General features: G+C 68.2%; 56 protein-coding genes and 2 riboswitches (2 of these 58 running past the window's edge). Of the genes, 25 read left to right on the top strand and 31 right to left on the bottom strand.

Going from position 1 to position 54,702, the window contains the following annotated elements:
- Positions 1-274, top strand: partial view of a MarR family winged helix-turn-helix transcriptional regulator gene (locus tag WHX56_RS24105; protein ID WP_129239309.1) — the 3' portion only. 212 nt of this gene lie to the left of the window's left edge; only the last 274 of its 486 coding nucleotides appear in the window; the start codon falls outside the window, past its left edge; its stop codon occupies positions 272-274.
- Between the two features lie 3 nt (positions 275-277).
- Here WHX56_RS24105 and WHX56_RS24110 read toward each other — a convergent pair whose 3' ends face one another.
- Positions 278-1,069, bottom strand: a complete 792-nt coding sequence (locus tag WHX56_RS24110) for an SDR family NAD(P)-dependent oxidoreductase (RefSeq protein ID WP_338879200.1) — start codon at positions 1,067-1,069, stop codon at positions 278-280.
- Between the two features lie 141 nt (positions 1,070-1,210).
- On the opposite strand from WHX56_RS24110, the gene WHX56_RS24115 reads away from it, so the two are divergent.
- Together WHX56_RS24115 and WHX56_RS24120 are read left to right on the top strand one after the other, a co-directional pair.
- Complete coding sequence (locus WHX56_RS24115; protein ID WP_338879201.1) at positions 1,211-2,521, top strand: MFS transporter; 1,311 nt, start codon at positions 1,211-1,213, stop codon at positions 2,519-2,521.
- Positions 2,518-3,291 (top strand): SDR family NAD(P)-dependent oxidoreductase, encoded by a 774-nt coding sequence (locus WHX56_RS24120; RefSeq protein WP_338879202.1) that lies wholly within the window; start codon positions 2,518-2,520, stop codon positions 3,289-3,291. The genes WHX56_RS24115 and WHX56_RS24120 overlap by 4 nt, the downstream gene beginning before the upstream one ends.
- 42 nt (positions 3,292-3,333) lie before the next feature.
- Here WHX56_RS24120 and WHX56_RS24125 read toward each other — a convergent pair whose 3' ends face one another.
- Positions 3,334-4,818 carry an aminotransferase class V-fold PLP-dependent enzyme gene (locus WHX56_RS24125; RefSeq protein ID WP_338879203.1) on the bottom strand — a complete coding sequence of 495 codons (1,485 nt, stop codon included), beginning with the start codon at positions 4,816-4,818 and terminating at the stop codon, positions 3,334-3,336.
- A gap of 109 nt (positions 4,819-4,927) precedes the next feature.
- Here WHX56_RS24125 and WHX56_RS24130 point away from each other — a divergent pair, with 109 nt between their 5' ends.
- Positions 4,928-5,401, top strand: a complete 474-nt coding sequence (locus WHX56_RS24130) for an Lrp/AsnC family transcriptional regulator (protein ID WP_043542298.1) — start codon at positions 4,928-4,930, stop codon at positions 5,399-5,401.
- Here WHX56_RS24130 and WHX56_RS24135 read toward each other — a convergent pair.
- Positions 5,358-6,050 carry a hypothetical protein gene (locus WHX56_RS24135; protein ID WP_338879204.1) on the bottom strand — a complete coding sequence of 231 codons (693 nt, stop codon included), beginning with the start codon at positions 6,048-6,050 and terminating at the stop codon, positions 5,358-5,360. The genes WHX56_RS24130 and WHX56_RS24135 overlap by 44 nt on opposite strands.
- Positions 6,051-6,323: 273 nt before the next feature.
- Between WHX56_RS24135 and WHX56_RS24140 the strand changes: the two genes are divergently transcribed.
- The 7 genes from WHX56_RS24140 to WHX56_RS24170 all read left to right on the top strand — a co-directional run bounded on the left by WHX56_RS24140 (position 6,324) and on the right by WHX56_RS24170 (position 15,180).
- Positions 6,324-6,836 (top strand): winged helix DNA-binding protein, encoded by a 513-nt coding sequence (locus WHX56_RS24140; protein WP_338879205.1) that lies wholly within the window; start codon positions 6,324-6,326, stop codon positions 6,834-6,836.
- Between the two features lie 9 nt (positions 6,837-6,845).
- Positions 6,846-8,699 (top strand): ABC transporter ATP-binding protein, encoded by a 1,854-nt coding sequence (locus WHX56_RS24145; RefSeq protein ID WP_338879206.1) that lies wholly within the window; start codon positions 6,846-6,848, stop codon positions 8,697-8,699.
- Between the two features lie 51 nt (positions 8,700-8,750).
- Positions 8,751-10,283, top strand: coding sequence for an ABC transporter substrate-binding protein (locus WHX56_RS24150; RefSeq protein WP_338879207.1), 1,533 nt, complete (start codon positions 8,751-8,753; stop codon positions 10,281-10,283).
- A 208-nt stretch (positions 10,284-10,491) separates the two neighbouring features.
- Entirely contained in the window at positions 10,492-11,415 is a 924-nt protein-coding gene (locus WHX56_RS24155; RefSeq protein ID WP_062685044.1) for an ABC transporter permease, read from the top strand.
- 5 nt (positions 11,416-11,420) lie between these two features.
- Positions 11,421-12,290: an ABC transporter permease gene (locus tag WHX56_RS24160; protein ID WP_129239300.1), complete on the top strand. Its 870-nt coding sequence runs from the start codon at positions 11,421-11,423 to the stop codon at positions 12,288-12,290.
- A gap of 651 nt (positions 12,291-12,941) precedes the next feature.
- Positions 12,942-14,684 (top strand): peptidase M14, encoded by a 1,743-nt coding sequence (locus tag WHX56_RS24165; protein WP_338879208.1) that lies wholly within the window; start codon positions 12,942-12,944, stop codon positions 14,682-14,684.
- Positions 14,685-14,742: 58 nt separating this feature from the next.
- The gene (locus WHX56_RS24170; RefSeq protein ID WP_129239298.1) at positions 14,743-15,180 is read left to right on the top strand and encodes an acetyltransferase; all 438 of its coding nucleotides are present in this window, start codon (positions 14,743-14,745) and stop codon (positions 15,178-15,180) included.
- Positions 15,181-15,182: 2 nt separating this feature from the next.
- On the opposite strand, the gene WHX56_RS24175 is transcribed toward WHX56_RS24170, so the two are convergent.
- From WHX56_RS24175 to WHX56_RS24195, 5 genes are all read right to left on the bottom strand, one after another.
- The gene (locus WHX56_RS24175) at positions 15,183-15,368 is read right to left on the bottom strand and encodes an oxidoreductase-like domain-containing protein (protein ID WP_338879209.1); all 186 of its coding nucleotides are present in this window, start codon (positions 15,366-15,368) and stop codon (positions 15,183-15,185) included.
- Complete coding sequence (locus WHX56_RS24180) at positions 15,365-15,910, bottom strand: GNAT family N-acetyltransferase (protein ID WP_338879210.1); 546 nt, start codon at positions 15,908-15,910, stop codon at positions 15,365-15,367. Before WHX56_RS24180 ends, WHX56_RS24175 begins: the two co-directional genes overlap by 4 nt.
- Before the next feature lie 87 nt (positions 15,911-15,997).
- A complete protein-coding gene (locus WHX56_RS24185) occupies positions 15,998-16,600 on the bottom strand; it encodes a class I SAM-dependent methyltransferase (protein ID WP_287754604.1) in 603 nt (200 codons plus the stop codon).
- Positions 16,597-18,096: a lytic murein transglycosylase gene (locus WHX56_RS24190; protein WP_338879211.1), complete on the bottom strand. Its 1,500-nt coding sequence runs from the start codon at positions 18,094-18,096 to the stop codon at positions 16,597-16,599. The genes WHX56_RS24185 and WHX56_RS24190 overlap by 4 nt, the downstream gene beginning before the upstream one ends.
- Positions 18,097-18,231: 135 nt before the next feature.
- Positions 18,232-18,924, bottom strand: coding sequence for a hypothetical protein (locus WHX56_RS24195; RefSeq protein WP_338879212.1), 693 nt, complete (start codon positions 18,922-18,924; stop codon positions 18,232-18,234).
- A gap of 177 nt (positions 18,925-19,101) precedes the next feature.
- On the opposite strand from WHX56_RS24195, the gene WHX56_RS24200 reads away from it, so the two are divergent.
- Positions 19,102-20,052: an adenosine deaminase gene (locus WHX56_RS24200; RefSeq protein WP_338879213.1), complete on the top strand. Its 951-nt coding sequence runs from the start codon at positions 19,102-19,104 to the stop codon at positions 20,050-20,052.
- Positions 20,053-20,075: 23 nt separating this feature from the next.
- On the opposite strand, the gene WHX56_RS24205 is transcribed toward WHX56_RS24200, so the two are convergent.
- A complete protein-coding gene (locus tag WHX56_RS24205) occupies positions 20,076-20,714 on the bottom strand; it encodes a TetR/AcrR family transcriptional regulator (RefSeq protein ID WP_338879214.1) in 639 nt (212 codons plus the stop codon).
- Between the two features lie 143 nt (positions 20,715-20,857).
- Here WHX56_RS24205 and WHX56_RS24210 point away from each other — a divergent pair, with 143 nt between their 5' ends.
- A complete protein-coding gene (locus WHX56_RS24210; RefSeq protein WP_338879215.1) occupies positions 20,858-22,351 on the top strand; it encodes an MFS transporter in 1,494 nt (497 codons plus the stop codon).
- 29 nt (positions 22,352-22,380) lie between these two features.
- Here WHX56_RS24210 and WHX56_RS24215 read toward each other — a convergent pair whose 3' ends face one another.
- A complete protein-coding gene (locus WHX56_RS24215; protein ID WP_338879216.1) occupies positions 22,381-22,869 on the bottom strand; it encodes an N-acetyltransferase in 489 nt (162 codons plus the stop codon).
- A gap of 118 nt (positions 22,870-22,987) precedes the next feature.
- Between WHX56_RS24215 and WHX56_RS24220 the strand changes: the two genes are divergently transcribed.
- The gene (locus WHX56_RS24220) at positions 22,988-23,791 is read left to right on the top strand and encodes an aspartate dehydrogenase (RefSeq protein ID WP_129246837.1); all 804 of its coding nucleotides are present in this window, start codon (positions 22,988-22,990) and stop codon (positions 23,789-23,791) included.
- On the opposite strand, the gene WHX56_RS24225 is transcribed toward WHX56_RS24220, so the two are convergent.
- On the bottom strand, positions 23,792-25,627 hold the full coding sequence (locus WHX56_RS24225) for an ABC transporter ATP-binding protein/permease (RefSeq protein ID WP_338879217.1): 1,836 nt from the start codon (positions 25,625-25,627) through the stop codon (positions 23,792-23,794).
- Positions 25,628-25,758: 131 nt separating this feature from the next.
- On the bottom strand, positions 25,759-26,646 hold the full coding sequence (locus tag WHX56_RS24230) for a LysR family transcriptional regulator (RefSeq protein WP_129246834.1): 888 nt from the start codon (positions 26,644-26,646) through the stop codon (positions 25,759-25,761).
- A gap of 121 nt (positions 26,647-26,767) precedes the next feature.
- On the opposite strand from WHX56_RS24230, the gene WHX56_RS24235 reads away from it, so the two are divergent.
- The 3 genes from WHX56_RS24235 to WHX56_RS24245 all read left to right on the top strand — a co-directional run bounded on the left by WHX56_RS24235 (position 26,768) and on the right by WHX56_RS24245 (position 29,037).
- The gene (locus WHX56_RS24235) at positions 26,768-27,604 is read left to right on the top strand and encodes an amidohydrolase family protein (RefSeq protein WP_338879218.1); all 837 of its coding nucleotides are present in this window, start codon (positions 26,768-26,770) and stop codon (positions 27,602-27,604) included.
- Complete coding sequence (locus tag WHX56_RS24240; RefSeq protein WP_129246830.1) at positions 27,601-28,590, top strand: tripartite tricarboxylate transporter substrate binding protein; 990 nt, start codon at positions 27,601-27,603, stop codon at positions 28,588-28,590. The genes WHX56_RS24235 and WHX56_RS24240 overlap by 4 nt, the downstream gene beginning before the upstream one ends.
- 66 nt (positions 28,591-28,656) lie before the next feature.
- Positions 28,657-29,037, top strand: a complete 381-nt coding sequence (locus tag WHX56_RS24245) for an RNA-binding S4 domain-containing protein (protein WP_287755471.1) — start codon at positions 28,657-28,659, stop codon at positions 29,035-29,037.
- Between the two features lie 16 nt (positions 29,038-29,053).
- On the opposite strand, the gene WHX56_RS24250 is transcribed toward WHX56_RS24245, so the two are convergent.
- Complete coding sequence (locus WHX56_RS24250) at positions 29,054-29,875, bottom strand: alpha/beta fold hydrolase (RefSeq protein WP_129246826.1); 822 nt, start codon at positions 29,873-29,875, stop codon at positions 29,054-29,056.
- Between the two features lie 166 nt (positions 29,876-30,041).
- Here WHX56_RS24250 and WHX56_RS24255 point away from each other — a divergent pair, with 166 nt between their 5' ends.
- Both WHX56_RS24255 and WHX56_RS24260 read left to right on the top strand, forming a co-directional pair.
- Positions 30,042-30,404, top strand: coding sequence for a translation initiation factor Sui1 (locus WHX56_RS24255; protein ID WP_129246824.1), 363 nt, complete (start codon positions 30,042-30,044; stop codon positions 30,402-30,404).
- A 20-nt stretch (positions 30,405-30,424) separates the two neighbouring features.
- On the top strand, positions 30,425-30,778 hold the full coding sequence (locus tag WHX56_RS24260; protein ID WP_338879219.1) for a DOPA 4,5-dioxygenase family protein: 354 nt from the start codon (positions 30,425-30,427) through the stop codon (positions 30,776-30,778).
- Here the strand turns inward: WHX56_RS24260 and ppk2 are convergent, their stop codons facing one another.
- The 7 genes from ppk2 to WHX56_RS24295 form a co-directional block, all read right to left on the bottom strand.
- Positions 30,779-31,987, bottom strand: a complete 1,209-nt coding sequence (ppk2, locus tag WHX56_RS24265; RefSeq protein ID WP_338879220.1) for a polyphosphate kinase 2 — start codon at positions 31,985-31,987, stop codon at positions 30,779-30,781. It abuts the gene before it with no gap.
- A 148-nt stretch (positions 31,988-32,135) separates the two neighbouring features.
- The gene (locus WHX56_RS24270; RefSeq protein WP_338879221.1) at positions 32,136-33,326 is read right to left on the bottom strand and encodes a trans-sulfuration enzyme family protein; all 1,191 of its coding nucleotides are present in this window, start codon (positions 33,324-33,326) and stop codon (positions 32,136-32,138) included.
- Between the two features lie 53 nt (positions 33,327-33,379).
- Positions 33,380-34,036, bottom strand: coding sequence for a methionine ABC transporter permease (locus WHX56_RS24275; protein WP_287755854.1), 657 nt, complete (start codon positions 34,034-34,036; stop codon positions 33,380-33,382).
- Positions 34,017-35,117 (bottom strand): methionine ABC transporter ATP-binding protein, encoded by a 1,101-nt coding sequence (locus WHX56_RS24280; protein WP_338881830.1) that lies wholly within the window; start codon positions 35,115-35,117, stop codon positions 34,017-34,019. The genes WHX56_RS24275 and WHX56_RS24280 overlap by 20 nt, the downstream gene beginning before the upstream one ends.
- Positions 35,118-35,123: 6 nt before the next feature.
- Positions 35,124-35,939 (bottom strand): MetQ/NlpA family ABC transporter substrate-binding protein, encoded by an 816-nt coding sequence (locus WHX56_RS24285; RefSeq protein ID WP_129246813.1) that lies wholly within the window; start codon positions 35,937-35,939, stop codon positions 35,124-35,126.
- Positions 35,940-36,094: 155 nt separating this feature from the next.
- Positions 36,095-36,520, bottom strand: coding sequence for a CopD family protein (locus WHX56_RS24290; protein ID WP_338879222.1), 426 nt, complete (start codon positions 36,518-36,520; stop codon positions 36,095-36,097).
- Between the two features lie 60 nt (positions 36,521-36,580).
- Entirely contained in the window at positions 36,581-37,378 is a 798-nt protein-coding gene (locus tag WHX56_RS24295) for a DUF2242 domain-containing protein (protein WP_338879223.1), read from the bottom strand.
- Between the two features lie 396 nt (positions 37,379-37,774).
- A riboswitch (glycine riboswitch) is annotated at positions 37,775-37,866 on the top strand.
- A 1-nt stretch (position 37,867) separates the two neighbouring features.
- Positions 37,868-37,960, top strand: a riboswitch (glycine riboswitch).
- A 45-nt stretch (positions 37,961-38,005) separates the two neighbouring features.
- On the opposite strand from WHX56_RS24295, the gene WHX56_RS24300 reads away from it, so the two are divergent.
- A complete protein-coding gene (locus WHX56_RS24300; RefSeq protein ID WP_338879224.1) occupies positions 38,006-39,238 on the top strand; it encodes a D-amino acid dehydrogenase in 1,233 nt (410 codons plus the stop codon).
- Positions 39,239-39,250: 12 nt separating this feature from the next.
- Here WHX56_RS24300 and WHX56_RS24305 read toward each other — a convergent pair whose 3' ends face one another.
- The 3 genes from WHX56_RS24305 to WHX56_RS24315 all read right to left on the bottom strand — a co-directional run bounded on the left by WHX56_RS24305 (position 39,251) and on the right by WHX56_RS24315 (position 42,287).
- Positions 39,251-40,564, bottom strand: a complete 1,314-nt coding sequence (locus tag WHX56_RS24305; RefSeq protein ID WP_338879225.1) for an amidohydrolase family protein — start codon at positions 40,562-40,564, stop codon at positions 39,251-39,253.
- Between the two features lie 65 nt (positions 40,565-40,629).
- Positions 40,630-41,412, bottom strand: a complete 783-nt coding sequence (locus WHX56_RS24310) for an alpha/beta fold hydrolase (protein ID WP_338879226.1) — start codon at positions 41,410-41,412, stop codon at positions 40,630-40,632.
- Complete coding sequence (locus WHX56_RS24315; RefSeq protein ID WP_338879227.1) at positions 41,409-42,287, bottom strand: fumarylacetoacetate hydrolase family protein; 879 nt, start codon at positions 42,285-42,287, stop codon at positions 41,409-41,411. Before WHX56_RS24315 ends, WHX56_RS24310 begins: the two co-directional genes overlap by 4 nt.
- A gap of 258 nt (positions 42,288-42,545) precedes the next feature.
- Between WHX56_RS24315 and WHX56_RS24320 the strand changes: the two genes are divergently transcribed.
- Positions 42,546-43,400: an AraC family transcriptional regulator gene (locus tag WHX56_RS24320; protein WP_338879228.1), complete on the top strand. Its 855-nt coding sequence runs from the start codon at positions 42,546-42,548 to the stop codon at positions 43,398-43,400.
- 19 nt (positions 43,401-43,419) lie between these two features.
- Here the strand turns inward: WHX56_RS24320 and nadB are convergent, their stop codons facing one another.
- The 4 genes from nadB to WHX56_RS24340 all read right to left on the bottom strand — a co-directional run bounded on the left by nadB (position 43,420) and on the right by WHX56_RS24340 (position 48,073).
- Positions 43,420-44,988 (bottom strand): L-aspartate oxidase, encoded by a 1,569-nt coding sequence (nadB, locus tag WHX56_RS24325; RefSeq protein ID WP_338879229.1) that lies wholly within the window; start codon positions 44,986-44,988, stop codon positions 43,420-43,422.
- A 33-nt stretch (positions 44,989-45,021) separates the two neighbouring features.
- Positions 45,022-46,155 carry a quinolinate synthase NadA gene (nadA, locus tag WHX56_RS24330; RefSeq protein WP_338879230.1) on the bottom strand — a complete coding sequence of 378 codons (1,134 nt, stop codon included), beginning with the start codon at positions 46,153-46,155 and terminating at the stop codon, positions 45,022-45,024.
- 132 nt (positions 46,156-46,287) lie between these two features.
- Positions 46,288-47,112, bottom strand: a complete 825-nt coding sequence (locus tag WHX56_RS24335) for a 2-keto-4-pentenoate hydratase (RefSeq protein WP_338879231.1) — start codon at positions 47,110-47,112, stop codon at positions 46,288-46,290.
- A complete protein-coding gene (locus WHX56_RS24340) occupies positions 47,105-48,073 on the bottom strand; it encodes a tripartite tricarboxylate transporter substrate binding protein (protein WP_338879232.1) in 969 nt (322 codons plus the stop codon). Before WHX56_RS24340 ends, WHX56_RS24335 begins: the two co-directional genes overlap by 8 nt.
- Before the next feature lie 176 nt (positions 48,074-48,249).
- Between WHX56_RS24340 and WHX56_RS24345 the strand changes: the two genes are divergently transcribed.
- Genes WHX56_RS24345 through WHX56_RS24360 form a run of 4 tightly spaced genes read left to right on the top strand, consistent with a single transcriptional unit; the run spans position 48,250 to position 51,123 of the window.
- Entirely contained in the window at positions 48,250-49,359 is a 1,110-nt protein-coding gene (locus tag WHX56_RS24345) for a CoA transferase (RefSeq protein ID WP_338879233.1), read from the top strand.
- Positions 49,360-49,363: 4 nt separating this feature from the next.
- A complete protein-coding gene (locus WHX56_RS24350) occupies positions 49,364-49,816 on the top strand; it encodes a VOC family protein (protein ID WP_338879234.1) in 453 nt (150 codons plus the stop codon).
- Complete coding sequence (locus WHX56_RS24355; protein ID WP_338879235.1) at positions 49,813-50,211, top strand: PaaI family thioesterase; 399 nt, start codon at positions 49,813-49,815, stop codon at positions 50,209-50,211. Before WHX56_RS24350 ends, WHX56_RS24355 begins: the two co-directional genes overlap by 4 nt.
- Before the next feature lie 6 nt (positions 50,212-50,217).
- On the top strand, positions 50,218-51,123 hold the full coding sequence (locus WHX56_RS24360) for a LysR substrate-binding domain-containing protein (protein ID WP_129239966.1): 906 nt from the start codon (positions 50,218-50,220) through the stop codon (positions 51,121-51,123).
- Positions 51,124-51,137: 14 nt separating this feature from the next.
- Here WHX56_RS24360 and WHX56_RS24365 read toward each other — a convergent pair whose 3' ends face one another.
- The 4 genes in view from WHX56_RS24365 to WHX56_RS24380 are tightly spaced (at most 13 nt apart) and all read right to left on the bottom strand, a layout consistent with a single transcriptional unit that may run on beyond the window.
- Positions 51,138-51,635: a transporter suffix domain-containing protein gene (locus WHX56_RS24365; protein ID WP_338879236.1), complete on the bottom strand. Its 498-nt coding sequence runs from the start codon at positions 51,633-51,635 to the stop codon at positions 51,138-51,140.
- 13 nt (positions 51,636-51,648) lie between these two features.
- Positions 51,649-52,716 (bottom strand): DUF2955 domain-containing protein, encoded by a 1,068-nt coding sequence (locus WHX56_RS24370; RefSeq protein ID WP_338879237.1) that lies wholly within the window; start codon positions 52,714-52,716, stop codon positions 51,649-51,651.
- Positions 52,706-53,821, bottom strand: coding sequence for an HlyD family secretion protein (locus tag WHX56_RS24375; RefSeq protein WP_338879238.1), 1,116 nt, complete (start codon positions 53,819-53,821; stop codon positions 52,706-52,708). Before WHX56_RS24375 ends, WHX56_RS24370 begins: the two co-directional genes overlap by 11 nt.
- On the bottom strand, positions 53,814-54,702 hold the 3' portion of the coding sequence (locus WHX56_RS24380) for a TolC family protein (protein WP_338879239.1). 656 nt of this gene lie beyond the right edge of the window; only the last 889 of its 1,545 coding nucleotides appear in the window; its start codon lies off the right edge, out of view; the stop codon is at positions 53,814-53,816. The genes WHX56_RS24375 and WHX56_RS24380 overlap by 8 nt, the downstream gene beginning before the upstream one ends.

Here is a 54,702-nt window from a genome sequence, read left to right on the forward strand (position 1 = left end):
ACTGCGCGAAGCGAACATGGTCGTGGCCATGCCCGATCCGGAAGACGGCCGCGCCACGCGCTATACCCTGACCCATCCGGGCCGCCGCGCGCACGAAGCCGGCACCCGCATTGTCCTGGAAGTCCAGCGCTACGCGCTGCGCGATTTCAGCGCGGTCGAGACCGTGGCGCTGAACAACCTGCTGGAACGGCTGATGGCCAGCTCCAGCTACGGCGAGGACGACGTCGAACGCCTGTCCGCGGCCCTGTTCGCGGGCAAGCGCGATCAAGCCTAGGGTCTAGCCCCGGGCCTGCCGGTAGTCTTCGTAAGAGCTGCCGGTCACCAAAGACAATCCGCCATCCACGTCCAGCGTGGTTCCGGTGATCATGCGCGCCGCGGGGCTGCCCAGGAACAGGATGGCCTCGGCCACGTCCGCTGGGCTCATCCAGTCGCCCAGCGGCACCATGGCGGCGACCTTCCTGCGTTCTTCCAGCGGAATGTGCCGCTCCGTCATGGCGGTCAGCACGGGCCCCGGGCACACGGCATTGACGCGGATGCCCTCCCCGGCCAGTTCGAACGCGGCATGGCGGGTCAGGCCCAGCACGCCGGCCTTGGCCGCGGTGTAGCTGACGCCGCCGGTGTACGACACCCGCTTGGCGGCCAGCGAGGCCACGTTTACGACCGCGCGGCCCTCGCCGGCCTTCAGCAAGGGCAGCATCTGCTGCAACATCAGGAACGTGCCCGACAGGTTGACTCCCAGCACGCGGTGCCATTCCTCGGCGGAGGTCGTCTCGAAGAGACCGCGCGACACGATGCCGGCGCTGTTGACCAGCAGATCGACGCCCGCCACATCAGCCAGTCCCTCGGCGACGGCTGCGCGTATGGAGGCTTCCTGCGCGATGTCGACCGGCACCGGCGTCATCGCCCAGCCCCGCCCCTGGAATTCCGCTTGCAGGGAATCCAGCGCCTCCCGGTCCCGGTCCAGCGCCAGCACGCGCGCGCCGCGCGCCGCGGCCGCGTCGGCAGTGGCCCGCCCGATACCGCTGCCCGCGCCGGTGATGGCCACGGTCTTTCCGAAGAAGTAATCCATAAACGCTCCTTGGTCCTTGGGCTCGGTGGCCTAGGGATAGTCCTAGGGCACACAACCCACCTTCTGGGCCGCATGCCGATATATATTATCGTTTGATAATAACTCTACGCCGACAGGATCGCGTAGTCAATGGAGACACTCATGAGCAGCACGCTGCAAACGCCCATACCGGCCCCCGTCGATCGAAGCACCGACTCCAAGATATTCTGGCGCCTGATACCCATCATCCTGGTCAGCCTGGTCGTGAATCAGCTCGACAAGGTCAACGTGGCTTTCGCGAAACTGGAGATGGCGCCCGACATAGGATTGAGCAACGCCGCGTACGGGCTGGGAGCGGGCATTTTCTTCATCGGCTATTGCCTGTTCGAAGTGCCCAGCAACATGCTGCTCCACCGCCTGGGCGCCAGGATGTGGATCACCCGCATCATGGTGACCTGGGGCATTCTGTCGGCCTGCACGATGTTCGTGACCGGGCCCATGTCCTTCTACGCCGTGCGCTTCCTGCTCGGCGTGGCGGAGGCCGGCTTCGCGCCCGGCATCATGCTGTACGTCAGCCAGTGGTTCCCCGCCCGCACGCGCGGCCGGGTCATCGCGACGTTCATGACCGCGCTGCCCATATCGGGCGTGATCGGCAGCCCGCTGTCCGCCTGGCTGATGACCGCGGCGCCGGACTTCCTGCCGATCAAGGGCTGGCAGTGGATGTTCCTGTGCGAGGGCCTGCCCGCCGTGTTCCTCGGCTTCCTGTTCTGGACGATGGTGCCGGACAAGATCGACGACGCGCGCTGGCTCAGCGCCCAGGAAAAAATGGCGTTGAAGGCGGAAGTCGGCGACACCGATTCGCACCGCGAGGGCAGTTTTGCGCGCGGCCTGTCGGATGGACGCGTCTGGATGCTGTGCCTGATCTACTTCCTGTTCGTCGCGGCGCTGTACGGGGTCAGCTTCTGGCTGCCGACCTTGATCAAGACGCTGGGGTTCTCGGACATACGCCAAATCGGATTCATGACCGCGCTGCCGTACGCGGCGGCCGTCGTCACCATGCTGGCGCTGGCCTGGAATTCGGACCGCACCGGCGAGCGGCGCCTGCACCTGGCGACCGCGGGCGTCCTGGGCGGGGCCAGCCTGGTGCTGAGCGTGGTCTGGCATGCGCAGCCCTGGTGGTCGTTCGGCGCGCTGATCGTGGCGATGGCGGGGATCGTCACCACCATTCCGCTGTTCTGGAACCTGCCGACCGCCTTCTTGAAAGGCGCGACGGCGGCCACCGGTTTCGCCCTGATCACCTCGATCGGCAATCTTTCGGGGTTTGCCGCGCCGTACATGATGGGCGCCGTCAGCGACGCCACCGGCGCCACCTCCATGGGCATGTACGTGCTGGCATGCGCGGCTTTCGCGGGCGTCGCGCTTACGCTGCGGGTGCCCGCCCGGCTGGTCGAACGCGCCGGAGACCGCCGATGAACCCCGCACCCGCTCTCTCTGCCCGCGTCGCGCTGGTCACGGGCGGCGCGCAAGGAATAGGCCGGGCGATTGCGTCCCGGCTGGCGGCGGACGGCATGACCGTGCTGATCGCGGACCGGGACGCAGCGGGCTCGGAAGCGCTTGCGGCGTCCTTGGTCCTACAGGGCTTCCGGGCGCACGCGCTGCCGATGGATGTCGGAGATCCGGCGTCCATCGCCGCGGCGTTCAACGACATCGAGCGCCATCATGGGCGCTGCGATGTGCTGGTCAATAACGCCGGCATAGCAGGCGCCTGCCCGTTCCTGGACTATCCGCTGGAACTGTGGTCGCAGGTATTGGCCGTGAACCTGACGGGGCCGTTGCTGTGCGGGCAGCGCGCCGCGGCATTGATGGCCCGCGCGGGCTGGGGACGCATCGTCAATATCGCGTCGATCAGCGGCGTGCGCGCCAGCCCCGGCCGCACCGCCTACGGCGCTTCCAAAGCGGCGCTGATGGCGCTGACCCGGCAGATGGCCGTAGAGCTTGCGCCCTTGGGCATCACCGCGAACTGCGTGGCGCCCGGCCCCATCGAAACGCCGCTGACGCGCGAGCATCACACGCCGCAAACCCGCCAGTCGTATTACCGCAACGTGCCGCAGCGCCGTTACGGCGAACCCGAAGAAATCGCCAGCGCCGTCGCCTTTCTTGCAAGCGATGGCGCGGCCTACGTCAACGGCCATACCCTGGCTGTGGACGGAGGCTTCCTGGCGGCGGGATTCCTGGAGGTCTGAGCCTGGCCGGACGGCCAGTGCAACCGGCCCCTCGCGGGCCGGTCAGGCGGCCCGCTGCTCGGCGCCTTGCGGATAGAAGATGGCGCGGCTGGGATCGAAGCCGTAGCGAGGCTCGAATTCGGTGGCGTCCGCGGCCAACGCCAGCACCGAGTCCAGGATGAAATCGGCCTTGGCGTCCGACAGCAGGACGCTGAAGTTCAGCCTGACGAAGCCGGGCTTTTCGATTTCGCGGCCGTCGAGGATGGCCTGGCGCATCTGGCTCGATTCGACCTCGCCGATCCCAAGCAGGCGGTGCACATAGGGGCCGGCGCAGGCGCAGCCGCCGCGGGCCTGGATGCCGTAGCGGTCGCTCAGCATGCGGGTCACCAGTTGCTGGTGCACGAAGCCGCCCTTGCCGTTGCGCACCCGGAAGGAAAAGATCGGCAAGCGGTTCGCCGTGAGCGAGCCCAGCAGTTCGAGCCGGGGCGCGTCTTTCCAGCGGGCCAGCGCGCGCCGCACGAACTGGGCGTTGCGTTCGCGCATGAAATCCGCGCCCAGCGCCTCTTTCACGAGTAGCGCCAGGGCCGCGCGGATATCCCCGACCACGTTGGGCGTGCCGGCTTCCTCGCGCGATTCCAGGCTGCCGCTGTAGTCATGGCCGGCAGGCGACACGAACTTGACGGTGCCGCCGCCGGGCCAGGTGGGTTTCGTATCGAGCACCGCGTCGCGGCGCACGATCAGCACGCCCGACGCGCCCGGGCCGCCGATGAATTTGTGCGGCGAGAAGACGATGGCGTCGATGCGGGCATCGGCGGCGGGCGACATGCGGACGGGCAGGTAAGGCGCGCCGCCGGCATAGTCCCACAGCATTTTCGCGCCGGACGCCTTGACCCGCCGCGTGATGCCCGCCACGTCCGCGACGATGCCGGTCACGTTGGAGGCGGCGGACAGCGCGCAGATGACCAGCGCGCCGCCAGCGCCCGACAGCGCCGAATCCAGTTGGGCCAGGTCGGGCCCGCCTTCCGGGCTTTCCGCCAGTTCGATGAGTTCGGCGCCGCACTCGCGCCAGGGCAGGATGTTCGAATGGTGTTCGTAGGGGCCGAGGATGACCCGGACTTTCCTGCCGGCCGCCAGCGCCGCCGGCACGCCGAACAGGTGCACCAGGCGGTTGATGCCCGCGGTGGCGCCCGAGCCGGCGAAGATCACGGCATGTTCGTCCCCGGCACCGCAGCAGCGGGCAATCGCCGCGCGCGCATCGCGGCGAAGGCGCGTGATGTAGCCGCCGCAATAGGACGCCTCGGTATGCGAGTTGGCGTAATACGGAAGCACCTGCTCGAGGACGAAACGCTCCACCTGCATGAGGGCCCGGCCCGACGCGACGTAATCGGCGTAGACGAGCGGCTTGGCGCCGTAGGGGCCGTCGACGAACGCATCCTTGCCGATCAGCCCGTCGGCCAGCGCCGCGGCGATATCGTCCGTTTTCAGGCTGGCTTCGAATTGCTGCAATGGCCGGGCGTGGGCGGGGCTGGCTGGGAGGGGGGCATTCATGGAGGGCGACATTCCGGTTCGTTTCGAAATATCATACGATGGATGCAATGATGAAACATTACCTAAATTTTGCCTAAAATCCTTAAAAACGGGTCGTTTGATCTAATAAATGGAAAAAATAGATAAGCTTGATCTAAGCATCATTTCCTGCCTGCTGAAAGACGGTTCGCTGTCGCAGCGCGAACTGGCGGACCGCGTCGGCCTGTCGCAGAACGCCTGCTGGCGCAGGCTGCAGCGCTTGAATGCCTGCGGGATCATTCGCGGCACGCGGGCCGAGGTCAACCTGGTCGAGCTGGGGCTGGACCTGACGGTGTTCGTGATGATCCGCACGAGCCACCATGCGAAAGACTGGGCCGACGGCTTCCGCCGCCACGTCGAGCGCCTGCCCGAGGTGACGGAGTTCTACCGCATCGGCGGGGATTGGGATTACTTGATCAAAGTGGCCTGCCGGGGCATGGCCGGGTACGACCGCTTCTACCAGAAACTGATCACGGATTTCGAGCTGTCCACCGTGACCGGATTCTTCAGCATGGAAGCCATCATCGAAAACCGGCCGCCGGACCTGCGGCAACTGGAAGCCTAGCGTCTGCAGGCGGCGCGGCATCGGATTGGACAGCCGGCCGGCGCTTCGTCAGGAACAGGTACACGTGCTGGAAGGAATCGTCCACGCGATGCAGGGCGCCAGCCACTTCCGCGATGGGCGGCGTGAATTCGTCGAACAAGCCCAGCGCCATGGGCAGCACCGCGTACGGCACCCGATCGGACCGGTCGTTGTAGCCCAGCACCAGCAGGCCGCCCGGCTTGAGCACCGCCTCGCAATTCTCCAGCAGGTGCCTGCACCCTTGGGCCTCGTCGATTCCGAAACCCAGCAGCCCGTTCGCCACCACCACATCGAACACATTGCCGCCGTAATGCCCGGCCATGCTCATGGCGCTGCCCGTCCAATGCCTGCCCGGCTGGCCGTACACCGCCTTGCGCGCCTCGATATCCAGCGAATGGAACTCCGTCTTCAAGAGCCGGGGATAATGCCAATTGTGCTTATCGACGCCCACGAACAGCGTCTTGATCGTGCTGGGGGCCTCCCCGGCCATCCGGTTGATGTAGCCAAAAACCGATTGCTCGAGAAACTGGCGGTTCGCGGCGCGCAGCCTGAAATCGATGTTCAGCTTTTCGGCCGCCCGAGGCGACATCCTGAACAGCGCCCGCTTCAGCAAATAGCACAGCTTGCGCATCCCCTTTCCTTTTCCAGGCCATCGCCGAGACTCGATTTGGGGAAGATAGACAGGCGCGGAAACCGGAGATATAGGATCAGGCTGATTTTGGAATGCGGGCGGCCACTCGATCATGAAAGGCGGCTGATGGCGGCCGCCAGGGTTGTATTTCCGCGCGCCGGAATGCGTGCGCGCAGAACGTCAGACCGGGTTATCCCGAATGCCCCGATTTCAACAAATCGTCAATAATTCGCCGACGTTTTACCGTCAATCCGTCCCTCTTCCGTATTGCCCATGTCTGTCTCCATCCGGGACGCCATCGTTTCCTCCTCCCATCTCGCTTCCTCCGCGCCGGAGCTGTCCGAAGTCGAATTCGGCCTGATCATCGCGTCGCACGCGTTCAATCGCTGGATGGTGCGCTGCATGGCCTGCGCCGGGCTGCCCGACCTGACCTCGCTGGACATCCTGGTGCTGAATCACGTGTTCCACCGGGGCCGCGGCAAGAAGCTGGCGGACATCTGCTTCACGCTCAACGTCGAAGACACCCACCTGGTGAACTATTCGCTGAAAAAGCTGGAGCGCCTGGGCGTGGTCCAAAGCGCCAAGACCGGCAAGGAAGTGTTCTATTCGGCGACCGACGCCGGCGCGGCCGCGATCCAGCGCTACGCCGAAGTGCGCGAGCAGTGCCTGGTCAAGCCGTTCATCGACTCCCCCGCGGCGGACGAAGCCAGCCGCCAACTGGCCCATACCCTGCGCGCCCTCTCGGGCCTGTACGACCAGGCCGCCCGCGCGGCCACCTCGCTGTGAGAACCCACGTTGTCTAGCAATACCGCATCCTCTTCCGCCCCGCTGCTGTCCGTGCGCGGCGTGTCGGTCGACTTCAATACCGAGAACGGCGTGTTCCGCGCCGTCGAGAACCTGGACTTCGACGTGCGCCCCGGCAGGACGCTGGCCATCGTCGGCGAGTCGGGCTCGGGCAAGTCGGTGACGTCCATGGCCATCATGCGCCTCACGGACTACACCAACGGCCGCATCTCCACGGGCCGGATCCTGTTTCGCGACAGCGCCGACCGCGAAGTCGACCTGACGGCCGCCACCGACGAAACAATGCGCGCGATCCGCGGCAACGACATCGCGATGATCTTCCAGGAGCCGATGACCTCGCTGAATCCGGTGTTCACCATCGGCGACCAGATCGTCGAGGCCATCATGCTGCACCAGCAGCTATCGCGTTCGGCGGCGCGCGAGTCGGCCCGCAAGCTGCTCGAAAAGGTCCGGCTGCCGGATGCCGCGCAATTGCTGGACCGCTACCCGCACCAGTTGTCGGGCGGCATGCGCCAGCGCGTGATGATCGCCATGGCGCTGTCGTGCCAGCCGCGGCTGCTGATCGCCGACGAGCCGACCACCGCGCTGGACGTCACCATCCAGGCGCAGATCCTGAACACCATCCGCGAATTGCAGCGCGACCTGGGCACGGCCGTCATCTTCATCACCCACGATATGGGCGTGGTGGCGGAAATGGCCGACGACGTGGTGGTGATGCTGCGCGGCAAGAAGGTCGAGCAAGGCACGGTGGACGACATCTTCAACGCGCCCAGGCACCCGTACACCCGCGCCCTGCTGGCGGCGGTGCCGCGCCTGGGCAGCCTGACCGGCCGCGACCTGCCGCTGCGCACGCCGCAAACGGTGCTGGACGGCGACGCGCTGCGCGAAGTGGGTGAAACCCGCGAACAGGACACCGCGCGCTACGACGAACCCGTGCTGCGGGTGGACAGGCTGACCACCCGTTTCGACGTGGGCCACAATTTCTTCGGCCGCGTCACGCACCGCGTGCATGCGGTGGAGCAGGTGAGCTTCGACGTCTATCCCGGCGAAACGCTGGCGCTGGTGGGCGAATCGGGCAGCGGCAAGTCCACCATCGGCAAGACCCTGCAACAGCTCGTGGCGCCCACTTCCGGCGCCGTCCGCTACAACGGCCAGGACATTTTCTCGATGGACAGCGCCGGCCGCCAGCGCCTGCGCCAGGAGATCCAGTACATTTTCCAGGATCCGTACGCGTCGCTGGATCCGCGCAAGACGGTGGCTTTCAGCATCGCCGAGCCGATACGCACGCACGGCCTGCTGAACGGCGATGACGCCATCGCCCGCCGTGTGGGCGAATTGCTGGAGCAAGTGGGGCTGAAACCCGAACACGCCAGGCGCTATCCGCATGAATTCTCGGGCGGCCAGCGCCAGCGCGTGTGCATCGCGCGCGCCCTGGCCAGCAACCCCAAGCTGATCATCGCGGACGAGTCCGTATCGGCGCTGGACGTGTCCATCCAGGCGCAGATCCTGAACCTGCTGATGGACCTGCAAAAAGACCGCGGGCTGTCGTACCTGTTCATCACGCACGACATGGCGGTGGTGGAGAAGGTGAGCCACCGCGTCGCGGTGCTGTACCTGGGCCAGATCGTCGAACTGGGCACCCGCCGCCAGATCTTCGAATCGCCGCAGCACGCCTATACGCGCAAACTGCTGGCCGCCGTGCCGGTGGCCGAACCCGGCCGCCACATCGACACCTCGCTGATCGAGGGCGAGATCCCCAGCCCGGTGCGCCGCGTCGGCGACGAGCCCGCCATCGTTCCCCTGATTGAATTCGCGCCCGGCCACCAGGTGGCCCGCGCGGCTTGACCCCCCATTTTCCACGTCGGCCCGCCCGATTTCCCGTCCCTGGAGTTGAACATGCTCTCCCTACGCAAAACCTTCACCGCCACCGCCCTGGCTTTGGCGCTGGGCGGCGCGCTGCCCGCGGTCGTCTCGACCGCCCATGCCGCCGGCACGCTCAATGTCGCGATCAACCAGGATCCGGGCAGTTGGGACCCGATCGACACCTTCGTGACGTTCTGGGGCTCGGTCGGCAGCAACCTGTACGACGGCCTGACGATGCGCGGCGCCGACCTGAAGCTGCAGCCCGGCCTGGCCACCTCCTGGGAATACCTGGACGACAACAAGCGCCTGCGCTTCAAGCTGCGCGAAGGCGTCAAGTTCCACAATGGCGAGCCCTTCAACGCCGAAGCCGTGAAGTTCACCTTCGAACGCCTGCTGGGCGCGGAAGGCACCAAGGGCCCGCAGAAGGCCAACTACGACTCGATCGGCGAGGTCAAGGTCGTGGACGAATACACGGTCGACTTCATCCTGAAGCAGCCGGATCCCGTCCTCCTGACGAAGCTGGCCGGCTACGGCGCCATGATCGTGCCGCCCAAGTACATCAAGGAAAAGGGCGAGGACAACTTCAACACCAACCCGGTCGGCACCGGCCCGTTCAAGTTCGAAAGCTACCAGCCCAAGGTCAACGTCACGCTCGCGCGCAATGACGATTACTGGGGCGGCAAGCCCAAGCTGGACAAGGTGGTCTACCGCTTCATCGGCGAACCGGGCACACAGGTCGCCGAGCTGCAGGCCGGCCGCGTCGACATCGCCACGCTGATCCCGCTGGGCCTGATCGACACCGTGAAGAAGTCCGGCAACGCCGACGTGATTTCCACGGGCGGGCCGGTGGCCTACGCGCTGCGCTACAACACCAAGAACGGCATCACCCAGAACCGCGACGTGCGCCGCGCGCTGATCATGGCCGTGGACCGCGACGCCATCGTCAAACAACTGCTGCTGGGCCAGGCCAAGACCATCGCCAGCTTCCAGGGCCCGCAATCGTTCGGCTACAACGCCGAGCAAAAGCCCCTGCCCTTCAACCCCGCCGAAGCCAAGAAACTGCTGGCCGCGGCCGGCGTGAAGCCGGGCGCCACGGTGCAGATCGACGTGCGCGGCAGCGACTCGAACTTCCGCGAAGTGGCCCAGGCCGTCTCGGGCTACCTGCAAGGCGTGGGCGTGCGCGCCACCATCAAGCCGTACGAAACCGGCGTGCTGCTCAACGACATCATCCCCGGCGGCAAGACCGGCGAAATGTGGCAGAACCAGTGGGGCGGCTGGACCTACGATTACGACAACACGGCGTACCTGATGTACCACTCGGGCCAGAAATGGAACCCGTACGACAACGACGCCAAGCTCAACGGCATGCTGGAAGCGCAGCGCACCGTCTATGACGTGAAGAAGCGCGAAGCCATGCTGCAGGAGATCGCCACCTACGTCGCCGACCAGGCGCTGGAACTGCCGCTGTACAGCCTGAACACGATCGTGGGCGTGAACAAGCGCGTGAAGAACCTGGAAGTCCCGGGGGATATCCGCTTCCGTTTCCTTGAAGCTTCTGTGGAGTAATCCCCCCCCGAAGCGCTACGCGCTTCCCCCCCAGGGGGGCACGCCCGCGGACCGGCAAAGCCGGCTCCGCGGCGTCCCGCTAAAAACAGCGGCAAGTGGGGGGATGGGCGATGGATGTTGTTGTGATGGCTGTTGTGAGGCCTGCTTTAGTGCCTGTTGAAGTATTAACCCCACCTACCCTCTTCGGCGAAAGCCGGGGTGGCGATTTATGACCGGATTTCTCATCAAACGCGTGTTGCAGGCCGTCTTCGTGATCGTGGCCGTGACGCTGCTGGTTTCCTATGCCGTGCGCCTGACCGGCGACCCCGCGCTGATGCTCAGCCAGGGGTCGGGCAGCGTCACCGAGCAAGACCTGGCCAACATCCGCCAGGCGCTGGGCCTGAACCGCCCCTTCCACGAACAATACCTGTCCTACATGCAAGGCCTGCTGCACGGCGATTTCGGCCGCAGCTTCATGGGCGGCACCTCCGTCGCCAAGCTGATCGGCGACGCCCTGCCCGCCACCCTGATGCTGGCCTTCACCTCGCTCATCGCGTCCATCCTGATTTCCCTGCCGCTGGGCATCCAGGCCGCCATCAAGCGCGGCAAGCCCACGGACCAGGCCATCCGCATCCTGTCGCTGGTGGGGCTGTCCTTCCCCAATTTCTGGCTGGCGCTGATGCTGGTGCTGCTGCTGTCGATCACCTTCCCGCTCCTGCCGCCGTCCGGCTGGAGCGGCCCCGCCAGCCTGGTGCTGCCTTCGCTGACGATGGCCATCATCCTCAGCGCCACCAATATCCGCCTGGTGCGCACCACGATGCTGGAAACGCTGTCCGCGCAGTACATCATGGTGGCGCGCAGCAAGGGCCTGAAAGAACGCGTGGTGCTGTACAAGCACGCGCTGCGCAACTGCGCCATTCCGCTCATCACCTACCTGGGCCTGCAGTTCGGCGGCCTGATCGGCGGCATCGTCGTCATCGAAATGGTGTTCAACTGGCCCGGCCTGGGCACCCTGGCGTTCGACGCGATCTCCGGCCGCGACTATCCGGTGCTGCAAGGCACGGTCACCGTGCTGGCCGCCGTCATCGTCCTGGTCAACCTGATCGTCGACATCGCCTACGGCATCGTCGATCCCCGTATCCGCACGCGGTAAGCCTTATGCAGACAACCTCCTCCACCGCCGCCGCTCCCCAGGCCGCCAAGCCGCGTAGCCGCTACCGCTCGCTGGAATTCGTGCTGGGCGCGCTGTTGACCGGCATCATGATCGCGCTGGTGCTGGCCTCCGGCTGGCTGTTTCCGGACGGCGGCGAGGCCATGGACCTGGCCGCCCGCCTCACCGCGCCCTTCGCCACCGCCGCGCACCCGTTCGGCACCGACCCGCTGGGCCGCGACGTGCTCGCGCGCGTCATCGTCGGCGGCAAGATCTCGCTGCTGGTGGGCTTCGCGTCCGTCATCGGCGGCGCGCTGCTGGGCATCGTCATGGGCCTCATCGCCGGCTACTACCGCGGCTTCTGGGACATGATCGTGATGCGCTTCGCCGACGTGCAGTTGGCGCTGCCGTTCATCCTGGTGGCGATCACCTTCATCGCCATCCTGGGCGGCGGCCTGTTCAACGTCATCTTCTTCATGATCGTGTCGCAATGGGTGCAGTACGCGCGCCTGGTGCGGGCGCAGGTGCTGGCGCTGCGCGAACGCGAATTCGTGCTGGCCGCCCGCGCCTTCGGCGTGCGCGACCTCGCCATGATCCGCCACCACATCGTGCCCAACCTGCTGGGCCCGCTGGTCATCCTGATGACACTGAACGTGGCCAACAATATCCTGCTGGAAAGCAGCCTGACCTTCCTCGGCCTGGGCGTGGACCCCATGATCCCCAGTTGGGGCGGTATGCTTGCCGACGGACGCACATATATGCAGACGGCCTGGTGGGTCAGCGTGTTCCCGGGCCTGGCCATCATGCTGACGGTGCTGGGCCTGAACCTGCTGGGCGACTGGCTGCGCGACCGCCTGGACCCTACCGGAAAATTGTGAGACCCCACGCTGCGCTCGCTTGCTGCCCCCCGAGGAGGCTGCCCCGCCTTGAGGCGGCTCGGCGGCGGGGCGGCTATTCCCGCGCAGGGCGTGCGCTTCGCGCCAGAGCGGCCCAGGTGTCTGACACCCTGGGGAGACGGCGGCCCGCGTGCACGGGCGCAGCAAGGGTGTCAGACACCGATGCAGCATCAGAGTCACCTGGGTGCGCCCAGGTGTCTGACACCCTGGGGAGACGGCGGCCCGCATGCACGAGCGCAGCAAGGGTGTCAGACACCGATGCAGCATCAGAGTCACCTGGGTACGCCCAGGTGTCTGACACCCTGGGGAGACGGCAGCCCGCATGCACGGGCGCGGCAAGGGTGTCAGACACCGATGCAGCATCAGAGTCACCTGGGTGCGCCCAGGTGTCTGACACCCAGGGGAGACGGCAGCCCGCATGCACGGGCGCGGCAAGGGTGTCAGACACCGATGCAGCATCAGAGTCACCTGGGTGCGCCCAGGTGTCTGACACCCAGGGGAGACGGCAGCCCGCATGCACGGGCGCGGCAAGGGTGTCAGACACCGATGCAGCAAGTGCCCGCCGCCCCCTGGAACACGGACACCTCTGCGCAACGCCCCCGTTGCCCGCCAGAATTTTAAGGATTGCTGAAGATGGTATTGCTGGATAGAACATTCGACCGCACGCTGGACGCCTGGACGCACGCCTACCTGGCGCCGGCCTGGCGCGGCGCGGTCGTGGAAGGCTGGCTGTTCGAAGGCGCCGAGGCCCGCCGCGCGGCGCAGGCCCGCCTGGCGCAGGCTGGCGTCACCGCCCGCTTTCGCAGCGCCTACAAACCGCTGCTGCATTACTTCCTGGAAGAGGTCGACCGCGAAGGACTGGCGTCGGTCGTCGTGCGCTACCCCCTGCACGAACACGCCCAGGCCAAGCGCTTCACGCTGGAGGCCTACCCGCTGGTCGCCCTGCTGGAAGGCGCGCGCGTCACGATGCAGCCCGGCGCCAGCGACCTGCACTACGACGTCAGCCTGACCTACGCCGACGGCCGCAAGATCGAAGAACGCGTCTATGCGCCGAACCAGCTCGGCCGTGCCCAGGACGGCACGCCCGAACTGTCGCCCACCGGCTGGCTGCGCGTGCGCGACGCCGAAGGCGTGCCGCAGATCGATGCCGCGCAGGCCACCGAGTTCCAGCAGGTCTTCCGCAGCATCGTGGACACCGTGCGCGGCCATGCCTGGGGCGCGCACGAGCCCTATTTCGACCGCCTGGAGATCCGCGTGGACCTGCCCGGCATCGACTTCGCGCTGCCCGTGGACGAAGAAATCGTCAGCACCTTCGAAGCGCTGCACGAGGACGTGTACTTCTCGCTGCTGGAGCATTTCCAGCAGCACTCCGGCCGGCCGTCGGGCGACCGCGGCCTGCAGCCCGGCCAGATCATTCCCGACATCCGCCGCCACGACGGCGCGGCGCGCGTGCTGATCTCCCTGGAACCGTTCGCCGCGCTCGCGCCGGTGGCGCCCGCGGCGCTCGCAACGCCGCTGGCGCAGGTGCGCGAACCGCTTTCGGCCGCGCAGATCGCCGGCTGCATGGCAGCCTTCGGCGGCGACACGTTCCAGGCCGTCTCGCGCCAGGGCCGGCCAGTGCTGGGCACCTACCTGCGCGGCCCCGGCCCCGCCGTCTTCATCTCGGGCGCGCAACACGCCAACGAAACCTCCGGCGTCGTCGGCGCCCTGCGCGCCGCGCAGGCGCTGGCTGCGCGCGGCGATGCCCACTTCGCCCTCATCGCCGCCGAGAACCCGGACGGCTACGCGCTGTTCAACCGGCTGCGCGAACACCATCCGCGCCACATGCTGCACGCGTCGCGCTACAGCGCGCTGGGCGACGACATCGCCTACCGCGAACGCGCCCCGTTCTTCGAACGCGAAGGCCGGCACCAGGCGCACGCCATCAGCGGCGCGCAACTGCACATCAACCTGCACGGCTACCCCGCCCACGAATGGACGCGCCCGCTGTCCGGCTACCTGCCGCGGCACTTCGAACTGTGGACGATCCCCAAGGGCTTCTTCCTGGTGCTGCGCCATCATCCGGGCTGGGGCGAACGCGCCCGCCGCCTGATCGAAGGCGTCACGGCGCGGCTGGCCCGCAACGTGCCGGGACTGGTCGAGTTCAATGCCCGGCAGCTTGAACTATTCCACGCGCATGCGCTCGAAACCGGATTCGACGTGCTCAACGGCATCCCCGTGCAGGTTACGGAGAGCGATCGGGAAGAATTGCCGCTGGCGCTGATTTCGGAGTTTCCGGATGAAACCGTCTACGGGGACCGCTTCGTTTTCGCGCATACTGTGCAGATGGAAACCGTCCTGGCGGCGACGGACCTCCATCGCAATTCCGGCGCCTGACACCTTGGGAGATCGGCGCGGCCCGCAGCGGCACCCGCCCCTCAGCATCAATAAGAAAATGAATATCCGAGAACGCAATCACGGCGACGACCTCGCCCTGGTGGACATCTGGCTCCGTTCGGTGCGCGCCACGCACACGTTCCTGACGGAAAAAGAGATCCAGGCCATGTACCCGCAGGTGCTCAACACCTATCTGCCATCGGTGCGGGTGTGGGTCTGCGAGGACGATGCCGGCGAGGTCGCCGGATTCATGGGCCTGAACGGCAACAAGGTCGAAATGCTATTCGTGGACGCCAACAAGCGCGGCAAGGGGGCCGGCCGCCGCCTGCTGAATTTCGCGCGCTCGCTGCACGGCACCCTGCTGGTGGACGTGAACGAACAGAATCCGCAAGCCCACGGCTTCTACAAGCACTACGGCTTCGAGGACGTCGGCCGCTCGGCGTACGACGATTCGGGCCGGCCGTTTCCCATCATCCACATGAAGCTGGCCGGCTGACGCTAACCGCCGGATTTGCCTTCGTGCCTGGCCCGCCAGGTTTTCAGCGCTTCCCGGTAGTTGTCCAGGGCTTCGTTGTAGATGTCGTAGACGCAGGGGATGCAGCCGCTGTTGCAGCATTCTTCGGGCGCGGGCGGTTCGGGCGGAACGGGCTGCGGATCGTCGTCGGGAATAGGCTTGGTGCTCATGCCGAAATGTTAGCGCCGATCGCGCCGCGCCACTCGGCGCGGCGGATCTCGTAGCGGCGCTTCCTGGCGGCGCCCTCGCCCGCCGTGGAGACGCGGCGCATGCCGCACTTTTCCAGCACCCGGCAGGACGCGGCGTTCCCGTCCAGCGCCACCGCCGCGAGCGCGTCCACGGACAATTGCCCGAACCCCAGCGCCAGCAGCGCCCGGGCGATTTCGGTGGCGTAGCCCTTGCCCCAGCAGCCGGGCACCAAGGCATAGGCCACCTCGACCGCATCGCCGGCGCGCTTCAAGCCGGCGCGTCCCGCCGGCACGCCGCTGTCCCGTTCGCTCAGCATGTACATGCCGAAGCCTTGCTGGGTCCAGTGCGCGAGGTTGCGCAGCAGGTAGAGCCGGCTTGCCGCCAGGTCCCGGGTGCCGCCCATGGTGGCCATGAGGCGCGCATCGGCGTGCATGGCGCGGATGAACGGAAGATGCGTTTCGTCCATGCGCTGCGCGTGCAGGCGGACGGTGTCGAACGTGGCGGGAAACAGCGCTGCGGACATGGCGGAAAAAGGGGCTGCGATGCCTTCCATCATACCGGCCGCCCGCCGCCCGGCCCACGTCCGGATGGATGAGACGGCGCGGCGGCTTCAGCCGCGGCGCAGGCCCAGGAAGCTCCAGCGCACGTCGGCGCGGTCCAGCATGTCTTCGCGCTCGGCGAGGTGGTGCGACGACAGGCCGTGCCCCGCCGCCAGCGCGATCGTCTCCTGCGCGGACACCTCGAACATGCGGCGCCCCGGCGGCACCGGCCCGTGGCGCAGCGACATGAGGATCTGGCCGCGCGGCGCCAGCAGCGCCGCCAGCGCTTCCATGCCCTGGCGGCGTTCATCGGCGTCGAGGTGCATCCATACGGCCGTGAGCATGATCACGTCGAATACGCGGCCCTGTCCGCGCAAGACGGCCAGGCCGGGCAAGGCGTCGTCCACCCACTCAAGATTGGGCAGCGCATGGCGGCGCCGGCCTTCCTGGAGCAGTTCGGGCGTGGGCTCGGCCGCCACCACCGCGTGGCCCATTCGCGCCAGCGCAGCCGCGTCGCGGCCGGATCCCGCGCCGATATCCGCGATGCGCGCGGGCGCTGCGGGAATCAGGTGCGCCACGTCGCGGTGCACGTCCGCGAACGCGATGCTCTCATATTGGTCCGCAAGGGCCGCCGCGTTTTCGCCGTAGCCCTGCGTGCCCGACACCGCCGTCACGATTGGCTGTCCGGACGGGCCCGGATCGCGTCGGGCGGCCAGGTGGCCTTGATCGCGTCGTAGATGCGCTTGCCGACCCGCCCGTCCTGCGGCAGGCTGCGCCTGGCCTGTTCCTCGCGCACGGCGTCGCGGGTCTTGGCGCCGGGGATGCCGTCGGCAACGCCCACGTCGTAACCCAGGCCGTAGAGCATCTCCTGCAGTTCCTTGATCTGCGCGCGCGACAGGCCGGGATCGTCCGTGGGCCAGGCCGCGGCGAGCGCCGGGCCGCCTTGCAGGCGGTTCAGCAGCAGCGACACGGCCAGGCCGTAGCGGCGCGACTGGTTGTAATGCAGGATGGCGTCGAAATTCACCGTGGCCAGGAACACGGGCCCCTTGGCGCCGGTGGGCGCGAACAGATAAGCCTGCTGGTCGTTGCCCGACGGCAGCTTCAGCGCGGACCCGTCGCCCTGCTTCAGGCCCGCCTGGGCCCATTGGGCGATCGTGCGGCGGTCCTGCGACCCGACGTATTCGGCGTCGGGCTCGGGCGGGATGGCGGCCGCCACGTCCGCCGGCACGCGCACCTCCACCACCGCCGGCAGGCCGTGCGTCCATTGGGCGCGGCGCTTGCGCAAGTGGTTGGCGGTGGACGCCAGGGCGTCGGGCAACGAGTTGTACAGGTCGATCTTGCCGTCCCCGTCTCCGTCGGCGGCCAATTCATAGAACGAGGTCGGAATGAACTGCGTCATGCCGAAGGCGCCGCTCCAGGAACCGACGAAGCTGTCGGCCGGCACCGTGCCGTCGCGCAGCAGCCGCACGGAAGCGTAGGCGTTCTTTTCCCACAGCGGCTTGTTCTCGGTGCAGGCGCGCGTGAGCCAGGCGTTCAGCACGTCGGTCTTGCCCACCTGGCGGCCGTAGTTGGTTTCGATGCCGAAGATGGCGACCAGCGTGGCCGGATCCACCTGGTACTGCTGGCTGATGGCGGCCAGTTGCGGACCGTACTTGGACAGCACGGCGCTGCCGTCCTTCACGCGTTCATCGTCCACCGTCTTGGCGATGTAGTCCCACCATGCTTCGCGCCCCTCGGGCTGGCCCTTGGCCGACGCCACCGTCGTGGGCAGCAGCTTGGCGCCGGCCGTGTACTTGTCCCAATCCGCCACGGTCAGCCCGTTGGCGGCCGCGCCCTTGCGCAGCTTGGCGATGCAGGCCTTGGTGTCCAGCTCGGTGGGGACGATGACCTGGGGCTCGGCGGCGGGAGAGGCCGCGGCGGCGGCGGGCGCCGGAGCGGGAACGGCGGCGGGCGCGGCCTGCGCGGGCGCCGCGGCGGGCGCGTCGTCGAAACTGCGCTTGGGTGTCGGCGCGGGCAGCGGCTGGGCCGGCGCGGCCGGCTGGGCGCGCGATCCGGTGGCGGAAGCGGGCGACTGCGCGTGCGCGGCCCCGGCGGCGGCGGCCGCGAACGCCGCGCCCATCAGCACGCGGGAAATGGTATCGATTCGAAAGCGAATGGAACGCTGGCGCATGACAATCCTGAAAAATCGAAGTCAGCCGGGATCGTACCGCGATCCGGCTTCGGCGGCCCGCGGCTATCTTCCAGCCGGTGGCGCCTCAGCGCACAGGGCCGTCTACACGAGCATCCGTTTGAAGGTCATGAATCGCTATTCCGAGATCGAAGCCGGCGCAAACCAATACTGGAACGAGCCGCCGTCGTTGGAATACCAGGGCAGCAGCATGCCGATGCTGTCGGACTCGCGCTGCACGGACACCAGCAGGCCGCCGGCGTCGCGGCGAAACAGCGCCACGTGGCGCAGCACGCCCATCGATTCATGCTGCCGCCAGTCGTACCGCACGCTGACCCACAGCCTTCCCTGGGTGCAGCCGGCGTAACGCCGGATCTCGGCGGGCATGGGCGGGCGGATCTCATCGCGCGGCGCGAGGCCGTCCTGCGCGCCGTCGAGCGCCGGCAGTTGTCCGCTGAAGCGCCCGCCCCGCCCGTCCCACGCCTGCACCCGCCAGCCGCGGGGATCGGGTGCGAACGTCACCGTGGCCTGCGGCGTGGGCCGCCACTCGGGCACGCCGTCGCCTTGCGGGCCGTGCAGGTCGAGAGAATGGGCCAGGAATTGGTACAGGTCCGCGAGCGGCTGCGGATCCTTGTCGCCGGCGCGGTACTCGCCCGCGGCCCGATAGACGCCCGCGAGGTCCGGGCACTGCGCCGGATCCGAGGGCAGGACCATGGGCCGCGCATCGCGAAAGCCGGTCCAGGCGACAGGCACGCCGTCCAGGCGGGACGCGCCGCAAGCGGTCAGCGCCGCCAACGCCAATCCGCAAGCGGCCAAACGGATCATGTTCATGGCGACGAACTATATCCGAATCCCGCGCGCGCGTTGCCAAGCGCCCGGCGAGGGAGAATAATCGGCACATCGCTATCCTGCCGCCGCCACGGCACCGTTCCGAGGCTCAAGCTGGCCATCCAGGCCGAGCGCGACGCCGGCGGCCTGAACAGGCATCATCTTCAGGATCCGAACCCCATGTACGACTGGCTCAACGCACTGCCCAAGGCGGAACTGCACCTGCACCTGGAAGGCTCGCTGGAGCCCGAGCTGCTGTTCCAACTGGCGCGGCGCAACGGCGTGGCCCTGCCCTGGCCCGACATCGACGCGCTGCGCGGCGCGTACGACTACGACAATCTCCAGGAATTCCTCGATCTCTATTACCTGGGCGCGGACGTGCTGCGCACCGAGCAGGACTTCTACGACCTGACCTGGGCCTATCTGCTGAAATGCCGCGAGCAGAACGTGGTCCATACCGAGCCCTTCTTCGATCCCCAGACCCACACCGACCGCGGCGTGCCCTTTGAGGCGGTGCTGCGCGGCATCGGCCAGGCGCTGGAAGACGGCCGCAAGAAGCTGGGCGTGACCAGCGGGCTGATCCTGAGCTTTCTGCGCCACCTGCCGGAAGAACAGGCGATGCGCACGCTGGAAGCCGCGCTGCCCTATCGCGACGCCCTCATCGCCGTCGGCCTGGACAGCAGCGAAAAGGGCTTCCCGCCGCGCCTGTTCCAGCGCGTGTTCGACCGCGCGCGCGCCGAAGGCCTGCCCGCCGTGGCCCACGCGGGCGAGGAAGGCCCGCCCGAATACATCTGGGAAGCGCTGGACCTGCTCAAGGTGCTGCGCATCGACCATGGCGTGCGCGCCGCCGAAGACCCCAGGCTGATCGCCCGCCTGATCGACGAACAGATCCCGCTGACGGTCTGCCCGCTGTCGAACATCCGCCTGCGCGTGTTCGAACACATGCGCCATCACAACATCCTGTCGCTGCTGGACGCGGGCGTGAAGGTCACCGTCAACTCCGACGATCCGGCGTACTTCGGCGGCTACGTGAACGAGAACTTCCACGCGCTGTACGAGCACCTGGGCATGTCCCGGGAGCAGGCCCGGGCGCTGGCGGACAACAGCCTGGACGCGCGCATCGCGAAGTGACTTCGGATCCCGCGCGCGGGCGTTCAGGCCGCGCGCGCGCCCAGCATGCGCAGGAACATCGCCGACAAGGGCCCGGACAGTTCCCGCGCATCCAGCCGGCCCTGCGCGATGCGCGCGTCCACGGCGCCGTGCATGCCGTGGTACAGCGCGATGGCGGTCAGCGCCACATCGTCCAGCGTCCAGCAGCCGGCGCGCGCGCCCGCTTCGAGAATGCCTTCCAACTGGTCCAGCACGGCGCTTTTCTCGGCCGCGCCGCGGTCGGGATGGCGGGCGTCGTGGAACACCACGTCATGCAGCGCATAGCCGTCGAAGTAGGCCTCGACGCCGGCGCGCGTCCAGGCGCGCAGCCGCGCCGCGCCGTCGTCCGGCGCACAGGCGTCCACCGCCTGCTGGATATGGTCCAGGAACCCCTGCGAGAACTTGGCGCGCAAGGCCGCCAGCATGTCGTTCTTGGACGTGAAGTAGTGATAGAACGTGCCCTTGGCCACGCCGGCCCGTTCCACGATCTCGTTGATGGTGGTCGCCTCGACGCCCTTCTGGATGAACAGCGCCTCCGCGGCGGCCATCAGCTCGTCCAGCCGCACCGCCGCGGGCTTGGTGCGCGGCTTCCGGACGGCCGCGGGGTCTGCGGGCGAGGAAAGCGGGTCTGGAGCGGCGGACATATCGGCAGGGATCCATTGAACGGCAAGGCGCCAGTGTAGAGGACGCGCCCGCCAGCGATCAAAATTTGAGAACGATTCTTTTTTCAATTGACCGACGGTCGGTCGACACCTAGAATACCCCTTCCCCCACCTCCTCCGCCGCTATGCATCCCGCACGCCGCCGCGCCCTGGTTCTGGCCGTCAACCTGGGCAGCTTCATCACCATCCTGGACATCAGCATCGTCAACGTGGCGCTGCCCACCATGCAGGCCGCCCTGCGCATCGACATGGCCGGGCTGCAATGGGTGGTGGACGCCTATGCGCTGTTCCTGTCCGCCTTCATGCTGTCCGCCGGTCCGCTGGGCGACCGCTACGGCCGCAAGCGCTCATGGCTGGCGGGCGTGCTGCTGTTCACGGCGGGCTCCGCCCTGTGCGGGATGGCGGACGGCCTGACGGCGCTGCTGATCGGACGCGCCGTGCAGGGCGTGGCCGGGGCCCTGCTGGTCCCGGGCGCGCTGTCGCTGCTGACGCAGGCGTTTCCCGATCCGAAGGAACGCGCCCAGGCCATCGGCGTCTGGGCCTCGTGCAACGCCATCTCGCTGATCGTCGGGCCCATGCTGGGCGGCGTGCTGGTCGCGCACTTCAATTGGCAGAGCATCTTCCTGATCAACCTGCCGGTGGGCGCGCTGGCCATCGCGCTCGGCGCCTGGAGCATCGCGGAAAGCGCCCATCCCGAGCACGCCGCCTTCGATCCCGCGGGCCAGGCGCTGAGCGTGCTGTGGCTGGGCGCGCTGACCTTCGGCCTGATCGCCGCGGGCGAACACGGCTGGGCCGCGCCGCAGGCCGCCGGCGCGCTCGCCGTCGCCGCCGCCGGACTGCTCGCCTTCCTGTGGGTGGAACATCGAGCGGCGCGCCCCATCCTGCCGCTGGGCCTGTTCCGCGACGCCGGTTTCGCCATCACCAATTTCGCCTCCTTCGTGCTGGGATTTTCCGCCTACAGCAGCCTGTTCTTTTTCTCGCTCTACCTGCAGCACGTGCGGGGCCTGTCGCCGCTGGCGGCCGGCTGGCAACTGGCGCCGCAGTTCGCCGCGGCGGGGCTGGTTTCCATCGTATTCGGCCGGCTCAATCTGCGCTTCGGCCTGCCGCGGCTGATGATCGCCGGCTACGCGCTCATCGGCGCGGCCATGCTGGGCATGACGAGCTTCGAGGCGCACACGCCCTACGCGGTGTCCGGATCCCTGCTGGTGCTGCTAGGCCTGGGCACGGGGCTGGCAGTGCCGTCGACCAGCATGGCCGTGATGGCCACCGTGCCGCGCGAGCGCTCCGGCATGGCGTCGGCCACCATGAACGCGCTGCGCCAGACCGGCATGACGATAGGCATCGCGCTGCTGGGCGCGCTGATGAGCGGGCGCGCGATCGACGCGCTGGCGGCCTCGTTGGCGCGGCTGGGCGCGCCCGACGCGCAGGCCCTGGCGCACGCCGCCGTCACGCGCCATGCCATGCCCGCGCAGCCCGCCAACGCGGCCGGGCTGTACACCGATGCGCTGGCCGGCGGCTTCCACGCCGCCATGCTCGCCGCGGGCGCCGCGTCTCTGCTGGCGGCGCTGTTGCTGGTGGCCGTCGCGCGCGGATCCAGGCGCGTGCTGCGCGCGGCATGACGGCCTGATTCCAACGCGCGGAAAGGCGGTTAGGCCGAAAACGCGGCGTGGTAGGCGACCTCGCCCTGCGCGGGGCGCGTAAAGGCCAGCGCCATGAAGTACTCGGGCGGCGCGCCCGGGTACTTCAGCCCCGCCTGGGCAAAGCCGAAGCGGCCGTAGTAGCCCGGATCGCCCAGCACCACGCAGCCCGCCGCGCCCAGCGCCCGAAGCCTGGCCAGGCCCTCCCGCAGCAATGCGGCGCCGATGCCGCGCCCCTGCCGGTCCGGCCGCACGGCCATCGGCCCCAGGCCATACCAATCGCTTGAACCGTCGCTTACCGTCACCGGCGAGAACGCGATGTGGCCCACTATGTTTCCGTCCTCCCAGGCCGCCAGCGACAGCGTCAACGCGCCGGCCTCGCGCAGCGCGCCGATGATGCGGCCCTCGGTCCCCTGGCTGTGGGGATGGTCTTTGAACGCGTCCTGCGTCAACGCGAAAATGGCCTCGCGGTCGCGGGGCGCTTCTGGAAGAATCTGCATGATTCCGCTCCTGCCGGTACTGCACGCGAGTGTAGCGCCCGCGGCTCGCGGCCATTCATCATTGACGCTGGGCCGCGCGCTGAATACAGTGGCCCCACCACCTACCTTTCGGATCCCTATGAACCGCTACCGCGTCGGCATAGCCGGCTTCGGCGCCATCGGCCAGGCCGTGGCGCAATCCCTGGACGCCGGGCTGCCCGGCCTTGCCCTGGCCGCCGTCGCCGTGCGCGACCCCAAGGCGCCGCCGGCCTTCGGCTGGGCCAACGGCGCCCCCGCCTTCACCACCATCGGCGCGCTGCACGAGCATTGCGACGTGGTCGTCGAATGCGCGCCCGCCGCCGTCTTCCGCGACATCGCCGAACCGGTGCTGCGCGCCGGCAAGAAGCTGGTGGTGCTGAGCTCGGGCGCCCTGCTGCGCCACGACGACCTGATCGAACTGGCTCGCGCCCACCAAGGCCAGATCGTGGTGCCGTCCGGCGCCATCCTTGGCCTGGACGCGATCACCGCCGCGGCCGAAGGCGTCATTCATTCCGTCACGATGATCACGCGCAAACCGGTGCGCGGCCTGCTGGGCGCGCCCTACCTGGCCGAAAACGACATCGACCTCTCGGCCATCGCCGAGCCCCGCCTGATCTTCCGCGGATCGCCGCGCGAGGCCGCCGTGGGCTTCCCGGCCAACCTGAACGTGGCGGTCAGCGTTTCCCTCGCCGGCATCGGGCCCGACCGCACGACCCTCGAAATCTGGGCCGATCCTTCCCTGGAACGCAATGTCCACCGCGTCGAAGTCGTGTCCGATTCGGCCACGTTCTCGATGGAGATCCAGAACATTCCCTCGGCCAATCCCAAGACCGGCCGCATCACCGCGCAAAGCGTGGTCGCCGCGCTGCGCAAGCTGACCGCCCCCTTGCGCGTGGGCACCTGATCAGGCCGCGGCGCGGCGCAACGGCATCGGCTCGCGCCGCGCTTCCATCGGCCCCATCGTCCAGTTGCCCGCGCCGTCCAGGTCCAGCCTATGGGTGTGGAACGCGTCCAGCGTGCTGCGATGGCCCACGCTGACCAGCATGCAGGACGGCAGCGCGCCGCGCAGCAGGCTGTACAGCGCGTGTTCCAGGCCTTCGTCGGTGGCGGACGTGGCTTCGTCCAGGAACACGATGGCCGGCCGGTTGAACAGCACGCGCGCGAACGCCACGCGCTGCTGTTCGCCGATGGACAGTATCCGGGCCCAGTCCGCGGCCTCGTCGAGCCGGCCGACCAGGTGACCCAGGTTGACCCGCCGCAGCGCGTCGGCCAGGCGGGCGTCATCCTCGGGCTGCGCCAGCCCCGGATAGGCCACCGCGCCGCGCAGGTCGCCCAGGGGCAGATAAGGCCGTTGCGACAGGAACAGCGCGGACGCGCCTTGCGGCCGCCGCACGCGGCCCCCGGCATACGGCCACAGGCCTGCCAGCGCGCGCAATAGCGTGGTCTTGCCGCTGCCCGAGGGCCCCTTGATCAACAGGGCCTGTCCGGGCCGCAACTGCAAATCGAGATCCCGCAGCAACACCGCGCCATCGGGCCGGCGCAATTGCACGCCTTCGATCTCCAACCCGTCGGGCAGCGCCTCCGACTGCACGGAAGGCAGGGCCCGCGCGGCCTCGTTGGCGTCCAGGAATCCGCTCAACCGGTCCAGGGTGGCGCGGTATTGCGCGAAGGTATCGTAGGAAGTCCGGAAGAACGACAGCGAATCCTGCACCTGCCCGAAGGCCTGCGAGGTCTGGATGACGTCGCCCAGCTTGATCGCGCCGCTGAAGAAGCGCGGCGCCTGCAGGATGAAAGGGAACACCACCGCCACCTGGCTGACCGACAGGTTGAAGCCGTCGAACTTCAGGCCCCGGTACACGCGCGCCCACAGGTTGGCGATGTAAGCCGTGAAGCGCGTCCACAAGGTGGCGCGCTCGACTTCCTCGCCCTGATAGAACGCGACGTTCTCCGCGTTCTCGCGCAGGCGCACCAGCGCGTAGCGGAAGTTCGCGGTCAGCCGTTCGGACAGGAAGTTCAGCCTGATCAGCGGCCGCCCGATCTTGAACGCGAACAGCGTCGCCACGATCACGTACAGGTACACCACGAACACCATGGCCCGCGGGATCTCCACGCCGGCCACCGTCAGCGCGCCGGACAGGCCCCAGAGGATGGACGTGAACGCCACCAGCGACACGATGGCGCTCAGCGCGCCGATCGCCAGCGTGCGCGAGCCGGTGACGAACATGGCGATGTCCTGCTCGATGCGCTGGTCGGGGTTGTCGACCGGCGCGTCCAGGAAATGGCCGCGATAGTACGCGCCCGCGCCCAGCCAATCGCGCGTCAGGCGCTCATTGAGCCAGACGCGCCAGCGGATATCGAAGGCCTGCCCGGCGTAGCTGTCGGCCAGGGTGCGCACCACGTGCACACAGGCGAGCACGGAAAAAATGCCCAGGAAGCGCCAGAACGCGGACTGGTCCAGCGCCTGCAGCGCGCTGTAGAAGCCGTTGTACCAAAAGGAAAACAGCACCGTCATGCGCACTGCGAACATCGCCAGGAACAGCAGCAGCGCCAGGGTCAGCAAGGGCCGCCAGCCGCGGCGGGGGCTGAGGTACGGCCACGCCAGCCGCCAGAACTTGCGCCCCCAGTCCGTGGTCCGCGCGAGCACGGCCGCGGCCAGCGCCAAGGCGACGGCGGTGATGCCGAACGCGCGCGCGAGCCACAGCGCGCTTTCCGCGAGTTGCTGCTGCCAATTCAGGTCCATGAGCCGGTTCCCTCCGATACGCGTTCCTTGTTAGACGGGAGGCGTACTTCGAGTTCCGGCGAAAGGCCTGTTTTAAGCCTCGCTTAAGCGTTTCGGCGGGGCAATTGAAGGCGCATTGAAAGCCAGGGCGTTCAGCGCGCGCCGAGGTCCAGATTGGCGAACAGGTCCGCCAGCGTCGGCACGGACCGCGCGGGCCAGATGGCGCTCAGGTCGAAGCTGGGCAGCGCCTGGCCGTCGCGCACTTCGCAGAAGCGCACGCCGCGGAAGTTCAACGACCGGATCCAACTGGGCAGCAGGGCCACCCCGCAGCCGCCCGCCACGCAGGACAGCACCGTCAGCGTGCGGTTCGCCTCTTGCGCCACGTGCGCGTCGTGCCCGGCCTTGCGCATGGCGTCCAGGATACCGGCGTAGAACGCCGGCAACTGGGACTGCGGATACATCACCAGGCCGGCCCGCGCAATCTGCGCCATGCTGACCTGGCCGTCGGCGGGCACATCGAGTTCGTCCGGCACGGCGGCCACCAGCCGGTCCCGCAATAGCTGGCGTTCGCGCATGCGGCCTCCGACCGCGACCGGCGTGTGCATCAGGCCGATATCGATCTCGCCGGTCTGCAGGGCTTCGGCCTGTTCGGCGTTGCTCATCTCGCACAGAATCACGCGGACGCCCGGTGCCAGCCTGCGCATTTCGCGCAGCGCGCGCGGCAAGGTATCGAACAAGGCCGACGACACCAGCCCGACCGTCAATTGCCCGGCGCTGCCGCGGCCGATCTCGCGCGCCCGCTGCGCGGCCGCGTCGATGCGCGCCACGCTGGCGCGCACGTCTTCAAGAATGGCCAGCGCGGCGGGCGTGGGCGCGGCGCCCCGGCGCGAGCGCTCGAACAGCCGCACGCCCAGGTCTTTTTCCATGCGGCCCAGCCCCTGGCTCAGGGCGGGCTGCGCGATGCCCAGCCACTCCGACGCGCGGCTGACGCTGCCGTGGTCGACCACCGCCAGGAAATAGCGCAGGTGCCGGGTTTCCATATCAGATAGATATATTTAAAGCAATTTTCCAGAATGGAAAATTATATATCGACTCCCTAGAATCCCGCCTTATAGAACAGCGCCGCCGGCCCCTGGCCGCGCGCACGACAAGGAGACCGTTTTGCCCCCGCCCGCCCATGGCGCCGCCGTCGACACCCACGCGCACGTATTCCGGCAAGGCCTGGCGCTTGCCCAGGTGCGCCGCCATACCCCCGACCACGACGCCACGCTGGCCGAGTACCTCGCGCTGCTGGACGCCCACGGGCTGAGCCACGGCGTGCTGGTGCAGCCCAGTTTCCTGGGCACGGACAACAGCTACCTGGTCCAGGCGCTGCGCGCCGCGCGCGGCCGGCTGCGCGGCGTCGCGGTCGTGGCCGAGGACATCGCGGAAACGGCGCTCCACGACCTGGCCGAGGCCGGCGTGGCCGGCATCCGGCTGAACCTGATCGGGCTGGACCTGCCCAGCCTGCAAACGCCCGCCTGGCAGACCCTGCTGGCCCGCGTCAACGCGCTCGGCTGGCACGTGGAACTGCATGTGCAGGCCGCGCGGCTGCCGGACATCGTGCCCGCCCTGCTGGCGGCCGGCTGCCGCATCGTGGTGGACCACTTCGGCCGCCCCGACCCGGCGCTGGGCACGGCGGATCCCGGTTTCCGCTACCTGCTGCAGCAGGCGGACAGCGGCCGCGTCTGGGTAAAGCTGTCCGCCCCCTACCGCAATTGGCCGGCCTCCGCCTGCGCCACGTCGGGCCGCGAGGCCGCGCAACGGCTGCTTGCGGCGTACACCCCCGAACGGCTCATGTGGGGCAGCGACTGGCCCCACACCGAGCACCGCCACCTGGCGTCCTACCCCGCGGCGACGCAATGGCGGGACGCCTGGATCGACGACCCCGCGCAACGGCGCGTCCTGCTTGCCGACACCCCATTGCGGCTGTTCCAATTCCAAGGAGACGAATCATGACCCATCTGTTGAACCGCCTGGCGCGCCGCGGCGCGATGCTCGCCGCGGCCGGACTGCTTGCCGGCGCGGCCGGCGCCGCGTCGGCCGCCTACCCCGAACGCGCCGTGACCCTGGTGGTGACCTATCCTCCCGGCGGCACCGTGGACGTGGTCGCGCGCCTGATCGGCCCCAAGCTGGCCGCCGAACTGGGCCAGCCTGTCGTCATCGAGAACCGCGGCGGCGCGGGCGGCATGATCGGCGGCGCCGTCGTCGCCAAGGCCCAGCCCGACGGCTACACGCTGATGCTGGACGCCTCCAACCACGCGCAGAACCCCGCGCTGCATTCCAGGATGCAGTTCGACACGCTGACCGCCTTCGCGCCGGTGTCGCTGCTGCTGCGCGTGCCCAACGTCCTGGTCGTCACGCCGTCGTACGAAGTGAAGACGGTGGCCGACCTGATCAAGCTGGGCCAGCCCGGCGCCAAGGACCACGTCTACTTCGCCTCGGCCGGCCCCGGTTCCGCCCAGCACCTGGCCGGCGAACTGTTCAACCTGCTTGCCAAGACCGAACTCCAGCACGTGGCCTACAAGGGCGGCGGCCCGGCCATGATCGACGTGATGTCGGGCCAGGTGCCCGTCATGTTCGCCAGCATGGGCTCGGCCTGGCAGCACGTGAAGAACGGCAAGCTGCGCGCGGTGGCCGTGGGCGGCCTGGAACGCTCCAAGGCCGCCCCCGACCTGCCCACCATCGCCGAATCCGGCGTGCCGGGCTACGAAACCTATGAATGGAACGCGGTGTTCGCGCCGGCCGGCACGCCGCCCGCCATCGTGGACCAGGTCTCGCAAGCGCTGGCCAAGGTGCTGAAGGATCCGGCGATCGCCGAACAACTGGCCGGCATCGGCGCCGAACCGATCGGGTCCACGCCGGCCGAACTGGACACCTTCCGCCGCGCCGAAATCGACAAGTGGCAGCGCGTGGTGAAGGAAGCCGACCTGCGGCTGGATTGAGCCGCGCCGGGCCCGCGGGCCCGGCTATCATGGTCCCTGGCACAGCAATCCGGCAGGGACAGATACATGGAAAAAATCCGGCTCGACAAATGGCTCTGGGCGGCGCGCTTCTACAAGACGCGCAGCCTGGCCGTGCAGGAAATCGGCAAGGGCCGGGTGCTGGTGAACGACCAGCCCGCCAAGCCCGCGCGCGAAGTCGCGCCCGGCGACCTGGTCGCCATCCGCAAGGAAGACCCCGCGCTGCGCGTGCGGGTCGTGGCCGTCAGCGGCGTGCGCGGCCCCGCGCCCGTGGCGCGCCAGCTCTACGAAGAAACGCCTGACAGCGTGGCGGCGCGCGAACGCGCCGCGGAGATGCGCCGCCTCGCGCCCGAGCCGGCGCTGGGCATCGAGGCGGGACGGCCGACCAAGCGCGACCGGCGCCTGATCGACCTGATGCGCGGCAAGTAGCCGGACCGGGTTCCGGTCAACTGCCGATGAAGGCCAGCAGGTCCGCATTCACCTTGTCCGCCTCCACCGCGCACATGCCGTGCGAGGCGCCCGCATAGACCTTGAGCGTCGCGTGCTTCAACAGCTTCTCGGCGCTGCGCGCCGAGGCGTCGATCGGCACGATCTGGTCGTCGTCGCCATGCAGCAGCAGCACGGGAATGTCGATCTTCTTCAGGTCGTCGGTGTAGTCCACTTCCGAGAACTCGCGGATGCAGGCGTACTGCCCCACGATCCCGCCCGACATGCCCTGCGCCCAGAAGGCGTCGATGGTGCCTTGCGCGGCCTTCGCCCCGGGACGGTTGAAGCCGAAGAACGGCATCGCCAGGTCCTGGTAGAACTGCGAACGGTTGTCGGCCACGCCCTTGCGGATGCCGTCGAACACGTCCATCGGCAGCCCCTTGGGATTGGCGGCCGTCTTCAGCATCAGCGGCGGAACCGCGCCGATGAGCACGGCCTTGGACACCCGCTTCGCGCCGTGCCTTCCCAGGTAATGCGCCACCTCGCCGCCGCCCGTGGAATGGCCGATCAGCACGGCGTCGCGCAGGTCCAGGTGGTCGATCACCGCGGCCAGGTCGTCCGCGTAGGTATCCATGTCGTTGCCTTGCGGGGGCTGGCTGGACCGGCCGTGGCCGCGCCGGTCGTGCGCGATGACGCGGAAGCCCTGGTTGGCGAAGAACAGCATTTGCGGATCCCACGCGTCCGAGTTCAGCGGCCAGCCGTGGGAGAACACGAGGGGACGGCCCTGCCCCCAGTCTTTGTAATAGATGCGGGTACCGTCTTTCATGGCGACTGTATTCATCGTTGTGCTCCATCGTGCGAGAGAAGGGAGGAACGGCGTGAATCACCGCACACGTTACGCGGCGCGCGCCGGCTTGAACAGCCCTCGGAAAGACGTATGCGTCCCTGAAAACCCGGCCCGCCGGCCGCGCCGGAGATTAAGATAGAGGCTTTTGCGCGCGCCCATCATGAAACGCAGTTCCGCAGGCGGTCTCGTCTATTCCACGGAAGGCGGCCGGATGTGCCCGGAATGCCGCAAGCCTCTTGCGCAGTGCCTGTGCAGGCAGGCCGACAGGCCCGCGCCCGCGGGCGACGGCGTGGCGCGCGTGTCGCGCGAAACCAAGGGGCGCGGCGGCAAGAGCGTGACCGTGGTCAAGGGGCTGGCCCTGGACCCCGCCGCGCTGGCGGCGCTGGGCAAGCAATTGCGCGCCGCCTGCGGTTCAGGCGGAACGGTCAAGGACGGCGCGATCGAAGTGCAGGGAGACCATTGCGAACGGATCATGGACGCCCTGCAGAAACACGGCCATCGCGCCAAGCGCGCCGGCGGCTAACCCCAGACCGAGAGCAAACAATGACAGACCCGACCACAACGCACGTCACCAGTTGGCATGCCCACGTGTACTTCGACGCCGGCAGCCGCGACGCCGCGTTCGCCTTGCGCGAGCGGATCGCGGCGAGGTTCGACGGACAAATGGAACTGGGACGCTTCCACGAGCGCCCCGTCGGCCCGCATCCCCAGTGGAGCTACCAGATCGCCTTCGAGCCCGGGCGCTTCGCCGAGATCGCGACCTGGCTCGCGCTGCATCACGGCGCCCTGGACGTCTTCATGCATCCCAACACCGGCAATTCCCTGCGCGATCACCGCGACCGCGCCGTCTGGATCGGGCGCAGCCACGAACTGAACCTGCGCGCGCTGGGCGCCTGATCAGAGCGCGCGGCCCACGATCAGCGAATCCAGCGACATGGTGGAGTCTTCGCTCCTGCCCTCGTACGGCAGCCGGGTGAGCACATAGCGCATGGCATTGAGCCGCGCGCGCTTCTTGCAGTCCGACTTGACCACGACCCACGGCGCGTCGGCCGTGTCGGTGTGCGCGAACATCGCTTCCTTGGCGCGCGTGTAGTCGTCCCACTTGTCCAGCGACGCCAAGTCCACCGGGCTCAGCTTCCATTGTTTGAGCGGATGGACCTTGCGCTGCTGGAAACGGCGGCGCTGTTCCTCCCGGCTGACCGAGAACCAGAACTTGATCAGGTGGATGCCGCTGCTGACGAGGTGGCGCTCGAAGTCCGGCACCTGGCGCAGGAAGTCCAGGTACTCCTCATGCGTGCAGAAACCCATCACGCGCTCGACGCCGGCGCGGTTGTACCAGGAGCGGTCGAACATGACGATTTCGCCGGCCGTGGGCAGGTGCTGCACGTAGCGCTGGAAGTACCACTGGCCGCGCTCGGTGTCGGACGGCTTTTCCAGCGCGACCACGCGCGCGCCGCGCGGATTCAGGTGTTCCATCATGCGCTTGATGGTGCCGCCCTTGCCCGCCGCGTCGCGGCCTTCGAACAGGATCACGACGCGCTGGCCCGTGGCCTTGACCCAGGCCTGCAGCTTCAGCAGTTCGACCTGCAAGCGGTACTTCTGCTTTTCGTAATTGCGCCGCAGCATGCGGTGGCGGTAGGGATAGATGCCTTCGCGCCAATCCGCGACCAGTTCGTCGTCGGGATTGCGGGGCAAGGCCGGCGCTCCCGCGCCCGCTTCCAGCAGGGCGCGGTGCACGGCGTGCGCATCGTCCGGCGACAATTCCTCGATGACCGAACGCAGGGCCTCGCGCGCCTGGTCGGGCGCGCTGACGCGGTGGCGGCGAGCGATGTCCGCCAGCACCGACACGGCCTCCTGGCGCGCGGCGTCCGTGCGCGCGGAAATGCGCTTGCGGATTTCCAGCACGGGCACGGCCGCCTCTTCGTCCCGCGCGCCGGAAGCGGTCTTCGCGGTCTTGGACGGGGCGGCCTTGCGGCTGGTGGTTACCGGGGTGACGACGGTCTTGACGGCCTTGCGGGCCGGCGCGGCGCGCCTGGCGCCGCCGGCGCGCTTGCGCGGCGTGGCCGCGAGGTCCTGGTCGATGGCGTCTGGCGTCTTGTCCGTCACGGGTGCTCTCCTGGTTGCGCTTGCCGTCGGGTCCGCGGCGGCCCGCGCCCTTTCCGGCAGACGGCCGAAACCGGGCGCGGCAACCGGCGCGGATTTGACTTGAATAGACGGTTGTAACATTTTTGCGGAGCCAGGGTCCGCCACCGCGCTACACGCGATCCAGGCCCTGCCTGAGGTCGGCCAGGATGTCCTCCGGGGTCTCCAGGCCCACGGACAGGCGCAGCAGGCCTTCGGACAGGCCGTAGCGCTCGCGGTCTTCGGCCGAATAGCTCGCATGCGTCATGGACGCGGGATGCTGGATCAGCGTCTCCGGGTCGCCCAGGCTGACCGCGATCCGGGCCAGCTTCAGGCTGTTGAGCAGCGTCCGCCCGGCGGCGAGCCCGCCCTTCAGTTCGAACGCGACCAGGCCTCCGCCGGCCGCCTGCTGGCGCCGCGCGATCTCCGTGCCCGGCGTATCGGGCAGGCCGGGATAGAACACGTCGGCCACCGCGGCGTGCCCGCGCAACAGCTCGGCCACCTTCCTGGCCGATTCGCTGTGGCGCTGCACGCGCAGTTCCAGCGTCTTGATGCCGCGCAGCACCAGGAACGCCGTGAAGGGCGACAGGGTCGCGCCGGTGAAGTAGCGCAAGCCTTGCAGCCGGATCGCGTCGATGTGTTCCTTGCGCCCCAGCACCGCGCCGGCCAGCAGGTCGCCGTGCCCGCCCAGGTACTTGGTGGCGGAATGCAGGACGATGTCGGCGCCGTGCTCGATCGGGCGCTGCAGCACCGGCGTGGCGAAGGTGTTGTCCACGATGGTCAGGAGCCCCTTGCCGCGGGCGATGGCGGACACGGCCGCGATGTCGACCAGGCGCAGGTTCGGATTGGCGGGAGTCTCGAAATAGACGGCGCGCGTCTTGGGGCCGATGGCGGCGGCCACGGCTTCGGGGCGGGTGAAGTCGGCGAACACCGCGCGCACGCCGAAGCGCGTCAGGCCTTGCGCGAAGAGCGTGAAGGCGGTGCCGTACACGATCTGGTCCACCACGATTTCGTCGCCGCTCTGCAGCAGCGTGAACAGGGTCGCGGAGATGGCCGCCATGCCGGAGGCCGTGGCCACGCCGGCCTCGGCGCCTTCCAGCGACGCGAGCCGCTCCTCCAGCAGCGCCTGCGTCGGGTTGCGCGTGCGGCCGTAGACGTAGCCCTGCCTTTCGCCCAGGCGGATCTGGTCGAAGGCCTCGATGCTGTCCTGGGTGTACGTGGACGTCAGGTAGAGCGGCGGCGACAGCGCGCCCTGCTCGTCCAGCGGGTCGTAGCCCAGGTGGATGGCGCGCGTGGCGAAGCCGTGTTGCGGGGTATCGGACATCTCTGGATTCCTATCGTCAGGGTGGGCAAGGGCATGCCGCCCTTGCGCGGAAATCAACGTTTGTGGTCGGCGCGGCGCGACAGCCATTCCCCGGTGAACTGCACGATCGACACCAGCGCGATCAGGATCACGATCACCTCGAACATCACGCGGGTTTCGTAGCGTTCGTAGCCGTAGCGGATGGCGAGGTCGCCCAGGCCGCCCGCGCCCACGGCGCCCGCCATGGCCGAGGCGTTGATCATGGCGATCACGCTGACGGTCATGCCGCCGATGATGCCCGGCAGGGCTTCGGGCAACAGCACGTGGCGCACGATGTGCCAGCGCCGGCAGCCCATGGCGCGCGCGGCCTCCACCAGGCCGTGGTCAACCTCGTTCAGGCTGACCTGCGCGATGCGCGCGAAGAACGGCACCAGGTTGGCCGACAGCGGCACGATGGCGGCCCACGTGCCCAGGGTGGTGCCCACCAGGAAGCGCGTGAAGGGCAGCATGGCCACCAGCAGGATGATGAAGGGGATGGCCCGGAAGGTGTTCACCGTGATCGACAGCGCCTTGTTGAAGCGCGGCCGGGGATACAGGTTGCCGGGCGCGGTCACGGTCAGGACCACCGCCAGCGCCAGGCCGGCAACGATCGCGATGGCGGCCGACACGCCCACCATCGCCAGGGTCTGCAGGAACGCCTGCAGGTACTTGTCAAGCATCGGCAGCGACATAGCCCAGCACCTTGATCTGATCGGCCACCAGCGCGGCGCGCGCGGCCTCTTCCTGTAATGCGCCGGCGGGCACCGACACCAGCAGACTGCCTTGCGCGTGGCCGCGCAGACGGTCCAGTCCTCCATGCAACAGCGTCGCGCCCGGCCCCAGCGCGGCCAGCGCCTGCAGCGATACGCCCTCGGGCCGCCCCTGCCCCGTGAAACGCAGGCGCAGCACGGCCACGCCGTTGCGGCCGCGCAGGTCCGGCACCAGCCTGGCCTCCAGGTCCGCGGGCAGGTCGTGCTGCAAGGGGCGCAGCAAGGCGCGCGTGGCGTCCGCCTGCGGATTGCCGAAAACGCGCCAGACCTCGCCTTGCTCGACCTTGCGGCCGCCGTCCAGCACCAGCACCTTGTGGCAGATTTCGCGGATCACCGCCATATCGTGCGTGATCAGCACCACCGTGAGGCCCAGCTTGCGGTTGATGTCGCGCAGCAGGCTCAGGATGGCCTGCGTGGTTTCGGGGTCCAGCGCCGACGTGGCTTCGTCGCACAGCAGGATTTCGGGTTCGTGCACCAGCGCGCGCGCGATGCCGACCCGCTGCTTCTGGCCGCCGGAAAGCTTGGCCGGATAGGCGTCGGCCTTGTCGCGCAGCCCCACCAGGTCCAGCAGGGCATCGACGCGGGCCCGCGCCGCCGCGGGCTTCACGCCCGCCACCCGCAGGGGCAAGGCGACGTTCTCGGCCACCGTCTTGGCCGACAGCAGGTTGAAATGCTGGAAGATCATGCCGATGCGGCGGCGCAGCCCCACCAGCGCGTTCTCGTCCAGCCCGCCCACGTCCACGCCGTCGACCCGCACGCGGCCGGCGGTGGGCCGTTCCAGCATATTGATGGAGCGCAGCAGCGTGGACTTGCCCGCGCCGCTGCGCCCGATGATGCCGAACACCTCGCCGCGGGCGATGGAGAACGACACGTCGGACAGCGCCGCGACCGGCCCCTGCGCGCCTTCGTAGCGCTTTTGCAGTCCTTCGAACACGACGTGCGCGTCGACGGTCTGGGGCGGCGGCGCGGCGGCCTGCTCCCCGATGGAGAATTCGTGTTGCATCATTGCTCAGAAAACCGGGATCACCGAACCTTCGTACTTGCTCAGGATGAACTGGCGCACTTCCTCCGAGTGATACGCCTTGATCAGCTCGGGCACCCACGGCGCGTTCTTGTCCTTCTCGCGGACCACGATGATGTTCACGTAGGGATTGTTTTCTTTCTTCTCGACCGCGATGCCGTCGCGCGTGGCGATCAGCCCGGCCTGGTAGGCGAAGCTGTTGACGATGGCGGCGGTGTCCACGTCGGGCAGCGAGCGCGCCAGCACGACGGACGCGCTTTCGACGAACTCGAGCTTCTTGGGATTGGACGTCACGTCCGCCAGCGTGGCCGTGCCCGTGGCCGGATCGAAGCCGTCCCTCAGGGTGATCAGGCCCTGGTCGCGCAGGATGACCAGCGCGCGCGTCTGGTTGCTGGGATCGTTGGGAATGCCGACGCGGGCGCCGTCCGGCAGGTCCTTCAGCGACTTGTACTTGCGCGAATAGAACGCGATCGGCGAGATCAGCGTATTGGCCACCGCCACCAGCTTGTAGCCGCGCTGCTTGATCTGGTCGTTCAGGAAGGGAATGTGCTGGAAGGCATTGGCCTCCAGGTCGCCGTTGTTCAGCGCCTCGTTGGGGCTGGCGGTGCCGGTGATGACCACGGGCTCCACGGCCAGGCCGTTCTTCTTGGCGACCTGGGCCACCACTTCCCAGATCTGCTCATCGACGCCGCCGCGCACGCCGACCTTCAAAGGCTTGGGGTCGGCCGAAAAGGCGGGCCCATGGAACATCGCCGCCGAGGCCAGCACCACGCCAAGCAGCTTCTTGAAAAAACGGGGAGTCATATTGAAATCGCCTCTCAGGCTAAGCGGTTATGAGAGAAACGATTCTAGGGATGGGGGTCCGCCCGGCGAACGAATACTTCGTTGAGTCCTTATTACAGGGTTGTTTGGTTATGGCCGCGCGGCATATGCCGGCGGCGGAAGCCCGGCGCGCGGCCTCAGAAGGGCTTGACGACGACCAGCGTCACGATCGCGGCGGACGCGACGACGGTGACGGGCGCATACAGGTCGACCAGCGGCGGACGCCGGGCGCTGCCGTCCGCCATGCGGCGCAGGGCCGCGGTCTGGATGCCCAGCAGCGCCGACAGCCCCAGCGCGAAGCCGATCTTGATCCAGATCCAGCTCATGGCGAACCAGCCGAAGGTCACGGCCAGGTGCAGGCCGATCAGCCAGGTCAGCACCATGGCCGGCGTGGTCACGAACAGCGTCCATCGTCGCAGGGCGCCCAGCATCCTGCGTTCTTTCGGGGCTTCGTCGCCCTCCTGCGGCTGCGAGGACAGCAGGAACAGCGACACGAACAGCGAGCCGCCCAGCCAGGCGGCCACCGCCGCGACGTGGAGCATTTTCAGGAGTTGATAAGTCATGGCCCGGATTATCGCCGCTCGCGGGCGCCGGCAGGAACCGCCGCGCCGCATCCGTTTGCGCTACGGCAAACCGGCACCCTGCCCGGCCGCGTCCGGGCCCGCCGGCGCGGGGGTGGCGGGAGCGGAAGCGCCCGTCGCGGGGGTGGCCGGCGCCGGGCTTTCCGCGGGCGCGGCCTTGCCGCCGCTGCCGGGCGCGTCGGCGGCCGCCGCCGGGTTCAAGGTATCGGCCGGCGCGTTCGGAGACACGGCGGGCTCGGCGGGCGCGGGCTTGGGCGGCGCCTTGGCGCGGGCCGGGTTCGCGGGCGCCGCCTGCGGCGCGGAGGCGGCCTGGGCGTCCGGCAGGAAGCGCTGCAACAGTTGGAAGAACCCGTCGTAGAACTGCGGGCGCGCCACCGTCTGGCTGGCCGTCTTCACCAGCGAGTCGTCGCTGGCGCCGAACGGCATGGACACCTGGCCCAGCACGCTCACGCCCACGCTGGCCGAGTTGGCGGTGCGCTTGATCGAGTAGCGGTCCTGCACCGCGTTGGCGAACACCGTCGCGCGCTCGTTCGAGTTGCCGTCGGAGGCGCACTCGATATTGAAGCTGATCTGCGTGTGCTGGCCGTCTTCGCCCTGGAAGTTCTTATGTCCCGTCACCCGGGCGCCCTCGAACTTGTCGATGTTGTAGCCCTGGCTCAGCAGGGCGCGGCGGCCGGCGTCGCAGGCGGCGGCGCTGCCGGCGGGAACCGTCCGCGAATAGGTGTCGCTCTGGGCGAAGTTTTCTTTTTCGAATTCGGGTTTGGGGGATGAGCACCCTGCCAGGACGCCCGCCAGGACAGCCAGCAGCGCAACAGATGGACGGCGGATAACACGGGGCATGAATAAGGGTCCGGCTTGAAGCAACAAAAACGGGTTATAGCGCATCCTCGCCGGGATTCCTTTACCAGGAATGTGCAGTTCAACAGAGAGGTAACAGGGGAAATGGGGACGTGCTTTCCGCCATCCCCGCCCCGGAAACCGCCAATCAGGGCCTGGGCAGGCGCCTGAGCCAGCTATCCCATGAATCGATTCGCAGGGGGATGGAAAACGTCCGCTCGTAGCCGTGGCGCTTCCTGCTTTCGGCCAGATCGTCTATTCGTCCCGGCTGCCATAGACTTCGCCGAACAGCGCGCGCTTCAGCGCTTCGATGGAGTTGGTTACCGAAGGGTCCGTTGAAACTGGGACTAACCCTGGGTCTCATTCCGTGGAATTTTGGCTATTCTCTCCCAGTCGATCCAAAACCCCGCAGAAGAGACCTGCCCCCGCGGCGGGCGCCGACGGAGCAACCGCCCCGGAAACTCTCAGGCAAACAGGACTGCGCGGTCTAGACAATCTGGAGAGAGGCGCCGCGCGCGCCCACCGAAGGGGAACCCGCCGCCGTCCGCGCGAACGGGTGAAGCTCTCAGGTACAGAGACAGATGGGGTGCTGCGGCCGGGTGGCCGCGGCCACTCGACCCTGGAGCGACCATGCCCCGCATCGCCATCATCGGCGCCGGTATCACCGGCGTCACGTCCGCCTACGCCTTGAACAAACTGGGATACGACGTCACCGTTTACGACCGCCAGCGCTATCCCGCCATGGAAACGTCCTACGCCAACGGCGGCCAGTTGTCGGCCAGCAACGCCGAGGTCTGGAACAGCGTGTCCACCGTCATGAAGGGCCTGCGCTGGCTCGGGCGCCACAATGCGCCGCTGCTGCTCAACCCCAGGTTCAGTTGGCACAAGTATTCCTGGCTGGCCCAGTTCGTCGGGCAGATCCGGCACTACCGCCAGAACACCATCGCCACCACGCGCCTGGCCATCGAAGCGCGCCAGCACTTGTTCGCCATGGCCGAAGAGGAAGGCATAGACTTCGACCTGGAGCGCCGGGGCATCCTGCACATCTACCATGACGCCGCCAGCTTCGAAACCGCGCGCCGCGCCAACGCGCTGCTGCAGGAAGGCGGGCTGGAACGCTATGCCGTGTCGGCCGAGGAAGCGCGCCGCATCGAGCCCGCGCTGCAGACCGACTGCCATGGCGGTTTCTACACCCCGTCGGACGCCACCGGCGACATCCACAAGTTCACCAGCGGCCTGGCCCGCGCCTGCGAACGCCGGGGCGTGCGCTTCGTGCAGGACGCCGAGGTCCGGGACATCGTCCATGAAGGCGGCGCCTATCTGCTGGACATCGCGGGCGAAGACGGCGCGCGGCCCGGCCAGCGCGAATCCGCCGACGCCATCGTCATCTGCGCGGGCGCCGCGAGCCGGCAATTCGCCAAGCGGCTGGGCGACTCGCTCAACATCTATCCGGTCAAGGGCTATTCCATCAGCGTGCACCTGGACGACGCGCAAAGCCGCGCCGCCGCGCCCGGCGTGAGCCTGCTCGACGAAGCCGCCAAGATCGTCACCAGCCGGCTGGGCGACCGTTTCCGCGTCGCCGGCACGGCCGAATTCAACGGCTTCAACATGGACATCCGCGCCGAGCGGGTCCAGCCGCTGATCGACTGGACCCGCCAGCACTTCCCCGGCATCCGCACGTCGCGCGTGGTGCCATGGTGCGGGCTGCGCCCGATGACGCCGAACATGATGCCGAGGGTCGGCCCCGGCAAGCGGCCGGGCGTGTTCTACAACACGGGCCACGGCCACCTGGGATGGACGCTTTCGGCGGCGACGGCGCAATTGCTCGCGGCCAGCGTGAAGGGGGCCATGGCCGGGGCTTGATGGCCGCGGCGTTCAATGCGCCGCGACCGCCTCCCTGCTGCCCTGCCCGGCCGCGCGCGGCGCCGCGTCCGCGCCGCGCGGGCCGGCATCCTTGCAGATCTTCCCGTCCTTCATCACCAGGCTGATCCGTTCCGGATCGACCAGCAAGGACAAGTCATCCAGCGGATTGCCGTCCACCATGACGATGTCCGCCAGGTAGCCGGGGCGCAGCATGCCTATTTCATCCGGCCGCAGCATGATCTGGCCGCCCAGCCGGGTGGCCGCCACCAGCGCTTCGGTGGGCGTCATGCCGATGTAGTCGACGAAGTACTGGAGGTCGGTGGCGTTGGTCCCATGCGGCATCCACGCGAAGCCATAGTCTCCGCCGGGCAGGATGCGGATGCCGCGCTTGTGCATTTTGCGCAGCGATTCCGAGGCGATCTCCAGTTCGCGCTTGTAGCCCATCTTTTCGGCGATGGCGGGCGTGATGCCGTAATCGGAGGCATTGAAGGCCGTCCTGACCAGCCAGCCGATACCCGGCGCGACGAAGTGCCTGTCCTTGTTGGCCTCCAGCATATCGAGCGCCTCTTCGTCGGCGAAGCTGGCGTGATAGATGATCTCGATGCCGTGGCGCACGCACTGTTTGACCGATTCGCTGGAACGCGCGTGCGCCGCGACGCGCTTTCCATAGCGCCTGGCCTCGCTGGCCAGCATGGCGATCTCGTCCTCGGCGAACGGCGACATCTCGGCCGGCAACCCGGCGATGTACTCGCCCGACAGGTTGATTTTCAGATGATCGACCCCGTACTTGATGAACGTCCGCGCCGACCGCCGGATCTCTTCGGGGCCGCTGCACACACTGCCGAAGCTGAGCGCCTCGAACGGCATGTGCGGCAGCGTATTGTCGCCCAGCGCGCCGATTGTCGTGATCTCCTGGCTGCCCGCCAGATAGCGCGGCCCCGGGCACTCCCCCGCGTCGATCGCGTTGCGCAGCACCACGTCCAGGCGCGGTTTGGCCGCCGCGGCGCCGATGGCCGAGGTCCAGCCCATTTCCAGATACCGCTTCGCCACGCGCACACACCACAGTATGTGTTCTTCCGGCGGCATGAATTGGATCGCGGAAAGCGAGGGCTGGTCATTCCACGAAAAATGCGTGTGCGCCTCGGTCATCCCGGGCATCAGGAAACGGCCCTGGCCGTCGATGACGCGCGCGCCTTCCCTTTCCACTTGGCGCGGCGAACGCGCGACCTCGGCGATGCGCGCATCTTCGATCAACACCTCGCCTTTGAAGGGCGCCTCGCCGCCGCCATCGAAGACGGCGACGTTGGTGATGGCAATTCTGGACATGACAAGTCTCCTCCGGCCCGCGGCGCGGGCCGATTTCTTATGTTGAAACGCCGGGAAAACGGCAGTTAGCGCAGCGCCGCGTAGAACTCCCGCAAGGCCTCGACGCAGGCGTGGGGTTTTTCGTAGGTCGTCCAGTGGCCGCAATCTCCGAGGACGATCTGGCGGCTGCCGGCGATGCGGGCCGCCAGTGCCTCGACGTTGGCCGCGGGCGCCACGCCGTCCTGGTCGCCGGTCACCAGCAGCGCCGGCACGGCGAGTCCCTCCACGGCGGCGGGTTGCGCGGCGGCCAGCGCCTCGCAGCTCTGCGCATAGCCTTCGGGCGGCTGCCGCATCACGCTCTCGCGCACCAGCGCCAGCACCGCGGGCTGGTCCCGCTTGGTCTGGGCGCTGGTTGCCCCCTTGACGATGGCATCCGCGATTTCCTGCATCGCCGCGTCGCCGCCGCGGGCCAGCTCCGCCCGCCGCCGGATGCCGGCCCGGCCGGCGTCCGGCGGCGCCGCGAGCGGACCGAACAGCGCGAGCGACCTGACCCGGGCGGGATGCGCGACGGCGAAATGCTGGGCCACGATGGTGCCCAGCGAATGCGCGGCGACGTGCAGCGCGTCGACCTCCAGTTCATCGAGCATCCCGGCCAGCGCGCCGACGTACGCATCGATGGACAGCGCCTGCGGCGCCAGCGCCGACCGCGCGCTGCCCGGCAGGTCCGGGCGAATGACGCGGAAGCCCTCGAAGGCATCCATCACGGGCGTCCAGGTATTGGACGAACCGCCCAGGCCGTGTATGCACAGCAGCGCCGGCCCCTGGCCGTCGATCTCCACGGCCAGGCCGTTGACGTAGTGCGTGCTCATGTCCGTTCCTCGACAAAAGTGTTCTCGATCGTGCCCAGGCCGTCGATCTCCACGCGCACCACGTCGCCCGCGGCGAGATAGCGGGGAGGCTGCATGCCCATGCCGACGCCGGCAGGCGTGCCCGTCGCGATCACGTCGCCCGGATAGAGCGTGATGCCGCGCGAAATCGTTTCGATCAAGGACGGAATATCGAAGATCATGTTTTCCGTCGGCCCGTCCTGGCGCAGCTCGCCATTGACCCAGCAGCGCACGCGCGTGCGGGTCCCGTCGAATTCGTCCGCCGTGGCGATCCACGGCCCCATGGGGCAGAAGGTATCGAACGACTTCCCCATGTCCCACTGCTGGTGCCGCATCTGCACGTCCCGCGCGGTGACGTCGTTGACGACGGTGTAGCCGAAGACGTGGGCCAGGGCGTCGGCGCGCGGGATGTTCTTTCCGCCTCTGCCGATCACGACCGCCAGCTCGGCCTCGTAATCGATCCGGTCCGAGACGCCCGCGGGCAGCAGCACGTCGGCCCGCGGCCCCACTACGCACTCGGGCACTTTGGTGAAGACGATGGGCCAGGACTCGGGATTCGCGTCGTTGTCCTTGAAGACCGAGGCCGAGAGTTCCTTCGCGTGGGCGTGGTAGTTCCGTCCCACGCACCACAGGTTGCGGCGCGGCCTGGGCAATGGCGCCAGCAGCGCCACTTCGGCGAGCGGCAGCGCCTCTCCCTTGCCGGGCAACGCCCGGCCCGCGGCGAGCAGGTCGATCACGGCCTGGGCTCCGGCTCGCCGTTGCTCCGCGTCCAGCGCCAGCGGCGCCACGGTCATGCCGTCGCCGGATACCAGGCCCACCTCCTGCCTTCCATTCACCATAAAGCTAGCAATGCGCAATGCTGTCTCCTTCTTCGTCCTGAACAAACCCCCGATACGCCGGCAGGTGATCGGGACTTTATCGGCGCGAGCGGCAACGTGCTTATCGCCGGGTCCGCGGACTTATCGCAGAGTCAGATCTTGTGCTAGGTGAATACACCTACGCCGGACAAGGGCGCAAACGCCCATAAAATTCTCGCAAGCGCCGCGCCCGCCCGAAGCACTCGCCGCCCCGCAGAAGCCCGCTTTCGCGAGGGGACGATACAAATGGAGACAGAGATGCAGGAGACTTATGCCTTGCACGAAGGCGCGTTCGGCCGCGCCGTCGTGCTGGAACTGCGCGACGACCTGATCGCGCATGCGCACGCTGAAGTGCAGCTCGCCCTCTGGCTGGGCGGCGCGCGCGTGGAAGGCCACGTCGGTCAGACACTGGTGCCCTACAGCGAACACCTTGCGCTGGGAACCAATACCTATGAATCGCACGATGCCCGGCTGCTGGACCGGTCGGGCCCCGCCATTTTCCTGGTGCTCTACATCGCCAAGCCCTGGCTGGACGAGCGCCGGGCCGCCACCGGCCGTCCCTTCCATTTCGCCGCGCCCGGCGTCCCCATCGACGCCGCCGTGCGGCAGGGCTGCTGGCGCCTGCTGGACAAGATCGTCTCCCCGCACGAGCACCCGGGCGCCGATCTCGACGCGGAGGTCGAGGCCCTGCTGCAAGCCGCCATCGAATCGTCCACCGGCCCCGGCCGGACGGACCGCCCCGTATCGGCGGCGCCCGCGCTGGACCGCAGGCTGCGCGCGGCCATCGCCTATATGCGCGAGCACGTCCACGAACCGATCGCGGTGGAAGACGTCGCGAGCCGGGTGGGATTGTCCCGCGGCCATTTCTTCGCGCTCTTCCGGGACCAGCTCAACACGACGCCGCAAGTGTTCTGGAGCGCCGTGCGCGTCGAGGAAGCCGTGCGCCTGCTGGCGCACCAGGAACAGCCGCTGACCTCGGTGGCGCTGGATCTGGGCTTTTCCACGCCGGGCAACTTTTCCCGTTTTTTCCGGGAACACATGGGCGTGTCGCCGTCCCGCTTCCGGCGCGCGGCCACCGGGCCCGCGCAGCACCTGCTGACCGGCGTCTCCTGAACCCGGCACCGGCCGGATGCTACGGCGCCGCGCAAGACGCCGCGCGGCCCTCGCGCGCTTCGCTCCACTCCCGGCGATCGCTATTGAAATGCGCGCCACGGCTTTCACCGCGCTCGCTCGCCGCGCGCACGATCAGGTCGGCCACCAGCGCCAGGTTGCGCAGTTCCAGCAGGTCCAGGCTCAGGCCTTCGCGATGCAGCCGCGCGTCCATCTCGGCGCGCAGCGGCCCGACGAAAGCGGCCGCGCGCCGCAGCGCGGCGTCGCTGCGCACGACGCCGACGTCGCGGCTCATCAGTTGGCGCAGGTCTTGCCGCAGGCGCGCCAGGTCGGGGGACGCCGGCCGCGGCGCCGCGGCCGCGGGCCGCCCTTCCCCGGCGGCCCGGACTGGCGTTGCCGCAAGCCGCAGGATGTCCTGCGCCGCGGCGCGTCCCATCACGGCGCATTCCAGCAGGGAGTTGCTGGCCAGGCGGTTGGCGCCGTGCAATCCGGTGCACGCGGCCTCGCCGATCACGTACAGCCCCGGCAGGCCGCTGCGTCCCGCGACGTCCGTGACGACTCCGCCGCAGGTGTAGTGCGCGGCGGGCGCGACGGGGATGGGCATGGCCGCGATGTCGATGCCCAGCGCCAGGCACCGTGCATGGATGGTGGGAAAGTGCGCTTGCAGGAAATCCCGCGGCTGGTGGCTGATGTCCAGGTGCACGCAGTCCAGGCCGTGGCGGGCCATCTCGGCCTGGATGGCGCGGGCGACGATGTCGCGCGGCGCCAGTTCGGCGCGCGGATCGTGCGCCGGCATGAAGCGCGTGCCGTCCGGCAGGCGCAGCAGGCCGCCTTCGCCGCGCACCGCCTCGGAGATGAGGAAGCCGCCGGCTTGCGGATGATGCAGGCCCGTGGGATGGAACTGCGTGAATTCCATGTTGGCGACCTGGCACCCGGCGCGCCACGCCATGGCGATGCCGTCGCCCGTCGCGGCCGCCGGCGCGGTCGTCGTCCGGTACACCTGGCCGGCGCCGCCGGTGGCCAGCACCACGTGGGCGGCGGCGGCATCGAACGCCCGCCCGCCGCGCACGTCCAGCAGGCGCACGCCGCGGCAGGCGGCCCCGGCGGTTCCGGGTTCGCCCGCCAGCAGCAGGTCCACGGCACAGTGATGCTCCAGCAGCACGATGCCGTCCCGCCCGCGCGCCCGGCTGCCCAGCGCGGCCACGATGGCGCTGCCCGTCGCGTCGGCCGCGTGCGCGATGCGGCGCAGTCCGTGGCCGCCCTCGCGCGTCAGGTGCAGGCCCCCGCGTCCGCCGGTGAACGCGACGCCGTGCTCTTGCAGCCATGCGATCGCACCGCGGGCCCGGGCGATGATGTCCCGCGTGGCGGGCAGGTCGCACAGGCCGGCGCCGGCGACGAGCGTGTCGCGCACGTGCGCCTCCACGCTGTCGCCGTCCGCCAGCGGCGCGGCGATGCCGCCCTGGGCGCGGTTGCTGGCGCTGTCGGCCAGGGCGCCCTTGGACACCAGCGCCACCCGCCGCCGAGGCGCCAGTTCCAGCGCGGCGGCCAGGCCGGCCAGCCCGCTACCGATGATGATGACGTCGAATTCCATGTGCCGGCTCTCCGGTAAGGGACGATGAGGACGCTACGCGGGGCCGACCCGCGCGAACAGCGCGGTGTCGCGGGCCAGGTCCCCGCTGGCCTGCACGCGGCGCTTGCGCCGTTCGGCGAAATCCAGCATGCGGTCGATCGGGGTCTTGGCCCGCAGGCCCAGCGATGGATCCAGGATGATTTCGTTGCGGCCGCCTTCGAGCGCTTCCGCCAGGTTGGTCAGGGCGTTCATGGCCATCCATGGGCAATGCGCGCAGCTTTTGCAGGTGGCGCTGTCGCCCGCCGTCGGCGCGGCCAGGAACGTCTTGCCCGGCGCCTGCGCCCGCATCTTGTGCAGGATGCCCTGGTCGGTCGCCACGATCAGGATCCCGGCGTCCAGCTTGCGCGCGGCGTCGATCAGTTGCGTGGTCGAGCCGACCACGTCCGCCTGCGCCAGCACCGCCGCGGGCGACTCGGGATGCGCCAGCACCCTGGCCTCGGGATGGTCGGCGCGCAACAACTCCAGTTCGGTGCCCTTGAACTCGTCGTGCACGATGCAGGACCCCTGCCACAACAGCATGTCGGCGCCGGTCCGGCCCTGGATGTAGCCGCCGAGATGGCGGTCGGGCGCCCACAGGATCTTTTCGCCGCGCGCATGCAGTTCGGCGATCACGTCCAGCGCGATGGACGACGTGACGACCCAGTCCGCCCGCGCTTTCACGGCCGCGCTGGTATTGGCGTAGACCACCACCGTCCGGTCGGGATGGGCATCGCACCAGGCGGCGAAATCGTCTGCCGGGCAACCCAGGTCCAGCGAACAGGTGGCGTCCAGGTCCGGCATCAGGATGCGCTTGTCCGGGCTGAGGATCTTGGCCGTCTCCCCCATGAAACGCACGCCCGCCACCACCAGCGTCCGCGCCGCGTGGTCCCGCCCGAAGCGCGCCATCTCCAGCGAGTCGCCGACGCAGCCGCCGGTCTCCTCGGCCAGCTCCTGCAACGCCGCATCCACGTAGTAATGGGCCACCAGCACGGCGCTTTCGCGCTCGAGCAGGGCCCGCACCCGGGCCGAGACGGCGGCGCGCTCGGACGCGGGCAAGGGTTCCGGCACCTGGGCCCAGGCCCGGCCGACGGCGCAGCCCGCCGCCGCGGGCAGGTCGAATTCGATGGATCGTGGGGCGCGGACTTCCATGGGTGTCTCCGTCACTTATATACTCATTTTGAGCATTTATGGATCAAAAAAAGGGCACGATTTATGCTAGTGTTGAGCATAAGCCATGTCAATCCCTTTTTTCCCCAGGCGCCGGCAACCGGGGGCGCCGGGTCAGACCATATCCAGGACGACGCTACCCACCCCGCCGAAATCCGCCATGTACCGGTCGCCGGCCCGGGCGGCCGCAAGGATATTGCAGGAACCAGAACTGATCACGTCGCCCGCCCGCAGGGGTACGCCGGCCGCGCGCAGGCGGTTGGCCAGCCAGTGGACCGAACGCAGAGGGTGCCCCATGACGTCGTTCGAGCTTCCCCGCCCCAGCCGTTGGCCGTTGCGCCACAACGTGACGTCGATGCCCTGGTCCAGGCGGGCGCGCCAGTCGGAAATCGCCGGGCCATGGATATACCGGCCCGACGCGAAGCCGTCGGCGTACACGTACCAGGCCGCGGGCAATGCCTTGCGCGGATAGCGGCATTCCGCCACCTCGATCCCGGCGTGCACCGCGCCGATCGCCTCCGCCACCTCGTCCTCGCCGTAGACGCAGGCGCGCGGCGGCAGGGGCTTTCCCAGCGTAAAAAAGAACTCGCACTCGATGACCGGGTCCAACAGTTCGTCGCGGCGCAGGACGGCCGGAGCGCTCTGATGGAAGCGGCGGAAGGTGGCGCCGCAGACGGGCCCCTGCGTGCGCAGTTTCCGCTGCAGCATGCGGTTCGTCGCGGCGATCTTCCAGCCTTGGCGTTCCCAGCCGACCGCCAGCGCGACGTCCAGCATCAGCCGGAACGCCTGTTCCTCATCGTCGATGGCGTAGATCGCTTCGACACCCTGCACCTGGCGGCCCTGCCGCCTGGCCTGTGCCAGCGTCCGCACGAGCTCGCCGCGCCGCGCCGAATCGGGCGGGGCGCCGGCGGCGCCCGGCGGGAGGACGGGATCAGTCAATTGCCGCACCCGTTTCCTGGATCAGTTTCTTCCAGGCCGCAGTCTCGGTGGCCATTTTCCTGCCCAGGGCCGCGCCGGATGGATCCTTGGGCAGCAGCAGGCCTCGCGACTCGAACTGCGAACGCACGCCCTTGTCCGCCAGCACCTCGCGCGACAACGTCTCAAGCCGCGCGCGAGCGTCTTCGGGAATGCCTTTGGGCGCAACCAGCGCGAAGAAGACGTTGACATCCATGTCCTTCATGCCTTGTTCCTGCAGCGTCTTCACGTCGGGCAACAGGTCCGAGCGGCTGGCCGAGGTCACGCCCAGCACCTTCAGCTTTCGCGCCTGGATATACGGAAAAGCCGTGTAGACATCCGTGAAGGTCATGGTGACCTGATCCCCCAGCAGCGCCTGCAACGCGGGCGCCGAACCCTTGTATGGAATGTGGGTCAAGGAAACGTCGGACGATTTCGCGAACAGCAGGCCCGCCAGATGCGTGGTGCCGCCGCTGCCGGCCGAGGCATACGTCGCGTTGTGCTGACGGCTATAGGCGATCAGTTCCTGGACCGACGAGACGGGAAGGTTTTCGCCGACCAGCACCGCGTTGGGCAGGCTGCCGAAATCGGCGATGGGTTCGAAGTCTTTCAGCGGATCGAACTTGAGATTGCGGTACAGGCCGGGATTGATCACCAGCACGGGCGACGAGCCGAACATGAGGGTGTAGCCGTCCTTGGGCGCCCGGGCGACATAATCGCCCGCGATGTTCCCGCTGGCGCCCGCCCGGTTCTCGACGATCACCGTTTGCCCGGCGAGCTCGCCCATCTTGTGGGCCACGGCGCGCGCCAGCAGATCGGCGGGGCCGCCGGGAGGATAAGGGACCACGAAGGTCAAGGCCCGCGCCGGATAGGGGGCATCGGCGTAAACCGCGGTGCAGGTGATTCCGGCCACGCAGCAAAGCAAGGCCATCAGCCTTTTTTTCATTTTCTGTCTCCTCACCAAAGATCGGTGATGCATTCTAGGCAGGCCCGCATTGGCCAACGATTCGATCTTCGAATGCAGCCATATGCAGTTCGTATCGAACGCACGGGCGGCGCTCCTAGAATTCCGCAGAGCGATCGGCCTTACCGATTGCCTATCAACGACAGACAGGGAGCAGTATGGATTTACGCTTCGGGGCTCTGACCGGCATCAAGGTCGTCGACGCTTCTCGTGTACTGGGAGGCCCATATTGCGGGCAGATTCTTGGCGACCATGGCGCAGACGTCGTCAAGGTCGAAGGGCCCGCAGGCGACGATACGCGCCAATGGGGGCCTCCCGACCTGGGGCCGAATGCAGCCTACTTCGCCGGGGCCAACCGCAACAAGCGCAGCGTCGTCCTCGATCTCCAGCTTGCGGCTGAGCGGGAGCGTTTCATGGAAATGCTGTCGGAGGCCGACGTGCTGATCGAGAACTTCAAGCCGTCCACGCTGGAGAAGTGGGGATGGCGGACGGACGAGTTTTCCGAACGGAATCCACGCCTGATTCACTGCCGCGTGTCCGGATTCGGCTCCGACGGTCCTTATGGCGGCCTGCCCGCCTATGACACGGCGATTCAAGCGCAGTGCGGCCTGATGAGCGTGAACGGAAGTCCCGAATCGGGACCGCTGCGCGTCGGACTCCCCGTCGTCGACATGACGACAGGCTTGAACGCGGCCATCGGCGTTCTGCTGGCGTTGCGAGCGCGGGAAATCACCGGACGCGGACAGTTCATCGAAACGACCCTGTACGCAAATGCGATTTCCATGCTGCACCCCCATGCCTCGAATTTTCTGGGCACGGGCACGTGCCCGATTCCCACCGGCAACGCCCATCCGAACATCTACCCTTACGACAGCTTCGACACGGCCACTGCCGGCGTTTATCTGGCCATAGGCAACGACGCGCAGTTCCGCACGCTGTGCCGGCACCTGGGACTGGACGGGGTGGCCGCCGATTCCCGCTATGCCACCAATCCCGCGAGGTCGGTCCATCGCCACCTGCTGCGGCCCATGCTGGAGGACGCGCTGCGGCCCGTGGACGGCCGGATCCTGGCCGACAAGCTGGTGCGCGACGGAGTGCCCGCCGCCGTCATCGGCAGTGTCCAGGACGTACTGGAGGATCCGCAGACCAGCCATATGGGACTGCTCGTCGAGCTGGAGCCGGGCTACCGGGGCATTGCCTCGCCAATCCGCCTGTCCGGCACCCCGCCGACGTACCGCCGCCCTCCTCCCCTTTTTCCAGAAACGTGACCCCATGACGGACAATCCCGAACCCTTGCGCTATCCCTATGGTTCTTCCAAGCGCTACCACCTGCACCATCCCCATGTGATCTGCGCGGACATCGACGTCACAGTCGCGTTCTACCGACGCTGGTTCGATGCGGAGGTGGCCTGGGACGGCGTGTTCGCCGGCACCCGGAATGTCTTCATGAAGATCGGCGTGGGCGCCATGCATCTCTACGAAAAACGAATCGACCCCGCGCCTCGCAACGCGGTGCACCACCTCGGGATCCAGGTCGCCGGCCTGCGCGACCTGTACGCGCGCATGGTCCACGCCGGCCTGCCTGTTCCCAAAGGTATCCGCGAATCGGACGGAGGCGGCTACTTCATGCTGGAGGCGCCGGACCGCGTGCTGCTGGAGATCTTCGAGCCCGGACCGCATCGCCCTCCCGAAGTCCTGGAGTATTACGGGTACGCACGATCATGAATCTGGACGACGGGACTTTCTTCGGCATCCGGGCAGCGGTGGTGGATCTGTTCGACCTCAAGGCCCAGGAACTGTCCGACGACGCGGCCACGGCGATCCTGCCCTGGTCGGAACGCTTCCTGAACGCCGCGGGCACGGTAAGCGGGCCGGCCATCGTGGCCTTGCTCGACTTCACGCTGGCGGCGGCGGCCCGGGCGCACGATCCCTTGCATTGGCGGGTGGCTACCCTGGACCTGTCGACCAAATTCCTGAGACCGTCGCGATCGACGCTGCTCGCCGAGTGCCGCTGCGACTATCGGGGCGGACGCACCTGCTTCGCCAGCGGCGTGGTCTATGATTCCGACGGAGCCAAGGTCGCCATCGCGAATGGCGTTTTCATGCTGACCCAGACCTGATCCGCCATGCACAAGGAAGCCATAGAACTGCGTCACCTCCGGTACTTCGTAGCGTTGGCCGAGGAACTCAGCTTCAGCAGGGCCGCCGCGCGCTGCAACGTTTCGCAACCGCCATTCAGCGTCGCGATTCAGCAGCTCGAATCTTTCCTGGGCCAGAAGCTGATCGTGCGCAACAGCCGCAATGTCGAGCTTTCGGACGCCGGGCGAGCCTTTCATTTCCGGGCCCGCAACCTGCTCGCGCAGGCCTCCCAGTCCTTCGACGAGATGCGGGGCTTCGACGGCGCCTTGCGGCGCCGCTTGAACGTGGGCTTCCACGCATCGATGATCTACCGCGGCCTGGGTTCCCTCATGCAGGCGTTCCGCGCCGCGCATCCGGAAGTCCAGGTTTCCCTGCACGAGATGTCGACCATCCGCCAGCGCGACAGCATCCTGCGGGGAGACCTCGACATGGGGTTCGCGCACTCCCTGGTGCAACATGACAGCCCGCGCATAGGGTGCGTCAACCTGTTCCGCGAGCGGTTCCTGGTGTGCATGCCCATGTCGTACCGCGTACCGGAAGGTCCGGTGCGGATCGACCGTTTCCGCGACGAGAACTTCATTATCTTCAACCGGGAATCGTCACCGTTCTACTTCGACACCATCCTGTCGATCTGTTCCGAGGCCGGCTTCGTGCCGCGCATCGAGCATCAGGTCGGCCAATGGCTGACTGCCGTGTCGTTCGTCTCGACAGGAATGGGCATCGCGGTGGTGCCCGAGTGCCTGTCGCGCACGGGCACCCCGGGGGTGGCGTTCCGCCCTATCTCGACGGAGATCGCCTCGCACGTGCAGTGCATGTATACGCTCGGCGATAACGGCTCGCAAATCGCGCCCATGCTCGAACTGGTCCCCAAGCACATCCGCCCGCCCGCGTAGCCGGGGCGCCGCCGTTACACCGTGCGGACGAACAGCCCTCTCAGCTTGCTCCAGAAATCGCCGCCCAGCACGAAGAAGCTCGCGATCAGCATGATGTCCCCCAGGACCTGCAACTGCCACATGTCTGGCCTGAGGCCGGGCCACAGTTCATCGAGATAGGGTTCCAGCACCGAAGTCAGGATGGGGATGAAGAACATGACCAGGCCGATGGCGTGGCGGACCGGGCCCACCTTCTGCGCGGGCGCCAGCCGTTTGGCATGCCCGAATACGATGGCCTTGAGCTGCTGGAAGCCTTCCTTGCCCATGACGGCGACGCAAGTCAGCAGCAACACTTTGTTGGCGATGAATATGGTGCCGGTCAGCGCGGCGATGCGCGAACCCGGCACGTCGATAGCGGCCGCAACCGGGATGAGGAACCATAGCGCGAAGGCCACGATGAAAAGTCCGATCCCGCACTTGAAGCGCCATCCTGTCTTGGGACTGGATTGAAGCGTGTTCTCTGGCGATGACATGGCTGACTCCTCTTCAGGCGTCTGAGGGAGCCGGAGCGGAAAGCTCCGGCGGGCGCGGCGCGCGGCGCCGCGGTTCGAACAACTGCAACATCAGGCAGGCATAGAGCGTGACGGCGATGAACAGCCCCATGCGCACGGCGAAGGCGGTGTAGACGTCCTTGCCCGCGACGCTGTCCTGCACCGATTGGCCAAGCAGGATGACGAGCGTCACCAGCGTGTTCAGCCAGAAGCTGGGCGGATGCCGCGTGGGGCTCAGCCGATATAGCCTGCGCGCCGCCAGCAGGCCGAACAGCAGCATCCACAGAAAGAACATCCACAAGCTGACGAACAGGCTCAAGGCGCACCAGAAGACCACGGCCAGCACGCCGCCCAGCAGCGTGGAGCCGAGCAGTTCGCGCGCCGCGCCATGCGCCGCCGTGACGCAACTCTGCCGTCCCAGGCTGACCGACTTCAGGATGATGGGCATGTAGCCCAGCGGGTCGGTCAGCGCCAGCAGGAAGGCAGGCATGACGACCAGCGCCGCGCGCAAGGCCATCCTGCCGGCCTCGCGCGCGGGCAGGACGGGCGCGGCGGGCGGCGCGGGCGCATCGGCGGGTTCGGGGAACAGCCAATGGCAGCAGCCCAGCACGGCGACGGCCACCAGCAGGCCCTTGGCCAGCGCTTCGACCGCCATGGCGGCCAGCCGGAAATCGACGGTGCCGGCGGCGGAGATGATGGTCAGGCCGATCACCAGGAAAAGCGAGGCCAGGCTGTTGCCGCCGCGCAGGCCGGCGCGAAAGGCCAGGAAGAGACACAGGCCGATGAGCAGCACGCCGGCCAGCGGGTAGTAGCGCAGCAGCGGACTGAGCAGCAGTCCGGTCGCCGTGGCGAACACCACGAGCAGGACCAGGGCCAGTCCGCTCTTGAGCGGCAAGGGGCGGTTCATCGAGGCCAACAGGAACACGCCGAGCACGGGCGCGACCATGGGAATGGGCAGGTCCAGGCCGAAGCCGATCGCCAGGCAGAGGGCCGTGCCGACGCCCAGGCGCAGGGCGCGCTGGTAGCGCGGATCGCGGTGGGAGGCCATGGCGTCAGTAGGCATAGGAAAGCCAGCTCATGAGGCGCAGGTACGCGCGCCCGAGCGGATTGAGCGGGTTGCCGGACGTGGGGAACGCCATGACCTCGGCCTGGCCGCCCACGCGCACGTCGCGCAGGCTGGGCAGGTCGTCGCGGTCGAATTCGACGATGACCGGAAAACGCTGGGCGGGGCGGAGCCAGTCGCGGCTGTTCTGCACCGTAGGCAGGCTGCCCGGCGGCGTGCCCGGGCCGACGTTGACGCCATATCCGACGCTGCGCACGCGGCCGCCGAAGATGCGCCCCGGCAGCGCGTCCAGGACGATGCCCACCGGCGTGCCCGGCTCGACGTGGCCGAGATTGTTCTCCGTCATCTCCGCGCTGATCCAGACGTCGTGGATGGAGATCAGCGTCATGACTGGATTGCCCGCGGCGGCGAACTGCCCGGCATCGGTGCGCAGGTCGGTGACCAGTCCCGCCGAGCGCGCGCGCACCTGGGTATTGGCGAGGTCCAGTTCGGCCTTCTGCACGGCGGCGGCGGCGCTGCGCAGCTTGGCGTTGTCTTCGTCGCTGCCGCCCTCCTGTTCGCGCGCCCGTTGCACTTCGGCCCGCGCCGCGGCGACCTGGCTGATCGCCTGCTCCAGGCCGGCCCGGGCGATCTCGAGGCGGCGCAGCGAGATCGTGCCCCGGTCTTCGCGGTACAAACGTTCGAGCCGGCTGCTGTCCTGCCGCGCCTTCAGTTCATTCGCTTGCGCGGCGCGCAGCGAGGCCTTCGCCGAGTCGATGCCCGCCGTGCTGGCGCCGATCTGCCGGCGCATCGATTCGAGATCCGCGCGGGCGCGGTCGGCGGCGATCCGGTAGTGCTCCGGGTCCACGTCGAACAGCACCGCGCCGGCCTGCACGTCCTGGTTGTTGCGCACGTACACCTTGGTGACGCGTCCCGACACCTCCGAGGCCACGGGAATGACGAAGGCGTCCACCCGCGCCTGCTGGGTGTACGGGGTGTAGCGGTCGGCCAGCAGATACCAGGCGAGGCTCAGCACGATGAGCAGGACGACCCACCGCACTCCCTTCCTGGCGGGATCCGGACCGGGCGGCGCGGGCGCTGGGGAGGACGGCGGCGGTTTACTCATCGGACTGCACCTTTTGCGCGAGGGGCGCGGCGGCGGGGCTTCCCGGCTCGGACAGCAGGTCTCCCCAATCGGTGCGCCGCCGCATCTGTTCCCGGGAGGCCGGGTCGAGCACCGGTTCTTCGCTGTGCCAGCCGCCTCCCAGCGCCTTGTACAGGGCGATCAGGTCGCCCACCGCGCCGCCGCGGTTGGCCACGTAGGCGTCCTGCTGCGCGGCCAGCGAACGCTGCGCGTCCAGCACTCGCTGGAAGTCGGAGTAGCCTTCGCGGTAGAGCGCGTTGGCCAGCGTCAACGATCGCTCCGCCGCCTGCGCGGACTGCCGCAGGATGCCGTCGCGCTCCAGGGCCTTGATCAAGCCGCTGGCCGCGTCGTCGGCCTCGCGCGCCGCCTGGCGCACCTCTTCCTGGTAGGCGACGATCAACTGCTGCAGCCGCGCGTCCTGGACGCGCACGTTGTTCTTCAGGCGGCCGTGGTCGAACACGTTCCAGCTAAGGCTGGGGCCGGCCAGCAAAGCCATGCCGCCCGACGTGCCCGCCAGCGAGGTAGCGGTCCAGGCGATGCTGCCCAGCAGGGTCAGGGAGGGATACAGGTCCGCTTCGGCCACGCCGATCTGCGCGGACTGCGCGGCGATGCGCAGTTCCGCCGCGCGGATATCGGGGCGGCGCAGCAGCAGGTTGGCGGGGACGTCCTGCAGGACGGCACGGTCGACCAAGGGGATGACCGCCTCCTTCTCCGCCAATTGGGGGATGGGGCCCGGCGCGCGCCCGATCAGAACCGCGAGCGCATTGCCCGCCCGCATGATCTGGCTTTCGAATTCGGGAATGGAGCTCAGCGTGGCCAGGTATTGCGTCTTCGCTTGCTGTAGGTCCAGTTCGTCGCTCTCG

Origin of the sequence: Achromobacter veterisilvae (assembly GCF_037619525.1) — a bacterium.
Lineage (GTDB): Bacteria > Pseudomonadota > Gammaproteobacteria > Burkholderiales > Burkholderiaceae_B > Achromobacter > Achromobacter veterisilvae.

Bases quoted from the DNA above. Each gene is read 5' to 3' on its own strand.
- WHX56_RS24110 (WP_338879200.1), bottom strand. From the start codon at position 1,069: ATGGATTACTTCTTCGGAAAGACCGTGGCCATCACCGGCGCGGGCAGC.
- WHX56_RS24115 (WP_338879201.1), top strand. From the start codon at position 1,211: ATGAGCAGCACGCTGCAAACGCCCATACCGGCCCCCGTCGATCGAAGC.
- WHX56_RS24120 (WP_338879202.1), top strand. From the start codon at position 2,518: ATGAACCCCGCACCCGCTCTCTCTGCCCGCGTCGCGCTGGTCACGGGC.
- WHX56_RS24125 (WP_338879203.1), bottom strand. From the start codon at position 4,818: ATGAATGCCCCCCTCCCAGCCAGCCCCGCCCACGCCCGGCCATTGCAG.
- WHX56_RS24130 (WP_043542298.1), top strand. From the start codon at position 4,928: ATGGAAAAAATAGATAAGCTTGATCTAAGCATCATTTCCTGCCTGCTG.
- WHX56_RS24135 (WP_338879204.1), bottom strand. From the start codon at position 6,050: ATGCGCAAGCTGTGCTATTTGCTGAAGCGGGCGCTGTTCAGGATGTCG.
- WHX56_RS24140 (WP_338879205.1), top strand. From the start codon at position 6,324: ATGTCTGTCTCCATCCGGGACGCCATCGTTTCCTCCTCCCATCTCGCT.
- WHX56_RS24150 (WP_338879207.1), top strand. From the start codon at position 8,751: ATGCTCTCCCTACGCAAAACCTTCACCGCCACCGCCCTGGCTTTGGCG.
- WHX56_RS24155 (WP_062685044.1), top strand. From the start codon at position 10,492: ATGACCGGATTTCTCATCAAACGCGTGTTGCAGGCCGTCTTCGTGATC.
- WHX56_RS24160 (WP_129239300.1), top strand. From the start codon at position 11,421: ATGCAGACAACCTCCTCCACCGCCGCCGCTCCCCAGGCCGCCAAGCCG.
- WHX56_RS24165 (WP_338879208.1), top strand. From the start codon at position 12,942: ATGGTATTGCTGGATAGAACATTCGACCGCACGCTGGACGCCTGGACG.
- WHX56_RS24170 (WP_129239298.1), top strand. From the start codon at position 14,743: ATGAATATCCGAGAACGCAATCACGGCGACGACCTCGCCCTGGTGGAC.
- WHX56_RS24175 (WP_338879209.1), bottom strand. From the start codon at position 15,368: ATGAGCACCAAGCCTATTCCCGACGACGATCCGCAGCCCGTTCCGCCC.
- WHX56_RS24180 (WP_338879210.1), bottom strand. From the start codon at position 15,910: ATGTCCGCAGCGCTGTTTCCCGCCACGTTCGACACCGTCCGCCTGCAC.
- WHX56_RS24190 (WP_338879211.1), bottom strand. From the start codon at position 18,096: ATGCGCCAGCGTTCCATTCGCTTTCGAATCGATACCATTTCCCGCGTG.
- WHX56_RS24195 (WP_338879212.1), bottom strand. From the start codon at position 18,924: ATGAACATGATCCGTTTGGCCGCTTGCGGATTGGCGTTGGCGGCGCTG.
- WHX56_RS24200 (WP_338879213.1), top strand. From the start codon at position 19,102: ATGTACGACTGGCTCAACGCACTGCCCAAGGCGGAACTGCACCTGCAC.
- WHX56_RS24205 (WP_338879214.1), bottom strand. From the start codon at position 20,714: ATGTCCGCCGCTCCAGACCCGCTTTCCTCGCCCGCAGACCCCGCGGCC.
- WHX56_RS24210 (WP_338879215.1), top strand. From the start codon at position 20,858: ATGCATCCCGCACGCCGCCGCGCCCTGGTTCTGGCCGTCAACCTGGGC.
- WHX56_RS24215 (WP_338879216.1), bottom strand. From the start codon at position 22,869: ATGCAGATTCTTCCAGAAGCGCCCCGCGACCGCGAGGCCATTTTCGCG.
- WHX56_RS24220 (WP_129246837.1), top strand. From the start codon at position 22,988: ATGAACCGCTACCGCGTCGGCATAGCCGGCTTCGGCGCCATCGGCCAG.
- WHX56_RS24225 (WP_338879217.1), bottom strand. From the start codon at position 25,627: ATGGACCTGAATTGGCAGCAGCAACTCGCGGAAAGCGCGCTGTGGCTC.
- WHX56_RS24230 (WP_129246834.1), bottom strand. From the start codon at position 26,646: ATGGAAACCCGGCACCTGCGCTATTTCCTGGCGGTGGTCGACCACGGC.
- WHX56_RS24240 (WP_129246830.1), top strand. From the start codon at position 27,601: ATGACCCATCTGTTGAACCGCCTGGCGCGCCGCGGCGCGATGCTCGCC.
- WHX56_RS24245 (WP_287755471.1), top strand. From the start codon at position 28,657: ATGGAAAAAATCCGGCTCGACAAATGGCTCTGGGCGGCGCGCTTCTAC.
- WHX56_RS24250 (WP_129246826.1), bottom strand. From the start codon at position 29,875: ATGAATACAGTCGCCATGAAAGACGGTACCCGCATCTATTACAAAGAC.
- WHX56_RS24255 (WP_129246824.1), top strand. From the start codon at position 30,042: ATGAAACGCAGTTCCGCAGGCGGTCTCGTCTATTCCACGGAAGGCGGC.
- WHX56_RS24260 (WP_338879219.1), top strand. From the start codon at position 30,425: ATGACAGACCCGACCACAACGCACGTCACCAGTTGGCATGCCCACGTG.
- WHX56_RS24270 (WP_338879221.1), bottom strand. From the start codon at position 33,326: ATGTCCGATACCCCGCAACACGGCTTCGCCACGCGCGCCATCCACCTG.
- WHX56_RS24275 (WP_287755854.1), bottom strand. From the start codon at position 34,036: ATGTCGCTGCCGATGCTTGACAAGTACCTGCAGGCGTTCCTGCAGACC.
- WHX56_RS24280 (WP_338881830.1), bottom strand. From the start codon at position 35,117: ATGCAACACGAATTCTCCATCGGGGAGCAGGCCGCCGCGCCGCCGCCC.
- WHX56_RS24285 (WP_129246813.1), bottom strand. From the start codon at position 35,939: ATGACTCCCCGTTTTTTCAAGAAGCTGCTTGGCGTGGTGCTGGCCTCG.
- WHX56_RS24290 (WP_338879222.1), bottom strand. From the start codon at position 36,520: ATGACTTATCAACTCCTGAAAATGCTCCACGTCGCGGCGGTGGCCGCC.
- WHX56_RS24295 (WP_338879223.1), bottom strand. From the start codon at position 37,378: ATGCCCCGTGTTATCCGCCGTCCATCTGTTGCGCTGCTGGCTGTCCTG.
- WHX56_RS24300 (WP_338879224.1), top strand. From the start codon at position 38,006: ATGCCCCGCATCGCCATCATCGGCGCCGGTATCACCGGCGTCACGTCC.
- WHX56_RS24305 (WP_338879225.1), bottom strand. From the start codon at position 40,564: ATGTCCAGAATTGCCATCACCAACGTCGCCGTCTTCGATGGCGGCGGC.
- WHX56_RS24310 (WP_338879226.1), bottom strand. From the start codon at position 41,412: ATGAGCACGCACTACGTCAACGGCCTGGCCGTGGAGATCGACGGCCAG.
- WHX56_RS24320 (WP_338879228.1), top strand. From the start codon at position 42,546: ATGCAGGAGACTTATGCCTTGCACGAAGGCGCGTTCGGCCGCGCCGTC.
- nadB (WP_338879229.1), bottom strand. From the start codon at position 44,988: ATGGAATTCGACGTCATCATCATCGGTAGCGGGCTGGCCGGCCTGGCC.
- nadA (WP_338879230.1), bottom strand. From the start codon at position 46,155: ATGGAAGTCCGCGCCCCACGATCCATCGAATTCGACCTGCCCGCGGCG.
- WHX56_RS24340 (WP_338879232.1), bottom strand. From the start codon at position 48,073: ATGAAAAAAAGGCTGATGGCCTTGCTTTGCTGCGTGGCCGGAATCACC.
- WHX56_RS24345 (WP_338879233.1), top strand. From the start codon at position 48,250: ATGGATTTACGCTTCGGGGCTCTGACCGGCATCAAGGTCGTCGACGCT.
- WHX56_RS24350 (WP_338879234.1), top strand. From the start codon at position 49,364: ATGACGGACAATCCCGAACCCTTGCGCTATCCCTATGGTTCTTCCAAG.
- WHX56_RS24355 (WP_338879235.1), top strand. From the start codon at position 49,813: ATGAATCTGGACGACGGGACTTTCTTCGGCATCCGGGCAGCGGTGGTG.
- WHX56_RS24360 (WP_129239966.1), top strand. From the start codon at position 50,218: ATGCACAAGGAAGCCATAGAACTGCGTCACCTCCGGTACTTCGTAGCG.
- WHX56_RS24365 (WP_338879236.1), bottom strand. From the start codon at position 51,635: ATGTCATCGCCAGAGAACACGCTTCAATCCAGTCCCAAGACAGGATGG.
- WHX56_RS24370 (WP_338879237.1), bottom strand. From the start codon at position 52,716: ATGCCTACTGACGCCATGGCCTCCCACCGCGATCCGCGCTACCAGCGC.
- WHX56_RS24375 (WP_338879238.1), bottom strand. From the start codon at position 53,821: ATGAGTAAACCGCCGCCGTCCTCCCCAGCGCCCGCGCCGCCCGGTCCG.